Annotated in this window: 53 protein-coding genes (2 of these 53 cut by a window edge); 31 read left to right on the top strand and 22 right to left on the bottom strand. The window is 70.1% G+C overall.

The window, feature by feature from the left end; genetic code table 11:
• Positions 1 to 256: the 3' portion of a glycosyltransferase gene (locus IE308_RS18490; RefSeq protein WP_190218757.1), read on the top strand. 914 nt of this gene lie to the left of the window's left edge; 256 of the gene's 1170 nt are visible here — the last part of the coding sequence; its start codon lies off the left edge, out of view; the stop codon is at positions 254 to 256.
• A complete protein-coding gene (locus IE308_RS18485) occupies positions 253 to 2667 on the top strand; it encodes a galactose oxidase early set domain-containing protein (RefSeq protein WP_190218756.1) in 2415 nt (804 codons plus the stop codon). Before IE308_RS18490 ends, IE308_RS18485 begins: the two co-directional genes overlap by 4 nt.
• Positions 2668 to 2685: 18 nt before the next feature.
• Here the strand turns inward: IE308_RS18485 and IE308_RS18480 are convergent, their stop codons facing one another.
• The 3 genes from IE308_RS18480 to trhA form a co-directional block, all read right to left on the bottom strand.
• Positions 2686 to 3414, bottom strand: a complete 729-nt coding sequence (locus tag IE308_RS18480; protein WP_190218755.1) for a Mut7-C RNAse domain-containing protein — start codon at positions 3412 to 3414, stop codon at positions 2686 to 2688.
• 135 nt (positions 3415 to 3549) lie between these two features.
• Positions 3550 to 4158 carry a TetR/AcrR family transcriptional regulator gene (locus IE308_RS18475; RefSeq protein WP_190218754.1) on the bottom strand — a complete coding sequence of 203 codons (609 nt, stop codon included), beginning with the start codon at positions 4156 to 4158 and terminating at the stop codon, positions 3550 to 3552.
• A 43-nt stretch (positions 4159 to 4201) separates the two neighbouring features.
• Entirely contained in the window at positions 4202 to 4936 is a 735-nt protein-coding gene (trhA, locus tag IE308_RS18470; protein WP_190218753.1) for a PAQR family membrane homeostasis protein TrhA, read from the bottom strand.
• Positions 4937 to 5205: 269 nt separating this feature from the next.
• Here trhA and IE308_RS18465 point away from each other — a divergent pair, with 269 nt between their 5' ends.
• Both IE308_RS18465 and IE308_RS18460 read left to right on the top strand, forming a co-directional pair.
• Positions 5206 to 7023: a phosphoenolpyruvate carboxykinase (GTP) gene (locus IE308_RS18465; RefSeq protein ID WP_190218752.1), complete on the top strand. Its 1818-nt coding sequence runs from the start codon at positions 5206 to 5208 to the stop codon at positions 7021 to 7023.
• A 265-nt stretch (positions 7024 to 7288) separates the two neighbouring features.
• Positions 7289 to 9019 carry a YncE family protein gene (locus IE308_RS18460; RefSeq protein WP_190218751.1) on the top strand — a complete coding sequence of 577 codons (1731 nt, stop codon included), beginning with the start codon at positions 7289 to 7291 and terminating at the stop codon, positions 9017 to 9019.
• 203 nt (positions 9020 to 9222) lie between these two features.
• Here the strand turns inward: IE308_RS18460 and IE308_RS18455 are convergent, their stop codons facing one another.
• Together IE308_RS18455 and IE308_RS18450 are read right to left on the bottom strand one after the other, a co-directional pair.
• Entirely contained in the window at positions 9223 to 9636 is a 414-nt protein-coding gene (locus IE308_RS18455; protein WP_190218750.1) for an SCO4983 family protein, read from the bottom strand.
• A 59-nt stretch (positions 9637 to 9695) separates the two neighbouring features.
• On the bottom strand, positions 9696 to 10907 hold the full coding sequence (locus IE308_RS18450; RefSeq protein ID WP_110630055.1) for a pyridoxal phosphate-dependent aminotransferase: 1212 nt from the start codon (positions 10905 to 10907) through the stop codon (positions 9696 to 9698).
• A gap of 125 nt (positions 10908 to 11032) precedes the next feature.
• On the opposite strand from IE308_RS18450, the gene IE308_RS18445 reads away from it, so the two are divergent.
• Both IE308_RS18445 and IE308_RS18440 read left to right on the top strand, forming a co-directional pair.
• A complete protein-coding gene (locus IE308_RS18445) occupies positions 11033 to 11707 on the top strand; it encodes a hypothetical protein (RefSeq protein ID WP_229908926.1) in 675 nt (224 codons plus the stop codon).
• Positions 11708 to 11875: 168 nt separating this feature from the next.
• The gene (locus tag IE308_RS18440) at positions 11876 to 12721 is read left to right on the top strand and encodes a S1 family peptidase (RefSeq protein ID WP_190218749.1); all 846 of its coding nucleotides are present in this window, start codon (positions 11876 to 11878) and stop codon (positions 12719 to 12721) included.
• Positions 12722 to 12727: 6 nt separating this feature from the next.
• On the opposite strand, the gene IE308_RS18435 is transcribed toward IE308_RS18440, so the two are convergent.
• Positions 12728 to 14308 carry an N-acyl-D-amino-acid deacylase family protein gene (locus IE308_RS18435; RefSeq protein ID WP_190218748.1) on the bottom strand — a complete coding sequence of 527 codons (1581 nt, stop codon included), beginning with the start codon at positions 14306 to 14308 and terminating at the stop codon, positions 12728 to 12730.
• Positions 14309 to 14317: 9 nt separating this feature from the next.
• Positions 14318 to 15583 (bottom strand): amino acid deaminase, encoded by a 1266-nt coding sequence (locus IE308_RS18430; RefSeq protein WP_190218747.1) that lies wholly within the window; start codon positions 15581 to 15583, stop codon positions 14318 to 14320.
• Between the two features lie 110 nt (positions 15584 to 15693).
• On the opposite strand from IE308_RS18430, the gene IE308_RS18425 reads away from it, so the two are divergent.
• From IE308_RS18425 to IE308_RS18405, 5 genes are all read left to right on the top strand, one after another.
• Positions 15694 to 16707 carry a sugar kinase gene (locus tag IE308_RS18425; protein ID WP_190218746.1) on the top strand — a complete coding sequence of 338 codons (1014 nt, stop codon included), beginning with the start codon at positions 15694 to 15696 and terminating at the stop codon, positions 16705 to 16707.
• Positions 16704 to 17465, top strand: a complete 762-nt coding sequence (locus IE308_RS18420; RefSeq protein WP_110630061.1) for an IclR family transcriptional regulator — start codon at positions 16704 to 16706, stop codon at positions 17463 to 17465. The genes IE308_RS18425 and IE308_RS18420 overlap by 4 nt, the downstream gene beginning before the upstream one ends.
• Positions 17462 to 17872 (top strand): RidA family protein, encoded by a 411-nt coding sequence (locus IE308_RS18415; protein WP_190218745.1) that lies wholly within the window; start codon positions 17462 to 17464, stop codon positions 17870 to 17872. Before IE308_RS18420 ends, IE308_RS18415 begins: the two co-directional genes overlap by 4 nt.
• 144 nt (positions 17873 to 18016) lie before the next feature.
• Complete coding sequence (locus tag IE308_RS18410) at positions 18017 to 19495, top strand: GntP family permease (protein WP_190218744.1); 1479 nt, start codon at positions 18017 to 18019, stop codon at positions 19493 to 19495.
• A 2-nt stretch (positions 19496 to 19497) separates the two neighbouring features.
• Positions 19498 to 20133 carry a hypothetical protein gene (locus tag IE308_RS18405; protein ID WP_190218743.1) on the top strand — a complete coding sequence of 212 codons (636 nt, stop codon included), beginning with the start codon at positions 19498 to 19500 and terminating at the stop codon, positions 20131 to 20133.
• Between the two features lie 7 nt (positions 20134 to 20140).
• Here IE308_RS18405 and IE308_RS18400 read toward each other — a convergent pair whose 3' ends face one another.
• Complete coding sequence (locus IE308_RS18400; RefSeq protein ID WP_110630064.1) at positions 20141 to 21487, bottom strand: M14 family metallopeptidase; 1347 nt, start codon at positions 21485 to 21487, stop codon at positions 20141 to 20143.
• A gap of 155 nt (positions 21488 to 21642) precedes the next feature.
• Complete coding sequence (locus IE308_RS18395) at positions 21643 to 22029, bottom strand: VOC family protein (protein WP_190218742.1); 387 nt, start codon at positions 22027 to 22029, stop codon at positions 21643 to 21645.
• 264 nt (positions 22030 to 22293) lie between these two features.
• Between IE308_RS18395 and IE308_RS18390 the strand changes: the two genes are divergently transcribed.
• Positions 22294 to 23613 carry an Nramp family divalent metal transporter gene (locus IE308_RS18390; RefSeq protein ID WP_190218741.1) on the top strand — a complete coding sequence of 440 codons (1320 nt, stop codon included), beginning with the start codon at positions 22294 to 22296 and terminating at the stop codon, positions 23611 to 23613.
• A 6-nt stretch (positions 23614 to 23619) separates the two neighbouring features.
• Here IE308_RS18390 and IE308_RS18385 read toward each other — a convergent pair whose 3' ends face one another.
• Complete coding sequence (locus IE308_RS18385) at positions 23620 to 24915, bottom strand: hypothetical protein (RefSeq protein ID WP_190218740.1); 1296 nt, start codon at positions 24913 to 24915, stop codon at positions 23620 to 23622.
• 61 nt (positions 24916 to 24976) lie between these two features.
• On the bottom strand, positions 24977 to 25483 hold the full coding sequence (locus tag IE308_RS18380) for a SigE family RNA polymerase sigma factor (protein ID WP_110630068.1): 507 nt from the start codon (positions 25481 to 25483) through the stop codon (positions 24977 to 24979).
• A gap of 261 nt (positions 25484 to 25744) precedes the next feature.
• Here IE308_RS18380 and IE308_RS18375 point away from each other — a divergent pair, with 261 nt between their 5' ends.
• On the top strand, positions 25745 to 26011 hold the full coding sequence (locus tag IE308_RS18375) for a hypothetical protein (protein WP_110630070.1): 267 nt from the start codon (positions 25745 to 25747) through the stop codon (positions 26009 to 26011).
• Positions 26012 to 26404: 393 nt separating this feature from the next.
• Here the strand turns inward: IE308_RS18375 and IE308_RS18370 are convergent, their stop codons facing one another.
• From IE308_RS18370 to IE308_RS18335, 8 genes are all read right to left on the bottom strand, one after another.
• Positions 26405 to 27667 (bottom strand): DUF1266 domain-containing protein, encoded by a 1263-nt coding sequence (locus IE308_RS18370; protein WP_190218856.1) that lies wholly within the window; start codon positions 27665 to 27667, stop codon positions 26405 to 26407.
• Between the two features lie 47 nt (positions 27668 to 27714).
• Positions 27715 to 28095 carry a DUF7919 family protein gene (locus IE308_RS18365; RefSeq protein WP_190218739.1) on the bottom strand — a complete coding sequence of 127 codons (381 nt, stop codon included), beginning with the start codon at positions 28093 to 28095 and terminating at the stop codon, positions 27715 to 27717.
• Positions 28096 to 28099: 4 nt separating this feature from the next.
• Positions 28100 to 32875 (bottom strand): putative T7SS-secreted protein, encoded by a 4776-nt coding sequence (locus tag IE308_RS18360; protein WP_190218738.1) that lies wholly within the window; start codon positions 32873 to 32875, stop codon positions 28100 to 28102.
• Positions 32875 to 33561: a hypothetical protein gene (locus tag IE308_RS18355; protein ID WP_190218737.1), complete on the bottom strand. Its 687-nt coding sequence runs from the start codon at positions 33559 to 33561 to the stop codon at positions 32875 to 32877. Before IE308_RS18355 ends, IE308_RS18360 begins: the two co-directional genes overlap by 1 nt.
• Positions 33558 to 33869, bottom strand: coding sequence for an SseB family protein (locus IE308_RS18350; RefSeq protein WP_373314515.1), 312 nt, complete (start codon positions 33867 to 33869; stop codon positions 33558 to 33560). Before IE308_RS18350 ends, IE308_RS18355 begins: the two co-directional genes overlap by 4 nt.
• A gap of 392 nt (positions 33870 to 34261) precedes the next feature.
• A complete protein-coding gene (locus IE308_RS18345; protein WP_308440113.1) occupies positions 34262 to 35125 on the bottom strand; it encodes a serine hydrolase domain-containing protein in 864 nt (287 codons plus the stop codon).
• Complete coding sequence (locus IE308_RS18340; RefSeq protein ID WP_190218736.1) at positions 35122 to 35763, bottom strand: DUF4232 domain-containing protein; 642 nt, start codon at positions 35761 to 35763, stop codon at positions 35122 to 35124. Before IE308_RS18340 ends, IE308_RS18345 begins: the two co-directional genes overlap by 4 nt.
• 248 nt (positions 35764 to 36011) lie before the next feature.
• Positions 36012 to 37724 carry a chitinase gene (locus IE308_RS18335; protein ID WP_190218735.1) on the bottom strand — a complete coding sequence of 571 codons (1713 nt, stop codon included), beginning with the start codon at positions 37722 to 37724 and terminating at the stop codon, positions 36012 to 36014.
• A gap of 321 nt (positions 37725 to 38045) precedes the next feature.
• Here IE308_RS18335 and IE308_RS18330 point away from each other — a divergent pair, with 321 nt between their 5' ends.
• The 12 genes from IE308_RS18330 to IE308_RS18275 all read left to right on the top strand — a co-directional run bounded on the left by IE308_RS18330 (position 38046) and on the right by IE308_RS18275 (position 47687).
• On the top strand, positions 38046 to 38909 hold the full coding sequence (locus tag IE308_RS18330; RefSeq protein WP_229908923.1) for a hypothetical protein: 864 nt from the start codon (positions 38046 to 38048) through the stop codon (positions 38907 to 38909).
• Between the two features lie 51 nt (positions 38910 to 38960).
• Entirely contained in the window at positions 38961 to 39668 is a 708-nt protein-coding gene (cpaB, locus tag IE308_RS18325; protein WP_110630076.1) for a Flp pilus assembly protein CpaB, read from the top strand.
• A gap of 12 nt (positions 39669 to 39680) precedes the next feature.
• Positions 39681 to 40934 carry a CpaE/TadZ family protein gene (locus IE308_RS18320; RefSeq protein ID WP_110630077.1) on the top strand — a complete coding sequence of 418 codons (1254 nt, stop codon included), beginning with the start codon at positions 39681 to 39683 and terminating at the stop codon, positions 40932 to 40934.
• Entirely contained in the window at positions 40931 to 41311 is a 381-nt protein-coding gene (locus IE308_RS18315; protein ID WP_110630078.1) for a pilus assembly protein, read from the top strand. The genes IE308_RS18320 and IE308_RS18315 overlap by 4 nt, the downstream gene beginning before the upstream one ends.
• Positions 41312 to 41465: 154 nt before the next feature.
• The gene (locus IE308_RS18310; RefSeq protein WP_229908922.1) at positions 41466 to 41822 is read left to right on the top strand and encodes a TadE/TadG family type IV pilus assembly protein; all 357 of its coding nucleotides are present in this window, start codon (positions 41466 to 41468) and stop codon (positions 41820 to 41822) included.
• The gene (locus tag IE308_RS18305; RefSeq protein ID WP_190218733.1) at positions 41819 to 43156 is read left to right on the top strand and encodes a TadA family conjugal transfer-associated ATPase; all 1338 of its coding nucleotides are present in this window, start codon (positions 41819 to 41821) and stop codon (positions 43154 to 43156) included. Before IE308_RS18310 ends, IE308_RS18305 begins: the two co-directional genes overlap by 4 nt.
• 14 nt (positions 43157 to 43170) lie before the next feature.
• Positions 43171 to 44115, top strand: a complete 945-nt coding sequence (locus IE308_RS18300; protein ID WP_190218732.1) for a type II secretion system F family protein — start codon at positions 43171 to 43173, stop codon at positions 44113 to 44115.
• Between the two features lie 216 nt (positions 44116 to 44331).
• The gene (locus IE308_RS18295) at positions 44332 to 45219 is read left to right on the top strand and encodes a DUF5936 domain-containing protein (RefSeq protein WP_110637015.1); all 888 of its coding nucleotides are present in this window, start codon (positions 44332 to 44334) and stop codon (positions 45217 to 45219) included.
• Positions 45220 to 45638: 419 nt separating this feature from the next.
• Positions 45639 to 45845 carry a hypothetical protein gene (locus tag IE308_RS18290; RefSeq protein ID WP_110630081.1) on the top strand — a complete coding sequence of 69 codons (207 nt, stop codon included), beginning with the start codon at positions 45639 to 45641 and terminating at the stop codon, positions 45843 to 45845.
• On the top strand, positions 45845 to 46432 hold the full coding sequence (locus tag IE308_RS18285) for a pilus assembly protein TadG-related protein (RefSeq protein ID WP_110637018.1): 588 nt from the start codon (positions 45845 to 45847) through the stop codon (positions 46430 to 46432). Before IE308_RS18290 ends, IE308_RS18285 begins: the two co-directional genes overlap by 1 nt.
• 33 nt (positions 46433 to 46465) lie before the next feature.
• Positions 46466 to 47056, top strand: coding sequence for a hypothetical protein (locus IE308_RS18280; RefSeq protein ID WP_190218731.1), 591 nt, complete (start codon positions 46466 to 46468; stop codon positions 47054 to 47056).
• A gap of 7 nt (positions 47057 to 47063) precedes the next feature.
• On the top strand, positions 47064 to 47687 hold the full coding sequence (locus tag IE308_RS18275) for an OmpA family protein (RefSeq protein WP_190218730.1): 624 nt from the start codon (positions 47064 to 47066) through the stop codon (positions 47685 to 47687).
• 31 nt (positions 47688 to 47718) lie between these two features.
• Here the strand turns inward: IE308_RS18275 and IE308_RS18270 are convergent, their stop codons facing one another.
• Positions 47719 to 48516: an MBL fold metallo-hydrolase gene (locus tag IE308_RS18270; RefSeq protein ID WP_190218729.1), complete on the bottom strand. Its 798-nt coding sequence runs from the start codon at positions 48514 to 48516 to the stop codon at positions 47719 to 47721.
• Between the two features lie 70 nt (positions 48517 to 48586).
• On the opposite strand from IE308_RS18270, the gene IE308_RS18265 reads away from it, so the two are divergent.
• Positions 48587 to 49201, top strand: coding sequence for a TetR/AcrR family transcriptional regulator (locus IE308_RS18265; RefSeq protein WP_190218728.1), 615 nt, complete (start codon positions 48587 to 48589; stop codon positions 49199 to 49201).
• 92 nt (positions 49202 to 49293) lie between these two features.
• Here IE308_RS18265 and IE308_RS18260 read toward each other — a convergent pair whose 3' ends face one another.
• Positions 49294 to 49605, bottom strand: a complete 312-nt coding sequence (locus IE308_RS18260; RefSeq protein ID WP_190218727.1) for a hypothetical protein — start codon at positions 49603 to 49605, stop codon at positions 49294 to 49296.
• Positions 49602 to 49982: a DUF192 domain-containing protein gene (locus IE308_RS18255; RefSeq protein ID WP_190218853.1), complete on the bottom strand. Its 381-nt coding sequence runs from the start codon at positions 49980 to 49982 to the stop codon at positions 49602 to 49604. The genes IE308_RS18260 and IE308_RS18255 overlap by 4 nt, the downstream gene beginning before the upstream one ends.
• Positions 49983 to 50271: 289 nt before the next feature.
• On the opposite strand from IE308_RS18255, the gene IE308_RS18250 reads away from it, so the two are divergent.
• From IE308_RS18250 to IE308_RS18230, 5 genes are all read left to right on the top strand, one after another.
• Positions 50272 to 50760 (top strand): DUF2563 family protein, encoded by a 489-nt coding sequence (locus IE308_RS18250; RefSeq protein WP_229908921.1) that lies wholly within the window; start codon positions 50272 to 50274, stop codon positions 50758 to 50760.
• Positions 50761 to 52637: 1877 nt separating this feature from the next.
• Positions 52638 to 53978, top strand: coding sequence for a type VII secretion-associated serine protease mycosin (mycP, locus tag IE308_RS18245; protein ID WP_190218726.1), 1341 nt, complete (start codon positions 52638 to 52640; stop codon positions 53976 to 53978).
• Positions 53979 to 54106: 128 nt separating this feature from the next.
• On the top strand, positions 54107 to 54487 hold the full coding sequence (locus IE308_RS18240) for a hypothetical protein (protein WP_190218725.1): 381 nt from the start codon (positions 54107 to 54109) through the stop codon (positions 54485 to 54487).
• 55 nt (positions 54488 to 54542) lie between these two features.
• On the top strand, positions 54543 to 56597 hold the full coding sequence (locus IE308_RS18235) for a hypothetical protein (protein WP_190218724.1): 2055 nt from the start codon (positions 54543 to 54545) through the stop codon (positions 56595 to 56597).
• Positions 56598 to 56611: 14 nt separating this feature from the next.
• On the top strand, positions 56612 to 56933 hold the 5' portion of the coding sequence (locus IE308_RS18230; RefSeq protein ID WP_190218723.1) for a hypothetical protein. 197 nt of this gene lie beyond the right edge of the window; only the first 322 of its 519 coding nucleotides appear in the window; its start codon is at positions 56612 to 56614; the stop codon falls past the right edge of the window.

The following is a 56933-nucleotide window of genomic DNA, read 5'->3' as shown; positions in this document are numbered from 1 at the left end:
CATCGAGCAGCTGCTGTTCCGCAACCGGCGCGCCCACCGCCGCGGGTGGGACCGCCTCGGCCGGTTCGCGCTGCTCGCCAACGCCGACCTGGTGCTGCGGATCCCGCTGATCGCCCTGTTCGTGCACCGGTTCGGCATGGGTGCCCTGTCGGCCACCGCGCTCGCGCTGGTGACCACGTTCGTCCTGCGCTTCGTGGGGACCGAGGCGCTGGTCTATCTGCCCCGCCGGGGGCAGGCCGCAAGGAGAGCCGCGTGAAGAGACCCAGACCCAGACTCAGACGACGGACCGCCCTGGCCGGCACGGTCACCCTGACCGCCGGCCTCCTCCTCACCTCGCCCCAGCCCGCCTCCGCCGCCAACCTCGTCAAGAACCCCGGCTTCGAGACCGCCGGCGGCGACGGCATGCCGTACTGCTGGGAGAGGTCCGGCTGGGGCGACAACGACTTCACCTTCACCACGACCGCCGACGCGCACACCGGCACGAAGGCGATGAAGGTCGAGCTGACCCGCCGCGTCGACGGCGACCGCAAGGCCCTCATCACGGAGTCCGCGGAGTGCGCGCCGACCGTGGCCACCGGGAAGCAGTACGACCTGGCGCTCTGGTACAAGTCGACCACCCCTGACACCTCCGTCACCCTCTTCCGGCACGACACCACCGCCGGCTGGCAGTACTGGACCGACCTCAAGACCCTCGACATGGCCGCGACCTGGACGCAGGCCACCGTCCGCACCCCGGAGGTCCCGGCCGGCACCGACCGCATCACCTGGGGCGTCTCCGTCTACGGCACCGGCTCGGCGACCACCGACGACTACACGATGGAACAGGTCCCCGACACCCTCCCGCCGCCCGCCTGCACCGGCACCGCCAAGGAGTGCGCCGACGGCCGCTGGGACGTGCTCCCGACGAAGAACCCGGTCCGCTCGATGCACTCCGTCGTCCTCAACAACGGCAAGGTGCTGCTCATCGCGGGCTCGGGCAACAGCGAGGAGCAGTTCAAGGCGGGCACCTTCACCTCGGCCGTCTACGACCCCGCCACCGGCACCTACAAGGTGATCCCCACCCCGAAGGACATGTTCTGCGCCGGGCACGTCCAGCTGCAGGACGGGCGGGTGCTGGTGATGAGCGGCAACAAGGCGTACCCGGTCGTCGGCGGCCACGGCTACGAGGGGTTCAAGGACTCGTACGTCTTCGACCCGGTGACCGAGACGTACACGAAGACCAACGACCTGAACGACGGCCACTGGTACCCGTCGGCGACGATCCTCGGCAACGGTGACGTCATCTCCTTCGGCGGGCTGCGCGAGGACTCCACCGGCTCGGTCACCGCCGAGCTGTTCTCGCAGCGGGAGCAGCAGTGGCAGCCGCTGTGGAAGGTGCACCAGACCTGGTCGTACTGGGGCCTGTACCCGTCGATGATCCTCATGCAGGACGGGCGGCTCTTCTACTCCGGCAGCCATGTCTTCGGCAACAACATCCCCGGCACCGGCAGCGCGATCTACGACTACGACGCCAACACCGTCACGCAGGTCCCCGGGCTGCAGCGCAAGGACGAGCGCGACCAGTCCGCGAGCGTGCTGCTGCCGCCGGCGCAGGACCAGCGGGTCCTCACCCTCGGCGGCGGCAACATCGACTCCAACCCGGACGCCAACCGGCTCACCGACGTCATCGACCTGAAGCAGCCCGACCCGGCCTACACGCCCGGCCCGCTCCTGCCGCAGGGCACCGTCGACCTCGGCAACGGGCCGCAGCCGGAGACCGGCGGCCAGGGCAAGATGTACGTCTCCGCGGTGCTGCTGCCCGACGGCAAGGTGCTGGAGACGGGCGGCGCACTGCACAACCGGGCGAACCCGGTCCACGAGTCGTCGCTGTACGACCCGCAGAGCGGCACCTTCGACCCGGTGGCCGCCGACCCCGAGGCGCGCGGCTACCACTCCTCGGCGTTCCTGCTGCCGGACGGCCGGGTGATGGCCACCGGCGACAACCCGGGCAACGGCACCTGGAACCACAACGTGTCCATCTACACCCCGCCCTACCTCCTCAAGGGCCCGCGCCCCACCATCACCTCGCTCATCGACAGCGAGTGGACCTACGGCGACACCCAGCGCATCACCGTCGACCGGCCCATCGCCAAGGCCGAGCTGATCCGCCCGGCCGCGGTCACCCACTCCTCCGACCCCAACCAGCGGTACGTGGACCTGCCGCTGAGCGTGGACGGCGACAACGTCGACCTGAACGTGACGAGCAACCCCAACCTGGCCCCGCCCGGCTGGTACATGCTCTTCGCCGTCGACGCCAACGGGGTGCCCTCGGTGGCCAGGTGGGTGCACCTCCAGGGGCCGGCCGCACTCGCCGCCACGGACGCCTCCACGCACGTCCACGCCTTCGCCGACGCCCCCAGCGGCAAGGTCACCGGCCCGTCCGCGCGGCGCGCATCCCAGCCGGTCAGCCCCACGGTCTCCGGCTGCGACCGCCACTACGGCTCGGCCAACGTGTGCGTGCCGACGGTCTTCCCGCCCCAGGTGAAGCCCACCACCGCGGCCCGCTGCAGCTGGCTGCGGCAGAACCACTACGGCACCCTGAAGGTCAACGGCGCCGACGACCCGCTGCGCCTGGACCGCGACCGGGACGGCACCGCCTGCGGCAGAGGCGACCTGACCAGGCGTTAGCGCGACCCCGGCCAGGCATCAGCCGCGGCTGAACTCCGCCAGGGCGCGCTCCACGATGGCCTCCAGCTGCTCGTGGTGCGCGCCCTTCCAGTAGGCGCGGCCGCACTCCCGGCACTGCGCGAACACGTCGTAGGTGCGCTGGGTGCCGTGGGCGAGCTGGTCGGCGACCTCGTCCTTGGTGGCCTCGCGCAGCAGGCCGTTGCAGGCCGTGCAGCGGGTCCACGGACGCAGGCCGGGGCGGAACCGGTCGAGGGTGTCGCGCAGTTGATCGTCGGGGCGGGTGCTGTAGACGTAGGCGCCGGCCCACAGCTCGCGGCGGCGCAGCAGGCCCCGGTCGCGGCTGAGCAGGACGCGCCGCTCGGCGGCGGAGCGGGCGGCGAGCGCGGGGTCGCCGATGTCCGTCGACTCGTACGCGGTGTCCACGCCGAGCAGGCGCAGCCGCCGGGCCAGCGTGCCGAGGTGCACGTCGAGCAGGAAGCGCAGCGGTGCGCCCGGCACCCGCTGGGGGCGCTCCACGGGCCGTACCGTCACGCGGTCGCCCGCCGAGGGCAGGTACGACACCGGCACCTCGCGGCCGTCCACGAGGAGCGCGCCGACCTCGGTCAGCGGCACGCCGAGGGACTCCACGACATGGCCGAGGGTCGAGACGCCGTCGACGGCGGCGGGCGCGGCACCGGCGCGGCGGGCCTGCGGGACGAACAGGTGCAGCTCGGGCGCGAACTCGACGTGGATTTCGGGACCGTTCACCCGGCCAGGATGTCACGCCGGACGGCGCGGGCCCCGGGGATTAACGGCAGGACGGCGCCCCGGGGACGTACGCCGTGCAGGTGCCGCGGGCGGGACGCGGACGGGCGCCTCAGGGACGTACGGCGGACGGGCCGCTCAGCGGTTCGCGGCCGGCAGGGCCTCGTCCAGCGCCGACAAGCCCCGCTCCAGGACGTCCAGGGTGCGGTCGAGCAGTGCGCCGAGGTCGTCGCGGTGGCCGTGCTCCGCCCAGTGCGCGGACGTCTCGGTCAGCGCGCCGAGCAGGGACATGACGTGGACGCGGACCTCCAGGCTCTCCGGGTCGCGGCCGGTGCGGTCGGCGATGACCCGGCTGAGCAGGCGGGCGGTGTCCGCCATGCTCTCCGTCATCCGCGAGCGCAGCGCCGGCACCTCGGCCAGGAGCCGGGTCCGCAGCCGCAGCGCCTCGCCGTCGGCGAGGGCCCGCTCGACGGCCCGGCGCAGCGCGTACCGCAGGGAGCGCGCCCACGGCTCGCCGGCGGGGCGGGCGCGCAGCTCGGCCAGGAGGACGGGGTCGTACCCGTCCGTGAGGACGATGTCCTCCTTGGCGGGGAAGTAGCGGAAGACGGTCGACGCGGACACCTCGGCGCGCTCGGCGATCTGCTCGACCGTCGTGGCCTCGTACCCCTGCTCCTCGATCAGCCGGTGCGCGGCCTCACGGATCGCCTGGCGCGTCCTGGTCTTCTTGCGCTCGCGCAGTCCCGTCATGAACTGACAGTAACTGCCGAAAGCGAGCGACTGGCAGAAAGCGTCACGCGTGCTGGTAGGCCACCAGCGAGATGCCCACGTAGTGGACGGCGAACGCGGCCAGCGTGAAGGAGTGGAACACCTCGTGGAAGCCGAACCAGCGCGGTGACGGGTTCGGCCGCTTGATGCCGTAGATCACGCCGCCCGCGCTGTAGAGCAGGCCGCCCACGACGACCAGCACCAGCACGGCGACGCCGCCGGCGCGCATGAAGTCCGGCAGGAAGAACACGGCGGCCCAGCCCATCGCGATGTAGCAGGGCGTGTACAGCCAGCGCGGGGCCCCGACCCAGAAGACACGGAAGACGATCCCGGCCGCCGCGGCGGCCCAGATCCCCCACAGCAGCCACCGCCCCTTCGCCCCCGGCAGGAGCAGGATGGTCAGCGGTGTGTAGGTGCCGGCGATGATCAGGAAGATGTTGGCGTGGTCGAGCCGGCGCAGGATGCCGTCCATGCGCGGGCTCCAGTTGCCCCGGTGGTACAGCGCGCTCACGCCGAACAGCAGACAGGCGGTCAGGGCGTAGATCCCGCAGGCCACGCGGCCCCGGGTGGAGTGGGCCAGCGCCGTGAGCACCAGGCCCGCGATCAGGGCGGCCGGGAACATTCCGAGGTGCAGCCAGCCGCGCAGCTTCGGCTTCAGCGGCTCGAGCGAGTGGGCGATCTGGTGAGGCAGGGAGGGCGCCACGGAGCCGTGGCCGGCGGCCGGCGTCTCCGAGGGCGCGTCGTGAGCGGACGCAGTCATACGCCGCATCGTACCTACGCAACCGTAAGTTAGGGATCAGCCGACTCCGTCGACCGACGAAGAGTGGCCATCCTCTCACGGCCCGTTCATGCGTACCCCGAACGTGGCGATGCTCACCTGTGACGCCCTCTGGACATCTGCGCACTCTCGTCGGATGATCAAATGAGTGCGGTCGGCACCGGATGAGCGCCAAGGCACCCTCAGGGCAAGCATCCGGGTCGCAGCCCCCACGGGGCCTCCAACAAAAAATCCCTCATTTAGGAGCAATCGTGGCGCGCGACAACGCGGCTCCCGTCCCCACCCACCATCAGGAACTGATCTCGTGGGTCAACGAGATCGCCGAACTGACGCAGCCGGACGCCGTGGTCTGGTGTGACGGATCCGAGGCCGAGTACGAGCGACTGTGCGAGGAGCTCGTCGAGAAGGGCACCTTCAAGAAACTCGACCCGATCAAGCGCCCCCACTCCTACTACGCCGCCTCCGACCCCTCCGACGTCGCGCGCGTCGAGGACCGGACCTTCATCTGCTCCGAGAAGGAGGAGGACGCGGGACCCACCAACCACTGGAAGGCCCCCGCCGAGATGCGGGAGATCTTCCAGGGGGAGAAAGGTCTCTTCCGCGGCTCCATGCGGGGCCGCACCATGTACGTCGTGCCCTTCTGCATGGGCCCGCTCGGCTCCCCGCTGTCCGCGATCGGCGTGGAGATCACCGACTCCGCGTACGTCGCCGTCTCCATGCGCACCATGACGCGCATGGGCCAGGCCGTCCTCGACGAGCTGGGCGACGAGGGCTTCTTCGTCAAGGCCGTGCACACCCTCGGTGCCCCCCTGGAGCCCGGCCAGCAGGACGTCCCCTGGCCCTGCAACCAGACCAAGTACATCTCGCACTTCCCGGAGTCCCGCGAGATCTGGTCCTACGGCTCGGGCTACGGCGGCAACGCCCTGCTCGGCAAGAAGTGCTACGCCCTGCGCATCGCCTCCGTCATGGCCCGCGACGAGGGCTGGCTCGCCGAGCACATGCTCATCCTCAAGCTCACCCCGCCGCAGGGCGAGTCCAAGTACGTCGCCGCCGCCTTCCCGAGCGCCTGCGGCAAGACCAACCTCGCCATGCTGGAGCCCACGATCTCCGGCTGGACCGTGGAGACCATCGGCGACGACATCGCCTGGATGCGCTTCGGCGAGGACGGCCGCCTGTACGCGATCAACCCCGAGGCCGGCTTCTTCGGCGTCGCCCCCGGCACCGGCGAGCACACCAACGCCAACGCCATGAAGACCCTGTGGGGCAACGCCGTCTTCACCAACGTCGCGCTCACCGACGACGGCGACGTCTGGTGGGAGGGCATGACCGAGGAGCCCCCGGCCCACCTCACGGACTGGAAGGGCAACGACTGGACGCCCGCGTCCGGGACGCCGGCCGCCCACCCCAACGCCCGCTTCACCGTGCCCGCCTCGCAGTGCCCGATCATCGCGCCCGAGTGGGAGGACCCCAAGGGCGTGCCGATCTCCGCGATCCTCTTCGGCGGCCGCCGCGCCAGCGCCGTACCGCTGGTGACGGAGTCCTTCGACTGGAACCACGGCGTCTTCCTCGGCGCCAACGTGGCCTCCGAGAAGACCGCCGCCGCCGAGGGCAAGGTCGGCGAGCTGCGCCGCGACCCGTTCGCCATGCTGCCGTTCTGCGGCTACAACATGGGCGACTACATGGCCCACTGGGTCGACGTGGCCAAGGACAAGGACCAGTCCAAGCTGCCGAAGATCTACTACGTCAACTGGTTCCGCAAGAACGACGAGGGCAAGTTCGTCTGGCCCGGCTTCGGTGAGAACTCCCGCGTCCTGAAGTGGATCGTGGAGCGCCTGGAGGGCAAGGCCGAGGGCGTCGAGACGCCGATCGGCATCCTGCCGACCAAGGACGCCCTCGACACCGACGGCCTGGAACTGGCCGACGCCGACCTGGACTTCCTCCTCACCGTCGACAAGGAGGTCTGGCGCGAGGAGGCCGCCCTGGTCCCCGAGCACCTCAACACCTTCGGCGACCACACGCCGAAGGAGCTGTGGGACCAGTACCGCGCGCTCGTGGAGCGCCTGGGCTGACAGCAGCCCCCCTGTACCCCCGCGGCCGGCCCCGATGGGAGCCCTGACCAGTGATCGTCACGGCCGGCCGCGGGTGGCGGCACGATGTCACGAACCGTGGCCCCGTACAACGGCGTACGGGGCCGTGCTGCCGTGCACACCCCGACGGGACGGACCTCGTTCTCGTCGCGCCCCCTTGATCACATGATCTTCACCCCTGTTACATGGGTGACACGCGGGCCGCACCGCTCCTGGTGGGGTCCAACACAGCCTGTGGGGGGCACAGTTGAATACCGTTCACCGTCCCAGACGACTCGCGGCCTCCATACTCGCCGCCGCACTCGCCGGGACCGGCCTGACCCTCGCCGTCGCGCCCGCGGCGCACGCGGCGGCCTCCGACGTCGTGGCCAAGCTGCCCATCAGCACCTACTCGGCGCTCGCCGTCGACAACGTCCACCAGCGCGTCTTCGTCGCCGACGCCAACGTGGGCTCGAACTACAACTACGGCCTGGTCGCCGTCTACACCTTCACGGGTGAGCGCGTCTCCACGATCAACTTCTCGTACCACGTCTCCGGCCTCGCGGTCAGCGCCGACGGCAGCACGCTCTACGTCGGCCAGCGCTACGGCATCTTCGTCTACGACACCGAGACCCTGGCCCTCAAGAGCGCGCCCGGCGTCTACGCCGACCAGTGCGGGCGCGAGGTCGTCGTCGCGGGCGGCAAGCCGTACTACACCACCCAGTGGACCGACTACGCCTCCCAGTGCGGCACGGCCACGACCCAACTGGACACGCTGGTGGGCGGCAACTTGCAGCGCACCGGCTGGAACGACGCGGGCAAGCTGCTGCTGGAGGGCGGCCCGCACGACACCTTCGTGATGGGCCAGGCGCTCAACGCCTCCGCGCCGAACCCGTTCGTCAGCGTCTTCGACGGCAGCGGCGACACGCCCGTGCGCACCGCGACCCGCCGTTTCGCCGACGACACGGGCGGCGGCGCGCTCAACCTGAAGGACGTCGCCGTCTCCCCGGACGGCGCGAAGATCGCCCTCGCCGACGCGGCCGCCGGCACGCGCCTGCTGAACACCTCCGACCTGTCGGACGCGGCGACCGGCTACCGGCCGCTGCCCGAGGGCGCCACCGCCAGCTCGGTCGCCTTCAGCGGTGACGGCAAGTACCTCGCCCGGGGTGCCGCGGCCACCGGCACCACCCCCGACCTGCTGGTGCAGCCCGCCGACCCGGCCGACTCCACGGCCCCGCTGGAGTTCGTCTTCGAGGGCAGCCAGGACGGCGACCAGGTCGTGCCGCGCGGCATGGAGTGGTCGGCGGACGGCTCCCGGCTCTTCGCGGTCACCACGAACGCCGCCGGCAACCAGTTCTGGCTGCACATCATCCAGCCGCCGGCCGTCCAGTACGACGTGCGCTTCACCGGCGCCCTCACGCACAGCCCCGCCCAGGCGGTCGCCGGCGAGGCGCTGGCCGTGCGCGGCAAGCTGGAGTGGGACGGCCCCGCGCCCGGCGAGCCGCTGAAGGTCAAGGCCACGCGCACCGACGCCGGCGGCACCCACGACCTGGGCACCTTCACCGTCAAGGACGACGGCAGCTACACCGTCCTCGACGAGCCCGGCCTGGTCGGCGACGCCACGTACAGCGTCTCCTACCTCGGCGATCTCACCCACCGCCCGGCGGACGGACTGAGCACCACGGTGACCGTCGGCAAGGCGCCCACCTCGATCACCCTGAACGCCCCGGCCGAGGCGAGCCAGGCGACCGGCGTGCAGATCACCGGCACGTTCACCGCGCAGGGCAAGGCGCTGCCGGAGCGGGCCACGCTGAAGGTGCAGCGCACCGACCGCCTCGGCAGCGGGGTGCTCACGTCGGTGACGGTCGCCGCGGACGGCACGTTCACCATCAACGACCTGCCGCGCTCGCGCCGGGACGTCACGTACACGGTCAGCTGGCCGGGCGACGACCTGCACCTGGCGTCGACGGCGTCGGCGACGGTGTTCGTGACGCGGTAGGACCTGACAACGCCCCTGAGGGCGGCCCCCTCAGGGGCGCGGGGAACTGCGCGAGCACCACGCACACGCCCGCACCCGCGGGACGGCCGGTAGCCCCCACGGCGAACAGGCGCTCCCGGCCAAGCGAACGCAGTGTTGTGGCACCCGGTCCGCGCGTCGCTGCGAGGCACGCGGACCGGGGCCGTCGAGGGAGCCCGGTGGGCTCAGTGGGACGCCAGCTCGCGCGGCTCCAGGGCCGCCGCGTGCACGTCCATCTGCTGGGCGGCGAGGATCGCCGCCGCGGTGTCGGCGCGGGACGCGGCCACGACCAGGGCGCGTCCCGCGAGGGCGTGCGCACGCCGGTGCAGGGACACGGCGTCGTCGGCCCCGGAGCAGGGCGCGCGGACCGGCGCGGGCCCGCCCCGCAGCCGGGCCACCTGCTGGGCCAGCCGCTCGGCCGCCGCGTCCAGACCGGCCGACGGGGCGAGGGCGCGCAGCTCGTCGGTGACCGCGAGCAGCGCCGAGAGATGGCCCGCGAGCTGGATGTCCAGCTCCTCCTCACGGGAGCGGTGCGGGAAGTCCGAGGGCGTGCCGGCCATCGTGCTGTGCACCGACTTGGTGCGTATCGGTTCGTACATGGATGGCCTCCTGTGCTGCGACAGAAGACATCCTAGCTTAGAACTCGTCTAAAGTTGAGCTATGGCTGACTGTAGCCGTCCAGGAACCGTCCGATCCTGCCCACCGCGTCCCGCAGATCCGTCACCGACGGCAGGGTCACCACCCGGAAGTGGTCGGGCTCGGTCCAGTTGAAGCCGGTGCCCTGCACGACCATGATCTTCTCGCGCCGCAGCAGGTCCAGGACGAGCTGGCGGTCGTCCTTGATCTTGAAGACCTTGGGGTCGAGCCGGGGGAAGAGGTACAGCGCGCCCTTCGGTCGTACGCAGCTCACGCCCGGGATCTGGGTCAGCAGCTCGTACGCCGTGTCCATCTGCTCCTTCAGCCGCCCGCCCGGCAGCACCAGGTCGTTGATCGACTGCCGCCCGCTCAGTGCCGCGACCACACCGTGCTGGCCCGGCATGTTCGCGCACAGGCGCATGTTCGCGAGGATCGTCAGACCCTCGATGTAGGAGTCGGCGTGCGCCCGCGGCCCCGAGATCGACATCCAGCCCACCCGGTAGCCGGCCACCCGGTACGCCTTCGACATGCCGTTGAACGTGAGGGTCAGCAGGTCGGGGGCGATCTTCGCGGTCGGGGTGTGCGTGGCGCCGTCGTAGAGGATCTTGTCGTAGATCTCGTCGGAGCAGACCAGCAGGTTGTGCCGGCGGGCGATGTCGGTGAGCCCCTTGAGCACCGCCTCGTCGTACACCGCGCCCGTCGGGTTGTTCGGGTTGATGATGACGATCGCCTTGGTGCGGTCGGTGACCTTGCGCTCGACGTCCGCGAGGTCGGGCATCCAGTCGGCCTGCTCGTCGCACCGGTAGTGCACGGCCGTACCGCCGGACAGGGACACGGCGGCGGTCCACAGCGGGTAGTCCGGGGCCGGGACCAGCACCTCGTCGCCGTCGTCCAGCAGCCCCTGCATCGCCATCACGATCAGCTCGGAGACGCCGTTGCCGATGAAGACGTGCTCGACGTCCGTCTCGATGCCGATGGTCTGGTTGTGCATGACGACCGCGCGGCGCGCGGCCAGCAGTCCCTTGGCGTCCCCGTACCCGTGGGCCGTGGAGACGTTGCGGAGGACGTCCTCCAGGATCTCCGGCGGGCACTCGAAGCCGAAGGCGGCCGGATTCCCGGTGTTCAGCTTGAGGATGCGGTGGCCCGCCGCCTCAAGCCGCATGGCCTCCTCGAGAACCGGGCCCCGGATCTCGTAACAGACATTGGCGAGCTTGGTCGACTGGATCACCTGCATGCCGAGGAGCTTACGGCCCGGTAACGCCTCATGGGTCGTGTTTTCCGCCACGTGAGACGGGTGATTTGGGCGGTTATCGCCGAGGGCTGTCCCACAGGCCCCTCCCGTCCCTACAATGCGCCGCCATGTCCTGGCCAAGTGAGAGTGGCGCGCCCCCGCTGGGCCCGATCGTGTACCCGCCGCACGCCGCGCCCGACCAGCCCTCGTACGAGCAGTACGCCGACCCGGCGGCGGCGCACGGCTGGGAGAGCGGTGCCTACGACGCGACGACCCGGCTGCCCCGGATCGAGCCGTCCGAGCCGTCCGAGCCGCCCGAGCCGCCCCGGCCCCTCGGCGGCCGGGCCGACCGGCGCCGCGCCCAGCGCCGGGCCACCGGTCTGCGGGCCCGGGGCGTCGCGGTCGCCGCGGGTGCCCTGGGGGCCGTCTCGGCGGCGGCCCTGATCGCCGGCTTCGCCTTCTCCTCCTCCTCGCCGTCCGGCGACACCCCCGGCGCGGACGGGCGCGCGGAACACACGACGGCCGACGACGCGGCGTCGCCGACGGAGACGAGCGCGACCCCGAGCACGACGGAGCCCGCCGCCGACCCCGCACCGTCCCGCTCCGCCGACGGGGACCGGGCGGGAACCGCCCCCTCGGCGTCCGGCACGTCGGCGCCGTCCGGCACCACCCCCTCCCCGGCCACGCCGACCGCGTCCCCGTCCGCCCCCACCCCCACCCCCACGCCGACCGCCTCCGCCCCGACGACCGAGCCGGCCGGCAACGGCTGGGGGCACGGCAAGGGCGGCCGCAAGCCGCGCTAGGCGAGCACCCCTCAAGAGTCGCGGGGAGTCCTAAACCCTCTTTTCGCGCCAACTTCCGTCCGGTTCCCGGTGCTTGTGTCCGCGCCGGGGCAGGTTGAGAATGCGCATGACAAAACAGCGGGCGGCCGGAAGACCTCCGGCCGCCCTGTCGTACGAGGGGACCCCCACATGAACAAGCCTCTCCTTGCCGCACTCGCCGCCCTGGCCATCGCCGGGACGGGTGTGGCACCCGCCGTCGCGGCGACCGGCGCCCCGACCGGCACCAAGGCGCCCACGCTGAAGGCCGTCAACTTCGCCGGAACCGTGTCGCTCAGCAACTGCTCCGGCTCGGTCGTCCGCTTCCCCAAATCGGCCGACACTGACCCGGCCCTGGTGCTCTCCAACGGCCACTGCCTGGAGACCGGCTTCCCCGAGCCCGGCGAGGTCATCGTCGGCCAGGCCTCCAGCCGCTCCTTCGGCCTGCTCAACGCCTCCGGCACCCGCGTCGGCACCCTGCGCGCCAACAAGGTCGTCTACTCGACGATGACCGACACCGACGTCACGCTCTACCAGCTGACGACGACGTACGCCGCGATCCGCAACACCTACGGCATCTCCGCGCTGACCGTGCAGGACACCCACCCCGTCGCCGGCACCGCCATCACCGTCGCCTCCGGCTACTGGAAGCGCCTGTACAACTGCAACATCGACGGCTTCGTGTACCGCCTGAAGGAAGGCGCCTGGACCTGGAAGGACTCGGTCCGCTACACCTCCGCCTGCAACACCATCGGCGGCACCTCCGGCTCCCCGGTGATCGACCAGGCCACCGGCAAGGTCGTCGCCGTCAACAACACAGGCAACGAGGACGGTCAGCGCTGCACGGACAACAACCCGTGCGAGGTCGACGCGAGCGGCAACGTGACGGTCCGCCAGGGCATCAACTACGCCCAGGAGACCTACCAGATCCCGGCCTGCTTCACGACCGGCAACCGCCTCGACCTGAGCGCCGCCGGCTGCACCCTGCCCAAGCCCTAGGTCGTGTCACGGCGTGCGCCGCACCGCACGCCCCGCCAGCACGTCCGTGCGCCGCCCGTCCTCGATCACGAACCGCCCGTCCACCAGGACGTACGGGATGCCCGTGGGGAGCGCGCGCGGGGCGTCGTAGGTCGATCCCGCCGCCACCGTCGCCGGGTCGAACAGCACGAGGTCGGCGCGGTAGCCCTCGCGGACCCGCCCCCGGTCCGGCAGCCGCAGCCGGGCCGCCGGGCGGGCGGTGAGGTGGGCGACGCACTCCTCCAGGGACAGCACGCCCAACTCCCGCACGTAGTGGCCGAGATAGTGCGGGAAGGTGCCGTAGGCCCGCGGATGGGGCTTGCTGCCCTGGAGGATGCCGTCCGAGCCGCCGGTGTGCACGCGGTGCCGCATGATCGCGCGGACGTTCTCCTCGTGCCCGACGTGCTGGAGGACCGTCGTGCCCAGCCGGTCCGCCAGCAGCAGCCGGCGGGCGGTGTCCCAGCCGTCCAGGCGGCGGCCGACGTACCCGGCGAGGGCGGGATCGCCCACCCCGGAGACCTCGACCGTGTCCCAGTCGACCGGCACACCGTGGCAGCCGTCCGAGCCGGCCACCTCCAGGTCGTAGCGGATCCGCTCGGCGCTCTCCTCGTCCGCGAGCCGCCGCAGCAGCTCCTTGGGGCCGCCCTCGCCCGCCCAGCTCGGCAGCAGCGCCGCGAGCGTGGTGCTGCCCGGGGTGTACGGGTAGGTGTCCAGGCTGATGTCCGCGCCGGAGTCCAGCGCGTCGTCCAGCAGGGCGAGCAGCTCGGGCGCGCGGCCCTTGTTCACGCCGAAGTTCATCGTGGCGTGGGCCAGGTGCAGCGCGCAGCCCGCCTCCCGGGTGAGGGCCACCATCTCCGCGTACGCCTCCAGCGCGCCCGCCCCGTAGGAGCGGTGGTGCGGGCAGTAGTAGCCGCCGTACGACGCCACCACCCGGCACAGCTCGGTCAGTTCGGCGTCCTTCGCGTACATGCCCGGTGTGTAGGTGAGCCCGGAGGACAGGCCGACCGCGCCCTGCTCCAGCCCCTCGGCGACCACCTGCCGCATCCGGTCCAGTTCCGCGGGCGTCGCCTCCCGGTCCTCCCATCCGACGACCAGCGCGCGGACGGTGCCCTGCGGGATCAGATAGGCGGCGTTGACGGCGATGCCCCCGTCGAGCCGGTCCAGGTACTCGCCGACCGACCGCCAGTCGAAGTCGACGTCGTCGCCGTGCCCGTTCCAGCCGGAGATCGCCCGGCGGACCTCCGCCAGGGTGCGGTCGTCGACCGGGGCGTACGACAGCCCGTCCTGGCCGAGGACTTCGAGGGTCACGCCCTGCGCGGCCTTGGCGCTGTGGTCGGGGTCGCGCAGCAGGGCGAGGTCGCTGTGCGCGTGCATGTCGATGAAGCCGGGGGAGAGGACCAGCCCCTCGGCGTCCAGCTCCCGCATCGCCTTCGGCCGCTGGCAGCCGGCGGCGGCCGCCTCCTTGACGATGGACACGATCCGCCCGCCGTCGACGACGACATCGGCGCGGTACGACGGCTCGCCGCTGCCGTCGACGACGTCGGCGTCCCGGATGACGAGTTCTTCCACACCGGCCTCCTAGAAGAACGTACGGATGTAGTCCACGACCGTGCCGTCCGCCTCCGCAAGGGGGATCAGCTGCCATTTGTCGAACGACGTGCACGGGTGGGACAGCCCGAGCCCCACCCAGTCGCCGACCTCCAGATCCGCGCCGGGCCCGGTGCGCAGCCAGGCGTGCTGGTCGGACAGGGCGGTGACGGTGATGCCGGTGGCGGGGCGCTCGGTGCCGTCGCGGCGCACCACCTGGGCGACCGGGAGGTCGAGGTCGTGGGCGGCGTCCCGCTTGCCCGCGTTGACGAAGGCCTGCTCGGGGGAGGGGCGGGAGACGACCTGCGCCCACAGCCGGAACGCGGGCTCCAGCGCGCCCTCCTCGGGCACCCGGTTGAACGGGGTCAGCCGCCGGTAGTGGCCGTCGTCGTGCGAGACGTAGGCGCCGGAGCGCAGCAGCTTCAGCACGGGCCGGGACAGCTCGGGCAGCTCCGCGAAGACCTCGGCGACGGCGTCGAACCAGGCGCTGCCCCCGGCGCTGACGACGATCTCGTCCACCTGCCCGAACCGTCCGGCCTTGTCGAAGTCGGCGGCGAGCGCGACCAGCCGCCGCAGCCAGGCCAGCACCCGCTCGGGGGTGGCCTGCGGCACCTCGCCCTCGTACCCGGCGACCCCGACGAGCCGCAGCGTACGGGTCCGTGCCACGGCGTCGGCGACGGCGGCGCACTCCGCCTCCGTGCGCACCCCGGTCCGGGCCCCGTCCCCGGCGGCCAACTCCACGACGACGTCCACGGGGCGGGAGGCGCCCGTGAGCGCGGCGTCCATCAGCTCCACGCCGCGCACGGAGTCGACGTAACAGACGAGCCGGAAGTCGGGATCGGCGTCCAGCTGGACGGAGATCCAGCGCAGGGCGGGCGCGTCGACGACCTCGTTGGCGAGGAACACCCGCTGGACCCCGAACGCCCGCGCGACCCGCACCTGGTGCGGCACCGCCAGCGTGATGCCCCACGCCCCGTGCTCGATCTGCCGCTGGAAGAGCTGCGGGGCCATCGAGGTCTTGCCGTGCGGCGCGAAGGCGAGGCCGTGGCGCTGCGCGTACGTCTCCATCAGCCGCAGGTTGTGCTCCAGCCGCTCGGCGGACAGTGCCAGCACGGGCGTCGCGAAGCCCCCGGTGAACAGGTTGCGGCGCTGGGCGGCCAGCTCGCCGACGGTGAGGCCGTCGGCGTCCGGGGGGAGGCCCTTGAAGCGGTGGTCCACGCGTTCCGCGGCCAGGCGTTCCAGCGACTCGGTGCTCATGAAACCTCCTGATCAGGGGCGTTGCGTGTAATGCAACGACCATTGCGTATGACGCTCAGTGCTGTCTAACATCTCGGCCGGTACGAGACAAGCCTCAGGGAGGACCCGCCATGGACGTCGTGACGCTCGGCGAGTCCATGGTCACGTTCCTGCCCACCCGGCCGGGACGCCTCGCCGACGTGCCCTCCTTCGAGCGGTCGATCGGCGGCGCCGAGTCCAACGTCGCCTGCATGCTGGCCGCCGCCGGGCACTCCGTGCGGTGGATCAGCCGGGTCGGCGCCGACGGCTTCGGCGACCACCTGGTGGAGCGCATCGGCGCGTACGGCGTCGACGTGAGCCAGGTCCACCGGGACCCCGACCGCCCGACCGGCGTCTACTTCCGCACCGCGGGGGAGCGGGGCACCGACGCCCACGAGGTGGCGTACTACCGCGCCGGCTCGGCGGCCTCCGCGATGAGCCCGGCCGACGTGGACCTGCCGGCGGCCCGCTCGGCCCGGATCCTGCACCTGTCGGGCATCACGGCGGCGCTGTCCCCCGACTGCCTCGCCCTGCTGTACGACCTGACGGCACCCGCCCCCGACCGCCCCCTGATCTCCTTCGACGTCAACCACCGCCCGGGCCTGTGGCGTTCCTCGGAGCGGGGCGCGGAGATCCTGCTGGACCTGGCCCGCCGGGCGGACCTCGTGTTCGTGGGGGCGGACGAGGCACGGGAGGCCTGGGGGGTGGCGGGCGGCGCGGAGGCGGTGCGGGGGCTGCTGCCGGAACCCGAGACGCTGGTGGTGAAGGACGGGGAGCGGGGGGCGACGCTGTTCCGACGTGGCTGCGGGCCGGTCACCTTCGTCGCCGCACCCCACGTCGACGTCGTGGCCACGACCGGCGCCGGCGACGCCTTCGCCGCCGGGTTCCTGCATGCCACCCTCCGCGACCTGCCCGCCCCAGCCCGGCTCCGCCACGGCCACCTCTGGGCCGCCGCCGCCCTCACCACCCCCGCCGACCTCACCGCACCCCCCGCCCCCGGCCACGCCGACCGTCTCGCCGCCCTCGACGACAGGGCATGGGGGACACTTCGACTCGGCCCCGGCTGGACCCGGGCCGAGGCCGAGGAGGAGGTACGCACCCCATGAGCCAGACCGTCGACCGCGCCCTGAGCATCCTGCCACTGCTCGCCGAGGGCCCCGCCGACCTCGGACAGGTCGCCGACCGCCTCGGCGTGCACAAATCCACGGCTCTGCGCCTCCTGCGCACCCTCCACGAGCACGGCCTGGTCTACCGCCAGTCCGACCAGCGCTACCGCCTCGGCGCCCGCCTCTTCGCCCTCGCCCAGGAGGCGATGGAGAACCTGGACATCCGCGAGATCGCCCACCCTCACCTCGTACGCCTCAACGAGAGCTGCGGCCACACCGTCCACCTCGCCGTCCACGAGGAGGGCGAGGTCCTCTACATCGACAAGGTCGACAGCCGCTACCCGGTCCGCATGTACTCCCGGATCGGCAAACCGGTCGCCATCACGGTCGCCGCCGTCGCCAAGCTCCTCCTCGCCGACCTCCCCGAAGCCGAGCGCCGCGCCCTCGCGGAGAAGCTCGACTACCCCATGTACACGTCCCGTTCGACGCCGAACGCCGCCGCCTTCCTCAAGGAGCTGGCGACCGTCCGCGAACAGGGCTGGGCCGCCGACCTCGGCGGCCACGAGGAGTCCATCAACTGCGTCGCCGCCCCCGTCCGCGGCGCCGACGGCCGCGTCGTCGCCGCGATGTCGGTGTCTGCGCCCAACGTCGTCGTCTCCGCCGAGGAACTCCTCACCCTGCTCCCGCTGGTGCGCCGCACGGCGGACGCGATCAGCGGCGAGTACTCCGGCAGAACCCCAGTGAAGGACACCGTATGACCGACAAGATCGCCCTCACCCCCAAGACCCACACCACCCCGCCCGCGAAGTTCTCCCACGGCGTGAAGAAAGGCAACATCCTCCAGGTCGCCGGCCAGGTCGGCTTCCTGCCCGCCGAGGACGGCAAGCCCCCGACACCGGCCGGACCCACCCTGCGCGAGCAGACCCTCCAGACCCTCGCCAACGTCAAGGCGATCCTGGAGGAGGGCGGCGCCGGCTGGGACGACGTGATGATGATCCGCGTCTACCTCACGGACACCGCCCACTTCGCCGAGATGAACGAGATCTACAACGCCTACTTCGAGGAGCAGGGCCTCACCCAGCCCCCCGCCGCGCGCACGACGGTCTACGTCGGCCTCCCGGCCGGACTCCTCATCGAGATCGACGCGCTCGCCGTCCTCGGCTGAGCCCGCTCCCGCTCCCCTCGTAACTCCCGCACACCGTACGCCGGTTCGGTGCCCCCTCGCCCGGGGCGACGCGCCGCGATACCCCCTGCCCGAAAGCCGCATGCACTTACCCCCTTCCTCCCCCTTCACGCAGAGGACCCCCGTATGTCCTTCCCGCTCACCGCCTCCGCGCCCGCCGAGGCCCCACCTCACACCGGCGGACTGCTCCTCCTCGTCGACGGTACGGCCGGACTGCTCACCGTCGCCGCCGTCGGCATCGCCCTCCTGCTCTTCCTGATCATCAAGGTCAGGCTCCAGCCGTTCGTCGCGCTCCTCACCGTCTCCATAGCCGTCGGCCTGCTGGCCGGCCTGTCGGTCACCGAACTCTTCGGCACCGTGCAGCGCTCCGACGCCGTCTCCACCATCGAGTCCGGCATGGGCGGCATCCTCGGCCACGTCGCCGTCATCATCGGCCTGGGCACCATGCTCGGCGCGGTCCTCGAAGTCAGCGGCGGCGCCGAGGTGCTGGCCTCCCGGCTGCTCGGTCTCTTCGGCGAGCGCCGCGCCCCGCTCGCCATGGGCCTGACCGGCCTGATCTTCGGCATCCCGGTCTTCTTCGACGTCGGCATCTTCGTCCTCGCGCCGATCGTCTACGCCGCCGCCAAGCGCAGCGGCAAATCGATCCTGCTGTACTGCCTGCCCCTCCTCGCGGGTCTGTCCATGACCCACGCCTTCCTGCCCCCGCACCCCGGCCCCGTGGCCGCCGCCGGGCTCCTCCACGTCGACCTCGGCTGGGTCATCCTCATGGGCGTCGTCTGCGGCATCCCCGCCGTGCTGGCCGCCTGGGCCTACGCCGCCTGGATCGGGCGCCGCGTCTTCGTCGCCGTACCGCAGGACATGGTGGAGGCGGCCGAGGACGCCAGGCGCGCCGTCCTCGCCGAGCAGCGCGCCTCCGGCACGGAACCGCGCGAGGCACCCGTCCCGCTGGGCACCGTCCTCGGCATCATCGGCACGCCCCTCGTCCTGATCCTCGCCGCCACCTTCTCCTCGATCGCCCTCGACCCCTCCACGGGCCGCTCGGTCATCGAGTTCTTCGGGCACCCCTTCGTCGCCCTCACCCTCGCCCTGCTGCTCGCCTACTACCTGCTGGGCATCCGGCGCGGCTGGTCCCGCAAGTCGCTGGAGACGGTGTCCACCGCGTCCCTGAAGCCGATCGGCAACATCCTGCTGGTCGTCGGCGCGGGCGGGGTCTTCGGCGCCGTACTGAAGGCGAGCGGGGTCGCGCAGGCCCTCTCGGACACGTTCCACGACGTCGGGCTGCCGGTGATCGTGCTGGCGTATCTGATCTCGCTCGTGCTGCGGGTCGCCCAGGGCTCGGCGACGGTCGCGATCGTCACCACGGCCGGCATCGTGGCGCCGCTGCTCGACGGGGGCCACCACTCGCAGGGCTTCACGGCGTTGGTCATCATGGCGATCTCGGCCGGGTCCATCTTCGCCTCCCACGTCAACGACGGCGGCTTCTGGATGGTCGCCAAGTACTTCGGCATCAGTGAGCGGGACACCCTGAGGACCTGGACGGTGCTGGAGAGCGTGCTGTCGGTGGCCGGGTTCGCGGTGGCCGCCGTGTTGAGCATCTTCGTGTAACGATGCAGGGGCTGGCTGTGTGCGGCACAGGATCGTCGACCATACTGCCCGCTGTGGAGCAGCGCATAGGTTCGAGCAGCCAGCCCCTGAAGGGCGAGCCCGTGACGGGTGCCGGTTTCGACCCGGCCTTCATCCCCGGGCTCACCTCCCCGGTGAAGGAGGAGCCGGAGGACGCGAAGCCGGAGACGGACGACGAGGCGGAAACGGCCGAGGCGGCCGAGGCGGCCGAGACGGCCGAGGCGGACGCGGAGGCTCCGGAGCAGGACGCCGCCGCCGAGGACGAGGACGAGGACGAGGACGACGTCGGCGCCGAGAAGGCCGACGACGCGGGGGAGGCGGACGAACCCGCTCCCGACGGCCCGGTCTTCGAGGCCGCCGACCGCCGCGCGCGGATCGTCGCCGACCACAAGGGCGTCCGCCTGGCCCTCGACGACCAGGAGTGCGAGTTCCGCTGGGACGAGATCGGCGCGGTGGAGACGGAGACCGCCCGCTTCGGCAAGCGGTTCACGGTCACCGTCCACACGCCGGACCGCCGTTGGTACCCGATCGAGATCGAGGCGAAGGCCAGGTCGGACTTCAAGAGGTGGGACGAGGAACTGGACGCGGTCCTCGACGCCTACTTCGAGGACGCCGAGTAACCGTCCGTCAGGCGCAGTACTGCTGGGCCTTCCCGATCGACCGGTACATGCAGTCGGCGTTCTCCAGCAGTTGCAGCACCGCGTCCCGGTTGCGTGACGTCTCCCGCTCGATGACCTCGTCGGGCGGGTAGAAACCGCCGCCGGAACCCGACCGCGGATACATCTCGAAGGTGTACGCGAAGATCTTCTGCGTGCCCCAGAGATAGTCGTCGATGGACCCGTCGGTGATGTACAGGTCGCTGGACTGCTCGGGCGTGTAGCCGTTGCTGGCGGCCATCTTCTGCCCGACGGTCCGGAAGGCGTTGTAGTCGTCGGCGGTCATCCCGGTGGTGGTGTCGGAGTACGTCCACCCGAACGGCCACAGCACCAGCTCGCTGTAGGTGTGGAAGTCGATGCCGGCGGTGATCTGCTGCTTGCCGCCGACGACCCGGCCGCGTACGAAGTCGGCGACGACCTTCACCTCGGGGGCGGACTCCGGCGCCGACCCGCGGTAGGTCTCGGAGGACGTGGACCCCGAGGAGCCGCCGCAGCAGCCCCACTTGTAGTTCCAGTTGCGGTTGAGGTCCGTGCCGACGTACGACGAACCGGAGTTGGGCTGCCGGTTCTTGCGCCAGGAGCGGTAGGAGCCGGTGGCGATGTCGTACTCGCCGCCGTCAGGGTTGAGGTCGGGGACGATCCAGATCTCACGGCTGTTCACCATGCTGGTGACACGGGAGTCGGTGCCGTAGCCCGCGCCCAGCTCGCGCAGCAGGTACAGCGCCATCTCCACCGTGAGGTGCTCACGGGCGTGCTGGTGGAAGGTGAACAGGACCTCGGGCTCGTTCTCGTCGGTGGCGACGTTGTCGCTGACCTTGATGGCGACGATGTCCCGGCCCTGGTACGACTTGCCGATCACCCGGCGGCTCATGATGCCCGGGTAGGCGGCGAGCCGCTGGTCGATCTCGGCGTTCATCTCGGCGTAGTTGTGGTACTTCGAGTCGGCGGACGGGAAGTCGTACAGCCGGCTCTCGCCGGCGGCGAGCCGGTCGGGCGCGGCGCCGAGCGGGGTGATGTCGTACCCCTGCGCGCGGAGCCTGCCGATCTGCTCCTTGCGCCCGGAGACGACGACGGTCTCCTCGTCGGCCTCGTCCACGCTCACCCCGGCCGCGGCGATCGCGGTCCGGGTGAGAGGCGTGCCCTGGCCGTGACCGAGGTGGATCTCGTACTGCCGGATGTCGTCGGCGCCCCGGGAGGGCGCGGGGGAGCTGTCGGCCATCGCCGAGACGGGTGCCGCGAGGGCGAGGGCCATCAGGGCGGCGAGAGCGGCGGTGCGTCTGCCGCCGCGCGCGCCGGTGCCACGGATGCGAAGTCGCATGAAATCTCCTTGTGGGAGGTGGGGTTGTTCCGTGCGACGTGCGCGCCCATCGTCCCGGCAATGGCATGGACAGGTCAATACGGGCGGATCAGTGGATCAGTGGGCGGACCAGTGGATCACGGACGTACGCAGAGATCACGGCCGTACTCGGGCGGTCACGGACGTACGTAGGGGCGCGTCATGATCTCCATGTTGTGCCCGTCGGGATCGGCGAAGTAGGCACCCCGGCCGCCGAACAGGCCGTTGACCCGGCCGGGTTCGGTGTGCGCGGGATCGGCGTAGTACGTCACGCCGACCGCCTCCAGCCGTTCGATCATCCCGTCGAACTCCTCCTCGGCGACGAGGAAGGCGTAGTGCTGCGACTGGATCGGCTCGTCACGCTTCTCGTAGTAGTCCAGGGTGACGCCGTTGCCGAGGTCGACGGGCAGGAACGGCCCGAACGGGGCGCCGACCCGCAGACCGAGGATCGCGGCGAGGAACTCGGCCGACAGGTGACGGTCGCTGGCGTAGACGGCGGTGTGGTCGAGACGGGCGATGGGCATGGGGGGATTCCTCCGGGCCGAGATCGGGGTGTGCGGGCGCACGCGTACGTTGATCTGCGAAGACATGGAGGAAACGGCGGGCCGCGCGCCCGCCCCGGGCTCACGCCGGAGCCGGGAACCTCACTCGTGCGTGGCCCAAGGCCGACCCGGCAGTCACCCGGCAGACTCTAATGATCACCGCGGTACGGCGCAAAGGGCTTTCCCACCGGGCGCGTTGCGCACGCCCTCTTGTGCCGCCACCGGCTTTGGGCTTTCTTGACCTTCATGGCGGACACCACGGGAAACCCCACAGACGCACACGTCACCACACCCGAACCCCCACTCCGCAAGGCGAGTTGGCGGCACATCGGCCCCGGCATCGTCGTCGCCGCGACCGGCGTCGGCGCCGGTGACCTCGTCGCCACCCTCATCGCCGGCAGCAACTTCGGCTACACACTCCTCTGGGCCGCGGTCGTCGGCTGCCTGGTGAAGATCTCCCTCGCTGAGGCGGCCGGCCGCTGGCACCTGGCCACGGGCCGCACGCTGTTCGACGGCTGGGCGAGCCTCGGCCGCTGGACCACCTGGTTCTTCGCCGTCTACGTCGTGATCTGGGGCTTCGTCTACGGCGCCGCCGCGATGTCGTCGAGCGCGCTGCCGTTGCAGGCCCTCTTCCCCGACGTGATGGACCTCAAGTGGTGGGGCGTCGCCTGCGGCCTGGTCGGACTGGTCTTCGTCTGGTTCAACAAGTACGCCGTCTTCGAGAAGGTCATGACGGTGCTGGTCGGCATCATGTTCCTGGTCACGGTCTACCTGGCGATCCGCGTCACGCCCCACCTGGGGGACGCGCTGGCCGGCCTCCTGCCCGTCCTGCCCGACGAGAAGGACTCCGTCCTCAACACCCTCGGCCTGATCGGCGGCGTCGGCGGCACCATCACGCTCGCCGCGTACGGCTACTGGGTCAATGCCAAGGGCTGGACCGACACCGGCTGGATGAAGGTCATGCGCCTGGACAACCGCGTCGCCTACATCACCACCGGCATCTTCGTCGTGGCGATGCTCTTCGTCGGCGCGGAACTCCTCCACTCCGCGAACATCGCCATCGCGAGCGGCGACAAGGGCCTGGTCCAGCTCAGCGACATCCTGGAGGACGAGTACGGCACCGCGACCGCGAAGTTCTTCCTCATCGGCTTCTTCGCCACGTCCTTCACCTCCCTCATCGGCGTCTGGCACGGCGTCAGCCTGATGTTCGCCGACTTCGTGGCCCGCTACCGCGGCCGGGGCGAGCTGAAGGGCGAGGAGGTCGCCACGGGCGAGCGCGAACGCTCCTGGCCCTTCCGGGCCTACCTGCTGTGGCTGACCTTCCCGCCCATCGTCCTGCTCTTCCAGGGCCAGCCCTTCCGCCTCGTCATCCTCTACGGCGTGCTCGGCGCGGCCTTCATGCCGTTCCTGGCGCTGACCCTGGTGTGGCTGCTGAACTCCTCCCGTACCCCGCGCGCCTGGCGCAACGGCCTGCTCAGCAACGCCATGCTGGCCGTCGCGGGGCTGCTGTTCCTCGTCCTGTGCGTGAAGCAGATCTGGGACCAGCCGTGGTCGGAGTTCTTCTAGCGGGCGCTACTTCCACCACTGGGGGCTGAGGGCGATCGCCCGCATCTGGGCGATGGTGAGTGCCGGGGTCTCACGGGTGGCGGCGTCGTGCTGCGTACCGGAGTTGAACGCGCTGATCACGACGCGCCGCCCGTCGGTCCGCAGCGTGTCCACGGTCCACATGACGACCCCCTCGCCGCCCTTCTCGCCGGGTCCCTGGTGCACGGCGACGCGGGTGCCGTCGGGCAGCGTCTCGGAACCGGAGCCGAACAGGGCTCCGGCGTCCTTCGACATACCGGTCTGCACGTTGACCTGGACGAGGCTCGCGCCCTTGCCGTCGTCGACGACGAGGTAGCCGAACCCGGCCTCGTTGCTGGACCGGTCGACGACGTTCAGCCCCTTCGGCAGCAGCGTCTGCAGCGTGCTGCGGACGGGGGCGCCGGGCTGCTCCGGGGCGCGGGTGGGCCCGCCGGTCTGCTGGTTCGGGTCGATCGGGATGTCGTCCACGAGGGCACGCCACTCCTGGGCGGACACGAGCCGGGTCAGACCCGCCGGGTCCAGGGGCGGTTCGGGCCGGCTGATCGGCGCGTCCTTCTCCTGCGCGGCGTTCCACTCCATGACGGAGACGTGCTGCCCGGTCGGCGTGACCAGCTCGGCGAGCCAGTGCTTGGTGTCCACCCGGCGGTCCGGGTACTCGTACCCCTGGAAGACCATGACGACCGACCCGTCCGCGAGCCGCGTCGTCCGGCAGTCGTCGTGCGGGATGTACACCTTGTCCGGGCACAGCACCGTCTGCCGCGCCTCCTCGCTGCCCGGCTGCACGCGCCCCAGGGCCACCGTGACGGCGGCGGGGCCCTTGCCGTCGTCGAAGACGAGGGAGGCCATGGGCGCGTAGCTGGGCTCCTCGTCGGTGCCGCGCCCCTGCTGCTCGCTGAGCCGGCCCTTCGGCAGCAGCTTCTCCAGCGTGGAGATCATCTGCTGCTTGGTCACCCCGGCCGGCGCCGGGGACGGGGTGGGGGAGGCCTTCGGCCTGGCCCCCACGGCACCCGCTTGCCCGGAGCCCGATTGCCCGGCACCCGCGCCGGAGCCGCCCCCGGGCAGCACCAGCGCCCCGCCCAGCACGGCGGCCACGACGGTCGCGGCACCACCGAGGACGACGGCCCGCCGCCGCAGCTTCAGCCGCCGCCCACGCGCCGCACCGGCGGCGACGAGCGCGGCCCGGTCGGTGTCGAAGAGGCCGCCGGTGTCGTGCAGGGCGGAGGAGAGACGGGTCTCGAAGGGGTCGGAGGGGAGGTCGGGGCCGTTGTACTGGTCGTGAGGCATGGCGAACCACCGTTTCGCTGGGCGGGGTCGAGGAGGGAGAGGGGGAGCCGGGGGCGGTGACTCAGGGACGGACGTACTCGCCGATGTCCTCACCGAGCAGCTGACGCAGCCGGGCGAGGGCGCGCACGCATCGCGTCCGCACGGCGGCGGAGCTGAAGTTGAGCGCCGCGGCGGTCTCCTGGACGGACCGGTCCTCCCAGTAGCGCAGGACGACGACGGCCCGGTCCTTGACCGGCAGCCGCCCGAGCGCCTGGAGCAGCGTGAGCCGCAACGAGGCGTCGGAGGCGGCGGCGGCCGTCTCGGGCAGCACGTCCGTACTGCGCTCGGTGCTCCGGCGCAGGCGCTTGTGGGCGAGGAAGGTCCGGGTGAGCGTCGTCTGCGCGTACGCCGCCGGGTTGTCGGCCCGGGACACGCGTGACCAGCGGACGTACAGCCGCCCGAGGGTCTCCTGGACCAGGTCCTCCGCGAGGTGGGTGTCCCCGGCGGTGAGCAGACACGCGGACCGGTACAGATGACCGGCCCGAGCGGCCGCGAACTCCGCGTACTCGTCGGCGCGGACCTGTCTCATGTGCTCCCCCTGTAGCTGTGGACCGGCGACGAGCCGGCTGTCGAAGAGGCCTCACTCCCTTGATGCGGCGGGACGGGGAGAATGTTTCACATGACACAGCCACCGCAGGGCTTCGGACCGGCAGGACCGCAGTACGGGCAGCAGTACGGGGTGCAACACGGGCAGCAGTACGGCATGCAAAACGGTCAGCAGTACGGGCAGCAGCACGGGTTCCCGCCCCCTCCACCACCGCACCCCCCGACCCCCCAGGGACCGGAATTCGTGGCAGTGGACACGCGCAACGCGATCGCGGTCGACGCGGAGGGCGTGACGCTGGACATGAACGGCGTCCAGGCGGAGTTCCCCTGGCCCGAGGTCCGCAGCGTCCACTACCGGGCGAGCCCCAACGGCAAGGCCCTGATGCTGGGGGTGATCCACCTGGACGGCCACTTCTACGAGGCGGTGGTCGACGCGAGACCCAAGGCCCGCCTGACGGAGTGGTTCGCCCAGCTGGCGTGGGTCCTGCGCCACTACCGCCCGACGGGCTGACCGTCCGGCCCGCTCAGAGCAGGTGATCGGCCTTCCCGTCCTTGATGCCGACAATGAGCCCGCGGAGGGCGTCCCGCGAGTCGGTGAGGCGGTTCTCCTCCTGCCCGGCTATGGCGAAACTGTCCGCCGTGGCCTGCCGTTTCCCGGAGGCACCCGACTTCTACCTCTCCCTCCGCTACCGGGCCGCGACCCTCCGCCTGATCGCGTACGACAGCCACCCCCGCCACACGAACCCCCTGCCTGGCCACGGAATGCGAGGCGCGCCGCAGATCCGCCCTCAGGGTCCTGTCCTGCGTGTGCCGGGCCTGCGACGGCGACTGGGGCTTCGGAGAGTCGAGGGAGCCGGGCGGCGGAACCCACATGTGGGCGACGCTGCCGAGGGCGTGCAGCCGCTCACTGGAAGGGAACGGTGAGCCAGGGACTGCCGGCCTCGGACATGAGAACCCGATGGGCGTCGACCATGTCGGTGTACCACTCCCCGAACTCCTCGTCGTCGAAGTGGAGACACCGCCCGAGGATGTAACCGGCGGAGAAGTCCTGCCATGACCGGTACGACAGCAGGGCGGCGCGCCCGGCCTGCACGACGGCGGACTCGGCCTCCTGAAGACTGCCGAACCGGGCACCGAGCCCCCACCGGGCCATCTTGGAGGCCCGCCCGAGATCCCAGGCGTCGACGGACGACACGTACCGGTTCTCGTCGAGGATGCCGTCGGCACGCATACGCGCCTCGTACCGCGAGATACGCCCGATGAGATGCTGCACCCCGCGCACCCGGGCCTCGGTCTCTGACTCCGGCCGGGGTTCGGTCTTGGTGACGCCGTCGTCGGTGACGACCACGTGTCCGGCGTCGTTGGCACGGATGACTCTGGCGGCGGCCTCACGCCAGTACGCGACATCGACGTACCCCCCGAAGTCGCGGGCGATGGTACGGCGAAGGCTGAGGGCGAACTCCCAGACGGAGCTATGGGACTCACAGGCAAGAAGCCCACGAAGGGCGGACTGCCACTCCTCACGGGAGGTGATCCCCCACCACTCACGAAGCCGCTCCCGCTCCCCGGGATACCCGCTACCGTGCCAGGCCATCGCGTTCCAGGGAGAGCCGTTATTGACACACAGCAGGGCCTCACATGCCAACCCACGGGCCACTGGCCCCTGAAGGGGACCGCCAACACGCAGGGTGCACAACCGCTTGGCGATATCGAGCGCCCCGACGCGCTCGGAGTGCTGGGCCCAGGCGGCGGAGTGGGGCGGGGCGGTGGGCAGAAACGCCTCGCACGGAGTGCCCGGATTGACCACGAGGAAGGGAGGATCGCTGGGCTGCCACGCCCGCGCGAACCACCCGAGTCGCTCCCAGTCGAAGACGCGATGCGGGTCGGGCGCGGGCAGCATGCCCACGGTGAAGACATTCCAGACCCGCCCACCGACAACCCGCGGATCATGCCCGAACACAACATGCCGCGAACCCGGCGTCGCGTCATACCGCTCCCGCACGATCTCGAAGTACAACCGAGTACGCGCCAACACATCGAAGTACCCCGCCCAGTCATTCCGCGCTTTGGCCTCCCACAGCGCCTGCTCGACATCGGTCGGCGCGACCCAGGCGGGAGGCCCGGAGGGGGCGGGTGCAGGAACTGCGGGCGGCGGCCCGAACGACATCTTCTTCAACCCTTGGGCGGTAGAACAGCAGTCTCTATGGTTGGGGGTTATTGGACCGCGCCGAGGACGGCTTTGCAATACTCCTCTGGCGGAAGGTAACCGTGATGCTCGACGTAGTGAACGATCATGGCCGGTGACGCATATGTTGTCCCGCCACTGTCCGTGACTCGGATCTCGCCGCTGCCGATGAAGACGTCGCCGCGGGAGGTGTGTTCTCTTGCCGTCCTGAAGTCCGGACAAAGATCGCAGAAATGCATGCCGCGATGTACGTTCACCGCATCACGTGCCAGCATCGCAAGTGCGTCCACCAGCCCTTCCGGTGCCGAGCCGGTGGGATATGCGTGCTCGCGGGAGAGCCAGCCCACGTTCCGCATGGGTTTCTCCGCTGAGTCGTAGATGTATGGGCTTAGGTCGGGATAATGCGTCATCTTCTCACCAAGGCTTAATGTGCTCACGGCAGATCAGAACGTGTACTGCCCCCATGTCCTCGGTGATTATATCGCTGAGGCGCGTCGGAGCGTTGACGGTGATGGATCTGCTACTGATGCTTAGGTTCTTCGGTACGTCAACCGTGTAGTTCGGAAGGGACTTCCCAGGTACATACGTTTCGAGCGGCGGGTGATTTGCGCCGGTTTCGATTTGATGCGCGAATGCGTCATTCAAGCGTTCGCCATCCGCAACGTAGAACTTCAGCCAGGTGCCGCGAGGCACGGTCATATCACCGGCTCCGAACTCGTAGTAGCCGTGCCCCGAGATTACCTTCGAGTTATCCGTTCTGCCTTTTTGAGAGACGCTCTTCGCCCACTCGTTCCCTTCTCCAACTCCGTGGCTGGTCTGCGCCCGCCGGTCCTGCTCGGGTGGGCAGGGCGACAAGCCGTAAGGGTCGACCCAAGCCATAGGGTTGGCCACGTACGAGGCCGGGTTGGGCGCTGGGACGAGCCCCAGTGGGTCCGGCGTGAGGTACCGCGCAGTCTCCGGGTCATAGTGCCGGAAGTAGTTGTAATGCAGCCCCGTCTCCGGGTCGAAGTACTGCCCCGGAAACCGCAGTGGCGTGTACGTCGTACTGTCGGCCGCCCAAGCCGTAGTCCCCCACAACGTGCTGCGGGTGCGCCAAGCTATCTCGCCCTGCTCGTCGACCAGTTCGCTGGGCGTGCCGACCAGGTCCGTGACGATGGCGAAGAAGCGGGAGTCGATCTCCTGCTGTGAGGCCTCGGGGGAGAGGATGCGTTCCGTCTGGGACAGCGGGCGCAGGCCCTGGTGGTCCCAGGTGAGGGTGACCGAGTGGGGGAGGTCCGGGGACGTCGTCGTCTGTTCGCACAGGGTCGTGCCGTCCCACGTGAAGTCCACCCGCTCGACGACCGTCTCGCCGTCCTCCGCGAGGCGCAGTTTCGCCGTGCGGCGGCCCAGGGGGTCGTACGTGTAGCGCCAGCGGGTGCCGTCCGGGGTCACCACGGACGTCAGGCGGTCCTCGGCGTCCCACTCGTAGCGCCAGGTGTCCGGCTTGCGGGAGAGGCGGGTCTTCTGGCGGAGGGTGATCCGGCCCAGCGCGTCGTGTTCGTAGCGGACCCTGCCCGCTCGGGTGATGCGTGTGCCGACGTACTCGCGGTCGCCTGTCGCCTCCGCGCCGGGGTGATCCGACGGCCAGGCCGCCATGGTCTGGTTCCCGGCCTCGTCGTAGGCGTAGCGCTCCGTCCAGTTCGCCGCGTGCACCGCCGTCACCCGACCCGCCGCGTCCAGATCGAAGCGGCGGGCGCCGGAAAGCCGGTCGTCGACGCCGACGAGGTTGCCGTCGGCGCGGTAGGTGTAGGACCGGTGCTGGAGCATGTGGCCCGTTCCGCTCTTGACCGACTGGGTCGTCAGACGTCCGGCGGCGTCAAAGGTGTGCTCCAGGGCGACCATGTCGCCGAGACGACGGGTGAGTTCGCGTCCCGCCGAGTCATACGAGAAGCCGATGGCACGGCCGGAGGCCGTCATGCCCGTCCGGCGGCCGGCCGCGTCGTACGACCACGTCGTCGTGGCGCCCGTCGGTGTCGTACGGCCCGTGCGGCGGCCGAGCGAGTCGTAGGTGTAGGTCAGCTCCCGGCCGTCGACCGATTCCGACCGCACCCGCCCGTACCGGTCCCGCAGGATGGTCAGCGTCGTGCCGTCCGGGCCGGTGGCCTGGGCGAGCTGGTCGGTGAGGTCGTAGGCGTACGTGGTGACCTGGCCGGACGCATCCTTGCGCAGGACCTGGCCCAGTGCGTTGTGTTCGAACGTGACGGTCTGGCCGAGGGCGTTCGTGCGGGAGACGAGACGGCTCGCCGCGTCGTACTCGTAAGTCAGGGTGCGGTCGTCGAAGTCCGTCTCCTCGATGAGGCGCCCGGCGGAGTCGTACTTGTAGCGCCAGGTCAGCCCCTGCGGGTTGATCACCTTCGTCAGGCGCAGCTCGCTGTCGTGCTCGAACTCGTAGCGGACGCCGTCCGGGCCCGTGCGGGCCGTGAGCAGGTCGAAGTGGGTGTACTCGAAGTGCGAGACACCGCCGAGCGGATCGGTGTGACTGGTGCAGTTGCCCTCACCGTCGTACGTCCACGACTCGGTCGTTCCGTCCGCTGCCGTACGGCGGGACAGTTGGCCTTCCGTCGTCCATTCGAGGCGGCTCACCGCCCCCGTCGGGTCCGTGATGGCGACCGGACGGCCGAACGCGTCCCGCTCGTACGTGGTCACCGCCCCCAGCGGGTCGGTGATGCGGACGGGCAGGCCGGACCTGTTGCAGACGACCGTCGTCGTGTTGCCCGAGGGATCGGTCACCGAGGTGAGATGGCCGGCCTCGTCGTACGAGAAGTGGGTGGTCAGACCGGCCGGGTCCGTCACGGACGTGCGGTTGCCGCGCTCGTCGTACGTCTGGCGCCAGACGTTGCCGTCGGCGGTCACCACCCTCAGCGGCAGGCCGAGGTCGTTGTACTCGGCCTTCGCCTCACGTCCGTCGGGCCGCACGACCGAGAGCAGGTTGCCTGCCTCGTCGTAACGGAACGAGGTGGTGCGGCCCAGGGGATCGGTGTGCGACAGCAGGCGGTTGTAGCGGTCGCGCCGGTGGCGGGTGACCGCGCCCAGTGGATCGATCTCGGCGACCACCTGCCGTGCGTCGTTCACGAGGAAGCGCCGGGTGTGGCCTTCGCCGGTCGTCGTCGTGGTGACCTTCAGACCGGTTTCCGGGTCGACCTCGTCGTACGTGAGCCGCAGGCTCATGTGCCCGGCGGTGCCGCCCTCGGCGATGCAGCGGTCCTGGTCGTCGTACTCGTAGACGTAGCCGCGGTCGTTGGTGTCGGTCCAGGAGGTGACGCGGCCCGCGGAGTCATAGGTGAAACGCAAGGGGCGGCCGGAGGAGTTGACGACTTCGGTGAGGTTGCCGTCCGTGTAGCCGTAGCGCTTCAGTTCCTGGCCGGTCGCGGAGAGGTGGAACGCCGTGACGCGGCCGTCCTGGGTGGTGACACCGATGTGGTGGCCGCCGCTGGAGGCGATGGCCAGCGGGGTGCCGTCGGCGTCGTACTCGAAGGTGATCCAGTTGCCGTTGCGGTCGTCGATCTGTTCCAGGACGGCCAGGTCGTCGCCGCGGTCGGCGAAGTGCCACACCCGCCGGGTCTGCGGGTCGGTGACGGTGTAGCCGCCGTCCGCACGGTCCAGTGGCCAGCGCGGGCCGTGGGTGGGGAGGGTGGGCACACCGGGTGCCGGGTGGGGGTAGGCGAGGAGCATGCCGTCCTCGGTGACGAAGACGACACCCTCCGCGTCGATCTCCAGGCGCTGGTCGAGGGTGGAGGACCAGGACGGGCCGAACCAGCGGCCCAGGTGGTAGCCGGACTCGACCCGGCGGGTGACGACCAACGGCAGCGCGCCGGGCAGTTCGATGTCCGTCTGCGGCAGGAACATCTTGCCCGTGGCCATATCGATGGGGTCAGAGCCCGTGGTGACCTGGGAGTCTTGGGGTCGGGACGTCGCGGGAGGATCCGCCTCGGCCCTTTCCCGAGCGGTCTTCCCGGCCGCGGACTCCGCGGTTTCCTTGGCACCTTGTTCGGCGGCTTCTCGAGCGGCTCTCTGCGCCGCCGACTCGGCGGCCTCCTTGGCGCCGGCCCTGAGCGCGGCCCGCACCCCCGTGCGCACGGCCCCGACCCCGTCCGTGCCCAGAAGCTCGGGAATCAAGCGGCCCGTACCCTCGGACGGATCCTTCGTGAAGTCCTCCCAGGTCTGCTTCAGGACGCGGTCGGGGTGCGCGGCGGCCGAGGTCAGACCGGACAGCGTCATGCTGAGGTTCTGGAGGTACTGCGCGGGGTGCGTCACGTTGTAGGGGTCGATGACGGAGACACTCCGGACGAAGTTCACCAGGCCGGCGGTGCCTTTGACGACGCCGCCGGCGACGTGGGTGAATTCGATGCTGGTCGACAGCACGCCGTCGAAGACGTCCGTCTTGAGCCGGTCCACAGCGGAGGGCGCGGCCGGGGCATGCGCCAGGGCCGCGCGGATCGCGGTCGCGGCGGTTCGACCGGCCTCGTCACGCTGGCGCCGTGCCTCATCCAGCAGGGACCGGGCGCGTGCCATGTCGGCGCCGCCCGCCTCCTTGTTCTCCTTGGGCTCGGGCCCGGGGTCCCTGCCCTCCCGGATCGCCGCGTTGTACGTCAGGACCTGTCTGAAGTACGCCTCGCCGGCCTCGTCGGAGGCCTGCTTGCCCTTCCTGTACAGCTCGGCGGCCTCTCTGGCCTTGCCCTGCGCCCAGGTCACCGTGTCGGCGTACGCCTCCAGCGCCTTCGCGGCCGCCTCACACGCGTCCGCCGCGTGCAGCCACTTCGCCGGGTGCATCGTGAACTTCTTGCGGAACGCCTCGCCCGCCTCACCCCTCCAGTGCGAGGAGTCCAGCTTCCGCATCCCCTGCCCGACGCTGTCGAACGCCTTGTGGAAGTCCCGCAGATGCCTGGCACTGGAGCGGATCGCTCCCGCGTCACCGTGGATCAGCTCGTTTGCCTGGTCCGTTTCCTCCAGTTGCTGTTCGCCCGGCGTCGCGCCGAGGTCGGAGGCCCATTCGTCACCCAGGTCCTCCACCGAGTCCGCGAGGCCTTCGGCACCGACGTGATCCAGGCCCTGGCCGAGAACGTCGCTGCCCTTGTCGATGCCCTCACCGACCAGCTTCTTCCCGGCATCCCACTTGTCGCCGAGGCCGTCGAGGAAGCCGTTGATCCCCATCAGCCGGTCTCCCCGCCCTGCTCGGCCTGCTGCTGCGCGGAGGCCGCGCGCTCCTCGGCCGAGGGCCCGAACGTGGTGTCGAGGAACTGTTCGTACTGGCTGTCGTTGAGCCCCATCAGCTGCTGCGGACTCACCGGCACGGTCGGAGTGAACGGGCCGGAGGTCATCAGGTCCCGCGCGGCGTCGTTCCAGCCCTGCTTGCTGTTGGCCCACGCCTCCCGGAAGGACTCCCGGCTGTAATCGGGGTGGGTGTAGGCGTCGGAAGCGTCCTGGGCGAGCTGGGACCAGCTCTTGCCGGTGATCTCGTCCTCCGTGGCATGGGGGTTTCCGATCAGGGAGTTCGCCCCCACCTTGAGTGACCCCTCGACGTACTGGTCCAGCTGGAAGAAAGTGCCGGCCGACAGGCCCACGCCGTCGGCGAAGTTGTTGCCTTCCACGACCAGCGCGCGCACCCCCCACTCCCAGCGCTCGCAGAACGACGTGAACGCCGACATCACACCCTCGTGGCCCAGCTCCAGGCCCGTCAGGGTCAGTTCGGAGAAGCCGCGGCCGGCACCGGCCGTGCCGAACGCGCCGATCTCCTTCAGCTCGTCCAGGACCAGCGTGATCCCCTTGGCGATCTCGTCCAGCCCGACCGCCTGGATGTCCGGGCCGCCGCCGACCCGGCCCAGAGCCTTGTCCGTCATCGCACTTCCTCCCCGTTCGCGTCCCCGACGACGGCCACGGCATCCGGCACCACCCCGGCGACCGGCGGGAACAGCACGCCCTCGCCCTCATCGGCCACGTCCAGCGCCACCCCGCACGGCACCCCGGCCGCGGGCACCGCCACATCCAGCAACCTGGCCCCCAACACCCGCCGGTAGGGCCACTCCCGACCGCCTTGACCCCTCGCGACAGCAAACCGCGCCAGCGCGGCCTCGTCCGAGAAGGCGTAGATCCAGTGCACGCCACCGAAGTCGGCGGTCAGCGGCGCGTCGTCCTCGTCCGTCGGCACGACCACCGCCGTACGGCGGAACTCACCGAGAAGGACGGCGAAATCGCGACGCGCTCGAGCGATCCGAGCGGCATCCTCCCCAGTGACGGGGGCGGGGGGAGAGGGTGGGGTATCAGCCATCGTGGCTGGTGAACGACCAGCGGCAGCGGATGGCGGAGAAGCCGGGGTCGCCGATGCGCTCGGTTCCGTGGCGTTTGCCGACGAGGCCTCGGCCTCCGGTGACGTTCGCTCGGACTCCCGCATCGGCGTACCCGTCAGGGCCGCGTATTCCGCGAGTCGAGACCTGGGCAGGTCGGACGACGAGCCGGTGTCTCCCCCGTGATTCACCATGCCGGGATCATCACATCAGCACATTGTCTGTTGCAATCGGGGTTGTTGTGCTGTGGCCGGATTCATGAGGTGTGGTGCGGACGGCCCCGCCGCAACACCTCCACCCCCAACTCATCCGTCCCCTCAGGCGTGCCGTTGAGGCGGTGGACCACCACCCACCGCCCGTCCTCCGTGGCGCCCGCGAAGACGGACGCGTGGCGTGTGGCGCCGTTGTGCCAGTGGAGGGGGCCGGACGTCTGCCAGGAGGGGGCCGGTGGGCCGAGGCGGCGTTCGAGGACGAGGCGGGTCAGGAGGTCGGCCACCGCACGCGGCGTCGCCCACAGGCCGCCCGCCGGAAGGATCGCGCCGGTCATCGTCCAGGGCGTGCGGGGTCGGCCGAAGCGGCCGGGGGCAAGGAGGCGGCGGGAGGGGTCCGGGGTGGCGGTCACCTCCCGTACGCCCAGCGGGTCGAGGACGTACTCCGACAGCAGCTCCTCGTACGACGCCCCGGCCGCCTCCACCAACGCCGCGCCCAGCACGGCGTACCCGAGGTTGGAGTACTCCTCCGACGCCCCCGACGGCCGTACGGCGATGCTGTCGAGCCGGGGCAGCAGCTCGCGCAGCGCCCGCGCGTCGAAGGCGGCGTACGGGTCGCGGGCGGGGCCCGTGCCGGGTGGGAGGCGGGGCAGGCCCGAGGTGTGCTCGGCCAGGTGGCGGAGGGTGATGCCGGTGCCGGGTGGGACGGGGAGCCAGCAGTCGAGCGGGTCGTCGAGCGTCAGCGTCCCCGCGTGTGCGAGACGCGTAAGCGCCGTACCGGTGAGGACCTTCGTGAAGGAGCCGATCTCGACGAAGCGGTCCGTCGCGTGGCCGTCCGAGACGGCCGGGGGCGCCGTGCCGGTGAGGACGCAGGTCGGGACCGGCCGCTTCGGCAGGCGCACACCGGTCACTTGCCGGTGCCCACCGGGTCCACCGTGACCGGCTGGCCGGAGCCCTCCGTGACGGGGACGCTGATGTCGGTGGGGAGGGTGTGGGAGTGGGTCTCGTTCGGCGGGGTCACGACGAGCGTGGTGAACGTCGTGCCGCTGCCGCCGGAGGTGTTCGGGGGGTAGCGGAGGGTGAAGCGGGTCTCCTCACCCGGCTTCACCTCGACCGCGACCGGCGCGACGTCGCTGCGGGTCGCGCTGACCGTGCCGTCCTTGCCCTTGAGGTCCACGCCGGGGAAGCCCTTGAGGGTGCAGGTGGCCGAGCCGGTGTTCTTCAGGTGCACGGTCAGGATGCCCTCGCCCATGCCGTGGGTGGCGGTGAAGTCGAGATCGGCGGTCCGACAGCGCCCGCCGGAGCCGGACCCCGACCCCGAGCCCGACCCGGCCCCCGTACCGCCACTGCCCCCGCCCGCCCCCTCCGAGGGCGCCGCCGACGTCTTGCCGTCGCCCGAGCCACCGCCGCCCTCGGACGGCGTCGTCTGCGTCGAGCCCGACGAAGAGGCAGCCGGAGCCGCCGAGTCGTCGTCGCTGCCCTGGCATGCCGCCAACGACAGCGCGGCCGCGGCGGTGAGGGCGATGAGACTCAGCTTCTGGGTGCGCATGGGGGATCCTCCGTAGGACTCGGTCCGGTCCGCTCGCGCGGCCCTGCTCGGCCGGCAACGGATGAGAGCCGCGCGGCGCCGACGCCGTTCCCGCCGAAAGCCCGCTGGTACATGCCTGTTACAGGCGGATGCCCGTCAGGTCCTCCACGACCTGACGGGCCCTGCCGACCACCTTCACTTGCCGTGGTCCTCGGTGCCGTGGGTGCCCCCCAAGGGGCCCCGGTCACGCCGCCCGGTACCGGCCCGCCCTACGGCAGCCCATGCACATGCACCCCCACAGCCCCCGACCACGCGTTCCCCGCCGCCGCGTCCCAGTTCGTCGACCATGTCATCGCGCCCCGCAGGTCCGGGTACGTCCTCGACGGCTTGAACGTGCCGCAGTTGGTGGCCTTGGTCAGGCAGTCCAGGGCGTTGTTGACCACGGTCGGGGACACGTAGCCGCTGCCCGCCGCCCGGGTCGAAGCGGGCAGGCCCAGGCCCACCTGGGACGGGGCGAGGCCGCCCTCCAGCTGGATGCAGGCGAGGGCCGTGAGGAAGTCCACCGAGCCCTGGCTGTAGACCTTGCCGTCGCAGCCCAGCATGGAACCGCTGTTGTAGTACTGCATGTTGACGACCGTGAGGATGTCCTTCACGTTCAGCGCCGTCCGGAAGTAGGCGTTGGACGTGGACTGCATGTCGATCGTCTGGGGAGCCATCGTCAGGATCAGCGACGGCCCTGCCTTCGCGGACAGCGCCCGCAGCGCCTGTGTCATGTACGTGGCGTTGAGGCCGTTCTCCAGGTCGATGTCGACGCCGTCGAAGCCGTACGTCTGCATCAGGGAGTAGACGGAGTTCGCGAAGTTCGTCGCGGACGTGGCGTCGTTCACCGCGACCGTGCCGCGCTCACCGCCCACCGAGATGACGACCTTCTTCCCAGCGGCCTGCTTCGCCCGGATGTCCGCCTTGAACTGGTCGACCGTGTAGCCGCCCAGGCCCGCCGAGTCCAGCGTGAAGCTCACCGCGCCGGGCGTCGTCGTCGCGTCGGCGAACGCCACCGCGATGATGTCGTACGCCGCCTGCACGTCCGACAGCCGCTGCACCGTCGCCCCGTTGTTGAAGTTCTGCCAGTAGCCCGTCACCGCGTGCTTCGGCAGGCCGGTGCCGCCGCCCCCGCCGGAGGATGTGGTTGTCGCCGTCACCGCCGCCGACTTCGGCGACTCGCCCGCCGCGTTCACCGCCGTCACCTGGAAGCTGTACGACGTCGACGCCGCGAGGCCGCTCACCGTCGCCGACGTGCCGGTCACGGAGGTCACCTTCGTACCGTCGCGGTAGACGTTGTAGGACGCCGCGCCCGTCACCCCGTTCCAGGAGAGGGACACCGAGGACGACGTCGTGCCCGAGACCGTCAGGCCGGCCGGCGCTCCCGGCACCGTGGGGGCCGGGTCGCCGCCTCCGCCGCCGTCGGGGCCGTAGACCGAGAGGTCGTCGGCGTAGTAGGCCGCCTGGCCGTACCAGCCGTGGGTGTACAGCGTCACCGACGTCGTCGAGGAGCCCGTGGTGAAGGTGGTCGAGAGCTGCTTCCATGTCGCCGAGTCGGGCGTCCAGGTCGAGACGTCCGTCGTGCCCGTGCCCGTGACGCCCAGGTAGGCGTAGCCGCCCTGCACCCACGCGCTCAGCGTGTACGTCGAGCTGGGCTTCACGGCCACCGTCTGCGTGCACTTGGCGTTGTCCTGGCCGCCCGGCGTCGCCTTCAGGGCCGCCGTACCGCCGTGCACGGGGGAGGAGACGGTCGTACCGCTGTTCGCCGAGCAGGTCCAGCCGGTGAGGCCCGACTCGAAGCCCGCGTTCTTCACGTTGTTGACGTCCGCCGCCGAGGCCTGGCCGGCGCCGACGCCGGTGAGGGAGAGGGCGAGGGCTGCCACGAGGGTGCCCGCCCACAGGTGTCTGCGTCGGGACGGGGGCAGGGCTGGTGCGCGGTCCACTGGGGCCTCCGGGGGAGGAAGGGGGGAGGGGACACGGTGGCCACCGTTCGCCTCACACGTTGGTCCAGACCAATCCTGACTGTCAATAGGTCCAGACCAAATCCCCGGCCGCCGGGCCCCCTTCGGGAAGCGGTTGCGCAACCTGCCCCGATATGGCGCGACTTGTGCGCCGACAGTTCTCCCCCAGCTACGGAAACGCTGTTCTCCGGTCACAGGCGCGTGGATACAGTGCTCAGGTAGTCACGCAGTGAAGTCATCTCGGTGCACCGGCGTCACCCCAGGAGGCCCGGCACACCGACAGGCGTGGATGGGGAGCTGCGCGTGCCAACTGCCATTGCCGTGACCGGTGCCGACCTGGCACTGCCGGCGCAGGACGAGCGGACCCTGCCCGCGGCCGTTCTGGCGGACATCGACAGAGCGCCGCTGGAGCAGGCGCTCCTCGCCGTGCAGACACTCGTCGAGCAGCACGGTCACGTCATCGTCGTGTACTCCGGCGCCACCCCCGCGAGCGTCGAACGCCGGCTGCTCACCATCCGCTCCCTCCTGGAGAGCGACCGCATCGCCCTCTTCCGGCCCGACCTGCCCCCGCTCGCCGTCGCCGTCCTCGCCCGCCAGCTGCGCCAGCTCGCCTCCTGCGACCTCGGCCCGGGCGTCCTCGCCGCCGCCGGCCGCCTGCTCACCCACTACCTCCACGCCGGCGCGCTCCTCGGCACCCTCTCCCGCCTCGACCGCATCCCCGTCGACCTCAAGGCGCACGCCCGCTCCTGGGTGCCCGGCAGCCAGTTCGCCGTCCTCGCCCACCCCGAGCCCCGCGTCGTACGTCTCGGCACCCCCGATGCCCGCCTGCCCGGCCCCGACTTCGGCACCTCCCTGCTCGTCGCCAAGGGCCAGCTCCAGTCCGACTGGGTCGGCACCACCCTCGCCCCCGCCTGGCAGGTGCGCGGCCTGCGCGAGGCCCCGCTGCCCGCCGAGTCCGCCGACTGGTGGGGCACCGGCAAGGCGATCGAGTTCGTCGCCTACCTGCCCGACCTGTCCGTCCTCTACCAACTGGTCGCCTCCGTACGGCAGAGCGCCTGCCACTGGTGCGGCCTCGACGTCATCGGCGACCGCTGCGTGTTCTGCTCCGCGACCCCACCCGCCTACGGCGAGCTCCAGCCGTACGGCACCCACGCCCCCGTCGGCTGACGCCGAGAAGCCCCCCGCCCCGCCCACCCCCCCGATGAGGTTGCACGGTCCATGAACTCCCGTCAGCGCCGCGGCGTGATCCTCCTGCTCCTGTCGGTCCTGTGCGCCCTCGGCGCGTTCGCCGGCGTGCTCTCCGTCATCAACGACGTGAAGTCCAAGGTCGGCCCGGAGGTGACCGCGTACGAGCTGAGGAGCGACGTCAAGCCGTACACCGAGCTGACCGCGAGCCAGTTCAAGCAGGTGAAGATGCCCGAGCGGTGGCTGTCGAAGACCGCCGTCACCGACCTCGCCGAGATCCGCGGCAAGATCGCCGTCACCACGCTGAAGGCCGGCTCGCTCCTGCAGAGCGACATGATCGTCGACCGGCCCGCCCTCCAGCCCGGCCAGCAGGAGGTCGCCATCATGATCGACGCGGCGACCGGCGTCGCCGGCAAGATCACCGCGGGCGCCACCGTCAACGTCTACGCCACTTTCGAGGGCGAGAAGCAGGGCCAGCCCGACCAGTCCCGGGTCATCGTCACCGGCGCCCGCGTCATTGACGTCGGCCGGATCACCGCCCTCGAACCCGACGCCGACCGCCGCACCCAGCAGCCCACCGACGCCGTCCCCATCACCTTCGCGCTGTCCGCCCTCGACGCCCAGCGCCTGACCTACGCAGAGTCGTTCGCCAAACGCGTCCGCCTCGCCCTGGTCGCGCCCGGCGGCGACACCGGCATCCCCGACCGGGACCGGACGTACGAACTCGCCAAGGACAAGTGAGAGGCGGCCCGCATGCCCACGAGGATCCTCCCGGCGGTCGGCGACGCGGACGCCGTCCGGTCCCTCACCACCCTGCTCAGCCAGCTGCCCGACGCCGAGCCCGTCGCCCCCGTCGTCGACTCCACCCAGCTGGTCGACACCCTCGCCCGCCTCGCCGCCGAGTCGGTCGACGAACTGCCCGAGGTCGTCGTCGTCCACGAACGCATCGGCCCCGTCCCCGCCCTGGAGCTGATCCGCGAGGTCGCGCTGCGCTTCCCGGCCGTCGGCGTCATCCTCGTCACCACCGACGCGAGCCCCGGCCTGTTCTCCGCCGCGATGGACTCCGGCGCCCGCGGCCTGGTCGCGCTGCCGCTGTCGTACGAGGAACTCGCCAGCCGCGTCCAGGCCGTCGCCCAGTGGTCGACCGGCGTACGACGCCACCTCGGCCACGGCGGCGACGTGTTCACCGGCGTCGGCGGCACCGTCGTCACCGTCAGCGGCGCCAAGGGCGGCGTCGGCGCCACCGTCACCGCCGTCCAACTCGCCCTCGCCGCCCAGGCCTCAGGCCGCAGCACCGCCCTCGTCGACCTCGACCTGCAGACCGGCGACGTCGCCTCCTACCTCGACGTCCAGTTCCGCCGCTCGGTCGTCGACCTCGCCGGCATCACCGACATCACGCCCCGCGTCCTCGCCGACGCCGTCTTCCGCCACGACACCGGCGTCTCGCTGCTCCTCGCCCCCGCCGAGGGCGAACGCGGCGAGGAGGTCACCGACCGCGCCGCCCGCCACCTCGTCAGCGCCCTGCGCTCCCGCTACGAGGTCGTCGTCATCGACTGCGGCGCCCAGCTCGGCGGCGCCGGCGCCACCGCCGTCGAGATGGCCGACCGGGCCCTCCTCGTCACCACCCCCGACGTCGTCGCCGTGCGCGGCGCCAAGCGCGCGGTACGCCTGTGGGACCGCCTCCAGATCCGCAAGGCCGAGGAGACGACGATCGTCGTCAACCGGCACAGCCGCCATACGGAGATCCAGCCGCCGCTCATCCAGAAGATCACCGGCACCGGCGTCGCCGCCACCGCGATCCCCGCCGGCTACAAGGAACTCCAGGCCGCCGTCGACGCCGGCCGGCTGCACGAACTCGACCACAAGGGCGCGGTGAAACAGGCCCTGTGGACGCTGGCCGGCGAACTGGGCCTGGTCAAGTCCGTCGAGGGCCACCGCGCCGGCGGCCGGGGACGCGGCGACCGGGGCGCCGTGCGCTTCCGGGGGCGGAAGGAGGGCGGGGGATGAGGCGTCCACGTGGGGATCAGGGCCAGGTCACCATCGAGTTCCTCGGCATGACCCCGACGATCATCGTCACGCTCGTCCTGCTGTGGCAGTGCGTCCTCGTGGGCTACACCTTCACGCTCGCGGGGAACGCCGCCGACGAAGCGGTCCGCGCCGCCACGGCCGCCGAGCCCGGGGCACGCGGCGGCGCCTGCGCCCAGGCCGGCCTGGACAAGCTGCCGGGGGCCTGGGAGGGCGACGCCGACGTGGACTGCACGACCGGCGGCGGCTATGTGCGGGCCTCCGTCTCCCTGAAGGTGCCCGTCCTCTTCCCGGGCGTGATCGGCTTCCCGTTCACCGTGCACGGGGCGGCGGGAGCGGTGGAGGAGGAGACGGACTGAGATGCCGTACACATCGACACGGTGGAGGGCGCGCCGTCACGACGGGGGCCGCGACCGAAGCCGCGACCGTGGCCGTGGCCGCGACCAAAGCCGTAACCGTGACCGTGGCCGCGACCAAAGCCGTAACCGTGACCGTGGCCGCGACCGAGGACAGGTGGCCATCGAGTACCTGGGCTTCATCCCCGTCCTCCTCCTCGTCGCCCTCGCCGGCGTCCAGCTCGGCCTCGTCGCCTACGCCGCCCAGCAGGCCGGCACGGCCGCCCGCGCCGGTGCCCGCAGCGCCTCCCTCCAGCCGGGCACCGCCCAGCAGGGCTGCGCGGAGGCGGTGAGCGACTGGCTCGCCGGCGACACCAGCTGCTCCGCCGCCGAGCTGGGCGAGGAGGTCGAGGTCACCGCGACCGTGAAGATCCCGACCCTGGTCCCCGGCTGGCACTTCGACCCGGCACAACGTACGGCCGTCATGCCGCTCGACGACACACCGCTCGACGCACCCGGAGGGCAGGACGGATGAGCCTGAGGGCACGTATCAACTCCCCGGAGGAGCACGGCCGCAGGGGCGAGGACGGCCACCTGGTCGCCTCGTACCGCGCCAAGCTGCTGGAGGAGATCGACCTCGCCGAGATGGGCGCGTTGGCCGCCGCCGAGCGCCGGGCCCGGCTGGAGCGCGTCCTCGGCCACATCATCAGCCGCGAGGGCCCGGTCCTGTCGACCGTCGAGCGCTCCCAGCTGATCCGCCGGGTCGTCGACGAGGCGCTGGGCCTCGGCATCCTGGAGCCGCTGCTGGAGGACGCCTCCATCACGGAGATCATGGTCAACGGCCCCGACGCGATCTTCGTGGAGCGGGCGGGCCGCGTCGAGCAACTGCCCCTCCGCTTCGCCTCCGCCGACCAGCTGATGCAGACGATCGAACGCATCGTCTCCACGGTCAACCGCCGCGTGGACGAGTCGAACCCGATGGTCGACGCCCGCCTCCCCTCCGGCGAACGCGTCAACGTCATCATCCCGCCGCTCGCGCTGACCGGCCCGACCCTCACCATCCGCCGCTTCCCCCGCTCCTTCACCCTGCAGGAGCTGATCGGCCTCGGCTCGCTCGACGAGCACATGCTGTTCCTGCTGGCCGGGCTGGTGCAGGCGAAGTTCAACATCATCGTCTCCGGCGCGACGGGCACCGGAAAGACGACCCTGCTCAACGCCCTCTCGGGGCTCATCCCGAACGGCGAACGCATCATCACCATCGAGGACTCCGCCGAACTCCAGCTCCAGCAGAACCACGTCATCCGCCTGGAGTCCCGCCCGGCCAACGTCGAGGGCAAGGGCCGTATCACCATCCGCGACCTGGTCCGCAACTCGCTGCGCATGCGGCCCGACCGGATCGTGGTCGGTGAGGTCCGCGGCGGCGAGTCGCTGGACATGCTCCAGGCGATGTCCACGGGCCACGACGGCTCCCTGGCCACGGTCCACGCCAACAGCGCCGAGGACGCGCTGACCCGGCTGCAGACCCTGGCGTCGATGTCCGAGGTGGAGATCCCGTTCGTGGCGCTGCACGACCAGATCAACAGCGCGGTGGACGTCATCGTCCAGCTCACCCGCTTCCCGGACGGCGCGCGGCGGGTGACGGAGGTCGCCGTGCTCGACAGCCACGGCGGGGAGCCGTACCGCCTGGCATCGGTGGCCCGCTTCGAGGCGCAGCCGATGACCCCCGACGGCCGGGTGTACGGCAGCTACCGCCACCACCCGCTCCCGCGCCGCACGGCCGACCGCCTCTACATGGCGGGCCAGCCGATCCCGCAGGCCTTCGGGGTGGCGCACTCCGCGGACCAGCTGGCCGTACGAGAGGCGAGGTAGGAGACAGGTATCCGATGGACCTCAACACACTGATCACCCTCACCACCGGCGTCGCCCTGCTCACCTGCCTCCTCGCCGTCCTGGGCGTGCACGCGTACGCCCGCGGCCGGGCCCAGCGGGCGGCGCTGGTGGACCGCCTCACCTACACCCACCAGCTGCCTCCGGCGGGCCGACGGCGCCGCTTCCGCAACCTGGACCGCCGCCTGCGCCGCACCCGGCTGGGCCACCGGCTCGAACTGAAGCTGGCGGCGACGGGCCTGGACGTGACGCCGGGCGAGTTCACGGCGGCGATGCTGACGGCGGTGGCGGCACTGTGGCTGATCGGCCAGGCGGCGCTGGCGCCCTTCTTCGGCCCGATTGCGGGCCTGCTGGGTGTCTGGGCGGCCCTGCAGTTCCTCACCTGGCAACGCCAGAAACGCATCGAGAGATTCATCAACCAACTCCCCGAACTCGCCCGCATCCTGGCCAACGCCACCCAGGCGGGCCTGGCCCTGCGCGCCGCGATCGGCATGGCGGCGGAGGAGCTGGAGGCGCCGGCGGGCGAGGAACTGGCCAAGGTGAGCGACCAGTTGGCGGTCGGCATGTCGATGGAGGACGCGCTGGGCGAGCTGGCGGACCGCCTCCCGTCCCGCGAACTGGTCGTTCTGGTCACGACGCTGGTCCTGTCGAACCGAGCCGGCGGCCAAGTGGTGTCGGCACTGCGCAACCTGACGGAGACGCTGGAGGAACGCAAGGAGACCCGGCGCGAGATCCGCACCCAGCTCTCCCAGGTGAACATGACGTCGTACGCCGTCCCGGTGATGGGCATCGGCTCGTTGTTCCTGATGAACGGCGTCAAGGACGGCGCCCTGGACCGCATGACCGGCTCCCCGGTCGGCCAGGCGTGCGTGATCGTGGCGTTCGCGCTGTACGCGATCGGCTTCGTCCTGATCCGCCGTATGTCACGGATCGACGTCTGAGGGGGGGGCGGGACCGATGGAACTGACGGGCGGCGGGGTGGGACCGATGGGACAGAGGGGCGGCGGGCCCGATGGGACAGAGGGGCGGGGCGGCCCGATGGAACTGACGGCCGGGGCCGGCCCGATGGGACGGATGGGCGGGGCGGGACCGGTGGAACTGAGGTCCGGGGCGGGCCCGACGGAACTGACGGGGGGCGGGGCGGGACGATGGAACTGATGGGCGTAGGCCTGGCCCTGCTGATGGCACTGGCCGTGGCGGGCATCTTCACGGGCATCCGCATGTACCGCGCGGACGCCAAGCTCCCCGGCGACCTGGCGCTGGCCCTGGAGGTCGGCTCGACCCGCACGGGCGCGGTCGACTCGGTCATCGACCGCATGGGCATGCGCTGGGCCCCCGCGGTGCTGCGCCTGATGGGCCCGAACCTGGTGGCCCGGATCCGCCGCAAGATCGACCTGGCGGGCAACCCCGGAGGCCTGACCCTCGACCGCTACGCGGCGCGGCGGGCGGTGTACGGCGCCCTGGGCGCGCTGGGCTGCCTGGTCTTCCTCCTGCGCGGGGACTACTTGGTGGCGTTGCTGCTGCTGGCCTTCGGCGCCTTCTGGACGGAGGTCGGCATCTGGGCGGCGATCCGGGTGCGCAAGGACGTCATCGAGCGCACGCTGCCGGACTTCCTGGACGTCCTGGCGGTCGTGGTCAGCGCCGGCCTGGGCTTCCGTCAGGCCCTGGACCGGGTGGCCTCGCACTACGAGGGCCCCTGGGCCGACGAGATCCGCATCACGCTCCGCCAGATGGACCTGGGCATGAGCCGCCGCCAGGCCTTCGCGGAACTCCGCCGCCGCAACGACTCCGAGCAGGTGGCCATGTTCGTCACGGCCCTCCAGCAGGGCGAGGAACTGGGCGCCCCCATCGTCGACACGCTGGTCTCCATCGCCAAGGACATGCGCCGCACGGACGCCCAGAACGCCCGCCGCAAGGCGGCCCGCGCCGTCCCCAGGGCCACGCTGATGATCACGACGTTCATGGTCCCGGCGACGATGCTGCTGCTCGGGGCGGGCCTGCTGCTGGGGTCGGGGACGGACTTCGGCTCGATCACGGGGGAGTAGGGAGGCGACCTGAAGTGACAGAAGCAAACCCCCAAGCCCGTGTACTGCTAACGGATTTCGCAATCTCGCTTTCGCAAATGCAACCACATATGGGAGAGTGGTCGCCGTGTCGGTCGAGGTCTCGGCCGAGCGGGAAGGGAGGGGCGGAGACCATGAGCAACAACGACAGCCACATTTCCGCCAAACTCCCGCGCCCCGGCGCCCCGATGAACGTCGCGAAGTCCCTGAGCACGGCACGTGTCCGTGCCCGGGGCCGAGGTGGTCGCCCATGACCCAGCGACGGTTTTCAGCCGGGGCACGGCCCCTGACCCAGGATCCCTCTGGCCTCCCGGGCATTCCCGCATACGTTTTTCCCGAGACTTCTCCCAGGACCCGCGAACCCAGCGCCCACCGATCGCCCGACACCAGAGGGGAACACCATGAGCAACTGGATCAACTCCACGACCACGTACCTCAAGAACCGCGCCGCGAGGGCCGCGAGGGGGGACGGGGGGCAGACCGCGGTGGAGTATTTGGGGATCATTGCGGTGGTGGTGGCGATTGTTTTGGCTATTACGGGGACGGATATCGGCAACACGATCTACACGGCGATCACCGACAAGATCAACGAGGTCATCGGCGGCTGATCGGCCCCCGGGTCTACGGCGACACAGGGCAGGCTTTCCCCATCTACCTCACCGTTGTGGGAGGCCTGCTCCTGCTTGCGCTCGCCTACTTCGCGGTGGGTCAGGCTGCAGCCAACAGAAACGGGGCCCAGACAGCTGCCGACGCCGCGGCCCTTGCGGCAGCCCTGGACACTCGGGATCAGCTCGCGGGGCAGTGGCTGAAGGATTTACGCGACCCGGAAAAATGGCAGGCCATCTTCGACGGCAATGTCGCGGTGACCCCTTCCTGCTGGCGTGCGTACCAACTGGCGGAGCAGAACGACGCCCACGCGCAGTGCACGCCCACGGGACTCCTGAGCTACAGGGTCGAGGTCGAGACGAACAAGGCCGTCGGTGATTCAGTGATTCCGGGTACGGAGTCCCAGCACGCCAAGGCGACGGCCAACGCCGTGATCGAGCCGCTCTGCGGGCTTCCTGCTGATGGAGCCCAGAGCGATGAACTGCCCCGGCTGGCGTGCAAGGACAAGGAGTGGGAGCTTGATCCGGATGCCCCCGCGGATCGGCTGCCGAAGCCCCAGGATCTCTTCGACGTCCACTTGGCCGACTGACAGCGAACGACAAGTGATGAAGGAAGCGGAGCGATGAGTGTTCGGTTCACTGCGAAGGCCCGTAGGGGGATCGTCGCCCTGACTGCTGCAGCTGGACTGGTCATCGGTGTGGCCGGCTGCAGTGGGGGAGATGGGGGCGGTGACGACAAGAAGCCCGACTCCACGAGATCCGCTTCGAGGGAGTCAGGTTCGAACCCCTCCGCTCAGGAGGGGCAGTCGGAAACCCCCCTGGCGGAGCTGAAGGGGTCGAGTGGACTGATCTTGCAGATCACCTCCGCACAGCGCGACTCCGCCGGCGGTTTCGTCACCGTGAGCGGCAACATCAAGAACGACGGCGCTCAGCGGATCACCATCCCTCCGGCGGTGCGGGGCGACGAAACAGAAATCCTGCGCCACGGCATGTCCCTGGGCGGCGCCACGCTCATCGACGGCAAGGAGAAGAAGCGGTACTACGTGCTACGGGACACCGACGGGCGTCCTCTGACGACGACCGGTTTCTCATCCATCCGGCCGGGCGAGTCAGTTGCGGTGTTCATGCAGTTCCCGGCCCCACCTACCAGTACGACGGACGTGACGTTCCAGCTGCCGACCTTCGCCAGTGGCACGATCCAGGTCTCCGGGTGAGGCCGCAATGACCCGCATCCGAACGCACTACCTCACCACCACGGCCACCCTCCTCCTCACCACCACCCTCTACGCCCCCGCGGCCCACGCGGACGACACCCCGAGCGTCCCCCCAGGCACCGAACCCACCGCCACAGCCCCCGTAAAAGTCGACCCCAACGACCCGGACCTGAAACTCCCCGAGGGCGCGACCCTCGCGGAGCCCAAGGTGCTGGACATCAAGTCGGTCGTGGAGGACCAGTCGGGAGACGAACGCCGCGAGGACACCAACGCGGACGTGAAGTTCGCGCTGCAAGCAGAGGTCCTCTTCGGCAAGGACAGCGCAAAGCTGAGCGCAGACGCCCGGGCGCGCATCAACGCCATAGCGCAGGAGATCAAGAAGCAGAACGCCACCCGCATCCGCGTCTTCGGCTTCACGGACAACCTCGGCTCCTCCGCCCACGGCGACGTCCTCTCCAAGCAACGCGCCAACGCCGTACAGGACGCCCTGGACGGAGACCTGAACGACCCGAACATCACCTTCGAGGTCCGCGGCTACGGCGAGCAGTACCCGATCGCGTCGAACACGACGGAGGAGGGCCGCAGAAAGAACCGCCGGGTGGAGGTGACCTTCCCCCGAGGGGAGAGCTGAAAGCCGAGCCAGCCCTGGCCACCGGGGCGCCTCACAGCACCACGTCCTCCCCCACCCCCAGCGGAAGCGCCTCATAAGCCGCTTCCACCGAAGCCGCTTCCAGGAAACGGTCCAACTCCCCGGGCCGGCTGCTGTAAAAGCCGTCGATGCGGAACCCGTCGTAATGGATGGGAATGGCGACCTTGGCCCCCAGCAACCGGGCGGCCACGGCCGCATGCTCGGCGTCGAGCGCGGCCGGATACGGACTGGGCGGCTGACAGTGCGGAAAGCACAGAGTAGGCCCATTGATGGGCGTCAGTACGGCGTCGAAGGGCCCGTACCGGTGCGCGGCCCGCCACCAGTAGCCGTGGAACATGCTGTCCCCGAGGTGGATCACACGCTTGCCGCCGGCCTCGACGGCCCATGACACCTGGGGATCGCCGAGAGCGTCGACAGCGGGCACGGCGGCGATGGTGAAAGGCCCGATCGTAGTGGTCTCCCACAGGCCCATGGCCCGCCGCGGAAGCGCGAACGCGGCGAGCTCACCCTCGGCCTTGAGGGTCCACAGATTCTCGTGCTCGTCACCCCCGAACGACTCGGGATGCAGCACGGGCGCGCCGGAGCGCAGCGCCTTGGCGAGCGCGCCGGCATCGGTGTGATCGCGATGCAGATGAGTGCAGAGCCCGGCGACCACGTCCCCCTCGGCCCGCGGCCGGACGACCGTAGGCAGAGGTGCGTTCAGCGATGTCCCTTCCAGGACCCCCTCGGGCCGCCCGAGGAGGTCGATGACGAGACTCTCGCCCTCCGCCTCGATCTCCACCCCGGCCCAGCCCAGCCAACGGATACGCATACCAGCCCCCTTCGTTTACCGTACGATCGTTCGCTAAATTAGCACACGACCGTTCGCTAAACTGCTCCGTATGAGGAAATCCGCGGACGAGGCCCGCCGCACCCGCGACCGCATCGTCGGCACGGCGGTACTGCAAGCCTCCACCGAGGGCCTGTCAGGCCTCACCATCGGCACGCTGGCCGAGTCGCTGGGCATGAGCAAGGCGGGAGTGGTGGGCCCGTTCGGCTCAAGGTCGGAACTCCAACGAGCGACGCTCCTACGGGCGATGGACATGTTCACGGAAGCGGTAGTGACACCGTCCCTCGCAGCCCCACCCGGCCTGCCCCGCCTCCGATCCCTGATCGACAGCTGGTGCGCCTACCTCGCCGACAGCCCGTTCCCCAACGGCTGCTTCGTCACCGCGGCGTCCTGCGAACTGGACGGCCGGCCAGGCGAGCTGCGTACCCACCTTCGCGACGCGGTGACCCGCTGGCGTACCTTCCTCCACGACCAGATCGCAACGGCGCAGTCGGCGGGCGACATCCCCACGACCCTCACCCCCGACGCCCTCGTCACGACTCTGACCGGCATCGCCATGTCGGCCAACCAGGAGATCCAACTCCTCGCCGACCCCACAGCGGCAGACCGCGCCCGAACCCTCATGCACGCCCTGATCTCCGCCTTCTCGGACAAGGCCGAACACTAGGACTTGTCCGGTCGATCATGTCCGGAGTCAGTTGGTGAATGAGTCGCCTTTTGGCGTCGACGCACTCACTCGGCGTCGGTCCCTTGCTCACGCTAGCCGCTGTTCAGCCAGCGGAGGCTGGCGATCACCCCCAGCAGCAGAGCCGGGCTGACACACCACCAAGGCAAGACCCGTCGAACCGAGGGCAGCAGCCGAATCCCGGCCACCGCTGCCGCGGCGCCCACGGTGAGCGAGCACGACAGGGTGATGCCGCCGTACGCGTCCTCGTCCCAGGTGCCGGACGGACGAACGGTCAGTGCGGTCCAGCAGAAGTACGCGGCCATAAGGGTGAGCAGAAGCAGCGGTACGGCAAGGACAAGCCGGAGACAGCCACGGTCGTCCTCTGCCTCACGAGAACTGGTCATCCGTGAAGTGTGGCCGCCTCGATCACCACGCGGACACCCGCACGCAACCCCCACCCCGCCATGGCCCCCGCCTCCGCCTCCAGCACATGCCGGGCCCGCAAGCGGGGCCGCCCGAGTCGCCCAGGCCGCATGGTCCGCACGGCGATGACCCGCAACCGCCGGTCCAGGTAAGCCACATCGATCGGCATGCGCATACGGAAGGTGTGCACACTGTTGGCCGGCGACAGAAGCAGGGCCCCGTCAACCGACTCGCGCCCCAACAACCCTTTGGTACGGGCACGATAGGAAGCGGCGATCTCCAACGGAACCAGGACCACCCCTCGCTCACCCCCCTCCACGACCAACGTCCCCAACCCGTCCCGCCACCGTCGCGCCACGCCCACCGCCCCCTGCCTCCTCCGCGCCTGCGTGCCGACCGTAGCCACTTCGTTACGAGCCTGGGGCAGTCGCCTGGTAGACCTGTTGTGATACGGGCTGGAAGTCAACCGCGGTGGCCGAATGCTCACCGGTCACCACGCCACCCACCACACGACTGACACAGCTGATCGCTAAAGTAATGGGTGCGGTCTTGTCTGATCCGAAGACCGAACGGGGAACGGGGAGGTACCGGTGCTGCCGAGCGATAGCGGTGGATCGACGACGTCGAGCGCGACGGGCGGATCCTGGGTGTCCAACATCTTCGACACCGCAAAGAACGCGGTCCAGGACATCCAGACCGAGTTCACGTCCTTCACCAAGTTCCGGCAGCGGATCGACGAGCTGATCCGCGACCTCAAGGAGTCGCAGGCGGGTCCGAAGAAGGTGGGCGAGGACCAGGTGTCCCGCACCCAGTTCGGCGGCGGCGACAACTCCTGGGTCGAGGCGGCGGGCCTGCACAAGTCGTACGAGAAGGTCATCACCGACCTGGAGTCGTTCTCCAAGCTGCTCGGCGACTGCATGGAGGCCATGTCCATCGCGGTCCTCGCCTCGCACAAGGGCTACGACAACATCGACGACGACGTGCGCAGGCGCATGGCCGCGATCAACGCGGAGACGACGAAGCACTACGGCGGTCCGTACGACCCGGAGCACGCGAAGAACCACGGCGCCCACAGTGGCGGCACCGGAGGCGGCCAGCAGCCGCCCGCCGGTGGTGACACGGGCGGCACGATCTGACGCGGATGCACGGACGACGGGAACGGGGAGACAGCTGATGGCAGGCAACGGATCCGGTGGCGCCACGCCCTTCGAGGGCATGAGCCACGAGCAGATGCTGGCATGGCTGGACCAGGCCAACAGTGGCACGGTCGAGGGCGCGGCCGGCAAGCTGCGCAAGGCGGCCACGGAGATCCGCTCGATCGCGGAAGAACTGAAGATCCGCCCGCAGTGGGTGGAATGGAAGGGCGAGGGCGCGGACGCCTTCCGCGTCTGGGCGGGCGACCTCGCCAACTCGGCTCACCGCCTTGCCGATTTCAGCGAGGACTCCGCGAAGTGGCTGCACACCGCCGCCACCGCGATCTCGCAGGCCCAGACGTCCATCCCGCGCGACAAGCCGACCGCCACGGCCAACCTCGACGCGGCCCGCGCCAACCACAACGACCCCGACGCCGCCGCGGTCGCCTCCAAGTCCACTGCCGAACTGGCGGCCCTGAAGGCCAACCAGGAGAAGGTCCGCCTGGAGGCGGCGGCCGAGATGCGCAAGCTGGCGCAGTCGTACGACCAGTCGTCGACCCAGATGGACAAACTGGAGCGCCCTAAGTTCCCGCCGCCGCCTTCGCAGTTCGTACCCGGCCACGACGAGACGTGGCAGGACCTGCCGCGCACTGGGGGCTCCGGTGACGCGAGGACCGGAGGAGCCACGGTGGGAGGCGGCGGATCCACTGGAGGTGGATCCGTTATCGGGCATGCATCGGTGCCAGGACGACCGAGCGAGGCAGGGTCCCCCGCGCACGTTGTGCCCTCCGAAACCCACCGGCCTCCTGCCAATGTCGACCGCCCCACGCGCGTCGAGATCGACTCCGTCAATACGTTGCCCGAGACGCACCGTCCGGCTCCAGGACCCACCACTGGGCCGACCACGGGGCCCGCACCGGCGCGGCCTGAACCAGTTCTTCCTCCATCCGTCACGGGCATGATCCAGCCAACTACCGGTCGCGGTGGACGTATGCCCACTGTCCCCGGCGGGACAGGCAGACAAGTCGGCGGACGCTCGCCGCTCGCACCCGGTCAGGGAACCGCTGGAGTGCCGCGCGGGCGTGGCGTGACGGGAAGCGGGCAGTTCCCCCATGGGCCGACGTCCGGGACTCCCGCAAACAGGACGCTCCCTGGTCAAGGGGTGGGCCGCAACCTTCCCTCCGCCACCGGAGCCACCGGACGGCCGACCGGCCCCGGCGTCACGGGAGGGCGGCCGACGGGACCGGGCGTCACTGGCGGGCGCCCAACTGGTCCTGGTGTGAACGGACGTCCCACGGGGCCGGGCGTGGCCAATGGGCGTCCCGCCGGCCCTCGTGTCACCGAAGGCCGACAGACCGGTCCGGGCGTTGTCGGGGGCCGTCCAAGTAATACGGTCGCGGGGGGACGGCCGGGCGGTCCGGTCGGCCCGGGAACTCCGGGCGGGCGGCCAACAGGCCCCGCCGTCAACAGTGGACTTCCCACCAACCAGGGTGTTGCCGGGGGCCGCCAGACCTCCACGCCTTCTGCGGGCACAGGCCGTCTGCCCGGCGGGACGGTCGTCGGCGGCGAGCCGACCAGCAGCCGTGGAGGCACTGGAACCGGACGCCCCTTGTCCACCCCGCAGAGCGGCGTCGTCGGTGGCGCTCCACAGCACACAGGTCGGGCACCTGTCCGTCCGGGCGCTCCTGTGCCCTCTGCTCCGACGCGCGGTGGAATCGCCGGCGGTACGCCGAGTGACGGCGCCAATCACGGAAACGTACGTCGTGCCACTGGCCTGTCCAGCACCCCACAGCAGGGCAAGAGGCAGCAAGAGACGGACCGGCGCAACGGCGCGCAGCCGGCCGACGACTGACGCAGAGCGAGAGCACGAAGGGGATTACATGCCCACCAACAGGACAGGACACGGCTGGCTCAAGGTTCTGACCTCATCGGTCGCAGGCCTCCTGCTGGTGGGCGGTACGGGAACAGTGGCCCAAGCCGACTCGGTCCGATCGATGCAATGGCATCTGGACGCCATGCACGCAGAGGAGATGTGGCGGACGAGCACCGGCAAGGACGTCACGGTCGCCGTGATCGACAGTGGGGTCGACCCGAACAACCCCGACCTCAAGGGCCGTGTGCTTGACGGACTGGACCTGGCATCGAAATTCCGGAGTGGTGACGAGCATACGGATATCGATGGCCACGGCACCGGTATGGCGGGTCTTATCGCGGGCACCGGAAAGGGCGGCGCGTACGGCCTCGCTCCGGGCGCGAAGATCCTGCCTGTGCGGCTGCCCGGAGCAAACGACCTCAGCGGCTTCGCAGGACCGTCCTATCTGAGCAAGGCCATTCGCTACGCGGCCGATTCGGGCGCCAGAGTCATCAACATCTCCAAGGGCAGTCCGGTTCGCAGTCCAGAACTCGACGCGGCCGTGAAGTACGCCATCGATCACGGTTCCCTCCTGTTCGCGGCTGTCGGTAACAGCGGTGACGAGGGCAACGCCGTCGAGTACCCGGCAGCCACGCCCGGCGTCGTCGGCGTGGCTGCTGTGGGCAAGGACCTGCGGCGGAGTTCGTTCTCTCAGTACGGCCCACAGGTGGACATGTCGGCACCCGGTGAACAGATGGTGCATGCCTGCGGAGGCAAGACCGGCCTGTGCAAGACCGACGGCACCAGTGACTCCACCGCGCTCGCCTCCGCCAGCGCCGCCCTCATCTGGTCCAAGCACCCGACCTGGACCAACAACCAGGTCCTCCGGGTCATGCTGAACACCATCGGCGGCCCCACCGACGGCGCCAAGCGCAACGACTCCATCGGCTACGGCATCGTCCGCCCCCGCATCGCCCTCCAGAATCCCGGCGACCCGGGCCCGGCGGACGTCTACCCGCTGCCCGACCTGAAGGCGGCGGAGAAGACCACGCCCCCGTCGGCGGACGCCTCCGCGTCCCAGGGCGCCGGTGCGCCGGCCAAGGGCGATGACACCGGCGCGAATGCCTCAGCCGCGAAGGACTCCGGCAACAGCACCGTGTGGATCGCCGTCGGCGTCGCCGCGGTCGTCCTGCTGGCAGCCGTGGTGGCAGCGGTCGCCATCAGCCGCAAGCGGCGCCGCCAGGTCCCGCCGCCCCCGCCGTCGGGCATGCCGATGCAGCAGACGCCGTACGGGGGGTGGCAGTTCACGCAGCCGGGAGCGGGAGGCACCCCGCAGGGCGGTCCGGTCGATCCTGGACAGCCCCGCTGACGTGACCGGGTCACCTGAGCGGCTTCTCAAGCCGACTCGACACTCAATCAGAACAGATGGGGAATCCATCCATGACAGGAACCCGAGCGAGCCATTCTGAAGGTGGCTCGTCCGCGGAGCCGGTAGGGATGCGTCTCAATCAGCTCCCTGCCGATGTAACGGGTCCCACGGGGTTCGGACCGAACCTCGCCTCCTCTCCGGCGGAAAAGAAAGCCGCAGCCCAGGCGATCGAGGATCACATCGAGCCCGGTACGACTAAAGCCGGTCGATGGGCGGATCACGATACCGAAGCGGCTGTAAAGGCATTTGGCCCCAAGGATGGTGAAGGATGGTTGACCTCGGGAGCTCTGAAGAAGGCGCACAAGACGTGGGGTGATCAGGTGAGAAACCTGTTGAACCGCCTTGGTTCGGACAAGGACGCCTTGCGTAACAGCAACATTGTTCTCACGGGTACAGACCTCGGTATAGGGTCCACAGTCCGTCAGTCATCCACGCTGGACCAGTACTGACTGTGATCTTTTGACCTTCTAGAGCCCTCCCTCCTCTTCTGCCCAGGGACTACGCATGCCCAGCTACCACGAGATTATGGAAACCGATCTGTCAGCGCTCACCACGGCTGCGGACCGGTGGGACGGTATGGCGGCGGAATTCGCCAAGCAGGAGAAGGCATACCGGCGGGATGTGCACAAGATTTCCATGGGCACGACGTGGACCGGCTTGAGTGCCGACGCGGCTAACGCTCGGTTTGACTTCACCCTCCAGGAGTTTCAGTACGCCCAGACCGAGGCAAAGGCTGTCGCAAAGCTGCTGCGTGATGCGCACGGACAGTTTGTTGAACTTCGCGGCAAGCTGAAGACGGCTCGGCAGGAGGCCATCGAAGCCGGCATGAAGGTTTCGGATCAAGGCGTGGTCAGTCTGGATATCGACAAGATGTCCGAGGACGAGCGCAGGGCCTTGCATCACGACCCCGGTTATATGGAGGCCGTGCGGTCGTGGCAGGAGCACATTAATCAAGCGGTTCAGAACGTGACAGACGCGGACGCGGGTGTCGAAGTCGCCCTGAAAGCAGTCGTGATCGATTCGGATGTTGTCCCAGGCGGTTTCAACGGTGCCGCTGAGGGAGACATCGAAGTTTATGAGGGGCAAGAAGCAGAGGAACTGCTTGAAAAGCTGAGCGACGGCGGCCGGCTCACGGACAAGGAAATCGCCGAGCTCAAGCGTGCGTTCCGCGACAACAGCGGTAATCAGGAGTTCTCTCGCACAGTCTTGGATGGTCTGGGCGCGGGTGGCACGATCAGGTTGACGAATGAGCTGAACGATCTCGTTCACTTCAGGGGCGGTAGTCGAGTCAGTGACTACGAAGAACTCGAGACGGGGCTGGCCAACAGCCTTGCTTCCGCGACCAAGGACACCAAGTCCCCTTGGTACCAGGAGTGGCGCAAGGAGATGCGCAAGGCCGGGGTCGAGCGGTACGGAACTGATGCGCAGGGTGTTCGCCTTGACAAGGCCGTGGGATATCAGTCGCTCGTCACTCTCATGCAGAAGGGCCACGGGTATTCGCGTGGAATGCTCGAAGACCTGACCGACGACATGATTGCGGCGGAGAAGAAGGACTCGGACATCTGGCGGCTGAAGGGCGAGTACAGCGGTAAGCAGGGTGGCTGGTTCGCCAACGACCCCGTGGACGGGATGCTCGGCATCATGAGCCACGACCCCGGTACGTCGGCCGATTACTTGAAGTCGGACGCCCGGATGAAGTACCTCATGCAGGAACGTGACTGGGACGTGGTTCTGCATGAGCGTGAGGGCCCCAAGGTCAGCACCTACGCGCCCGGGCTGGACGGCGACGACAGGGTGGGATTCGGAGCAGCTCTCCAGGCAGCGGCGACCGGGGTCGACCCCTCCGACCCGAATGCCCACTTCGTCCACCATAGGCCGGACAACGACAAAGTCTTTGCGTCGGCGTTCAACTATCTGGCGGACGCTGGTGACAAGTTCCCGCCGTCTCTTCGAGAGCCGATGGCGGCCATGCTGGTCAACAGAGGTGACACCGTCCATGCCTCAATGAGCGGCATCGCTATGGGGGATTCGCCACTGGATCAGACCAAGCTGTTCGAGGTAGCAAAGCAGGTGTCCAAGGATCAGGACGCATATGGTGTCCTGAACGGCGGCCTGAATCAAGCAATGGTGGCTGATATTCACAGCGACCGCTCGGATTCGACTGATTCGCTGATCAGGGCTGGGCGTACGGTGGGATTTTTGGAAGAAGCGCGTCTCGAGGCTCAGGGGGATCCCAAGACGGCCGATTTTGAGGCCAAGCCCATCTTCGACAAGGCCATCAGCTACATCCCTGTTGCCAGTGATGATGTACAGCAAGGCTTTGACTATGTGACCGGGAAATGGCTCGAAGATGAGCAGAAGAGGCTTGACGATCAGCAGACGCAGGAAAATATCAAGGCTTACGAGAACAGAAACGGACAGCTGGTCGCTCTCGCGAACGAGTGGAGCAGCGTGCACTCAGGTGATCGCTCCCAGCTTGAAGCTCAAGCCGACATCAACGTGCATGCGCAGGCCGGGCTGGAACACGCCAAGGGTGTTTCCGGAAAGGTTTCGAAGTGAGGAGGCGTGTGCGTATGCGCGCCTCGGTGGTCCTCGTCGTCGCTTTGTCGACTCTCGCCCCATCCTGCGGTAACTCATCAGACGTAGAGGTGCCACAGGCTATTTGTGGAACGCGCATCGACCCTGATCTCACTCGTCCTCTGCTGACCTCCAAGGATGACCTTCGTGAGTCCAGCAGGGTGGACCGCGCGGAGGCGACGTCGGGTCCCTGTACAGTCCTGTCGAAGGACGACCCAGTGCTTGAGTTTCATTTCTATTGGGCGGATGATGCGCCAGATCTCGAGCGCCTGGCGAGGAACAACGAGCCGCTCGGCGTAACAGAAGTGCGGAACGGCA

This window comes from Streptomyces griseosporeus, assembly GCF_014656055.1.
Lineage (GTDB): Bacteria > Actinomycetota > Actinomycetes > Streptomycetales > Streptomycetaceae > Streptomyces > Streptomyces griseosporeus.
The sequence above is the reverse complement of the archived record's forward strand: the minus strand, read 5'-3'. Positions and strand labels throughout refer to the sequence as shown.

Excerpts from the sequence above, each read along its gene's own strand:
- IE308_RS18475 (WP_190218754.1), bottom strand. The coding sequence starts at position 4,158 with ATGACGGGACTGCGCGAGCGCAAGAAGACCAGGACGCGCCAGGCGATC.
- trhA (WP_190218753.1), bottom strand. The coding sequence starts at position 4,936 with ATGACTGCGTCCGCTCACGACGCGCCCTCGGAGACGCCGGCCGCCGGC.
- IE308_RS18455 (WP_190218750.1), bottom strand. The coding sequence starts at position 9,636 with ATGTACGAACCGATACGCACCAAGTCGGTGCACAGCACGATGGCCGGC.
- IE308_RS18450 (WP_110630055.1), bottom strand. The coding sequence starts at position 10,907 with ATGCAGGTGATCCAGTCGACCAAGCTCGCCAATGTCTGTTACGAGATC.
- IE308_RS18445 (WP_229908926.1), top strand. The coding sequence starts at position 11,033 with ATGTCCTGGCCAAGTGAGAGTGGCGCGCCCCCGCTGGGCCCGATCGTG.
- IE308_RS18440 (WP_190218749.1), top strand. The coding sequence starts at position 11,876 with ATGAACAAGCCTCTCCTTGCCGCACTCGCCGCCCTGGCCATCGCCGGG.
- IE308_RS18430 (WP_190218747.1), bottom strand. The coding sequence starts at position 15,583 with ATGAGCACCGAGTCGCTGGAACGCCTGGCCGCGGAACGCGTGGACCAC.
- IE308_RS18425 (WP_190218746.1), top strand. The coding sequence starts at position 15,694 with ATGGACGTCGTGACGCTCGGCGAGTCCATGGTCACGTTCCTGCCCACC.
- IE308_RS18420 (WP_110630061.1), top strand. The coding sequence starts at position 16,704 with ATGAGCCAGACCGTCGACCGCGCCCTGAGCATCCTGCCACTGCTCGCC.
- IE308_RS18415 (WP_190218745.1), top strand. The coding sequence starts at position 17,462 with ATGACCGACAAGATCGCCCTCACCCCCAAGACCCACACCACCCCGCCC.
- IE308_RS18410 (WP_190218744.1), top strand. The coding sequence starts at position 18,017 with ATGTCCTTCCCGCTCACCGCCTCCGCGCCCGCCGAGGCCCCACCTCAC.
- IE308_RS18405 (WP_190218743.1), top strand. The coding sequence starts at position 19,498 with ATGCAGGGGCTGGCTGTGTGCGGCACAGGATCGTCGACCATACTGCCC.
- IE308_RS18400 (WP_110630064.1), bottom strand. The coding sequence starts at position 21,487 with ATGCGACTTCGCATCCGTGGCACCGGCGCGCGCGGCGGCAGACGCACC.
- IE308_RS18395 (WP_190218742.1), bottom strand. The coding sequence starts at position 22,029 with ATGCCCATCGCCCGTCTCGACCACACCGCCGTCTACGCCAGCGACCGT.
- IE308_RS18390 (WP_190218741.1), top strand. The coding sequence starts at position 22,294 with ATGGCGGACACCACGGGAAACCCCACAGACGCACACGTCACCACACCC.
- IE308_RS18385 (WP_190218740.1), bottom strand. The coding sequence starts at position 24,915 with ATGCCTCACGACCAGTACAACGGCCCCGACCTCCCCTCCGACCCCTTC.
- IE308_RS18380 (WP_110630068.1), bottom strand. The coding sequence starts at position 25,483 with ATGAGACAGGTCCGCGCCGACGAGTACGCGGAGTTCGCGGCCGCTCGG.
- IE308_RS18370 (WP_190218856.1), bottom strand. The coding sequence starts at position 27,667 with ATGTCGTTCGGGCCGCCGCCCGCAGTTCCTGCACCCGCCCCCTCCGGG.
- IE308_RS18365 (WP_190218739.1), bottom strand. The coding sequence starts at position 28,095 with ATGACGCATTATCCCGACCTAAGCCCATACATCTACGACTCAGCGGAG.
- IE308_RS18360 (WP_190218738.1), bottom strand. The coding sequence starts at position 32,875 with ATGGGGATCAACGGCTTCCTCGACGGCCTCGGCGACAAGTGGGATGCC.
- IE308_RS18355 (WP_190218737.1), bottom strand. The coding sequence starts at position 33,561 with ATGACGGACAAGGCTCTGGGCCGGGTCGGCGGCGGCCCGGACATCCAG.
- IE308_RS18340 (WP_190218736.1), bottom strand. The coding sequence starts at position 35,763 with ATGCGCACCCAGAAGCTGAGTCTCATCGCCCTCACCGCCGCGGCCGCG.
- cpaB (WP_110630076.1), top strand. The coding sequence starts at position 38,961 with ATGAACTCCCGTCAGCGCCGCGGCGTGATCCTCCTGCTCCTGTCGGTC.
- IE308_RS18320 (WP_110630077.1), top strand. The coding sequence starts at position 39,681 with ATGCCCACGAGGATCCTCCCGGCGGTCGGCGACGCGGACGCCGTCCGG.
- IE308_RS18315 (WP_110630078.1), top strand. The coding sequence starts at position 40,931 with ATGAGGCGTCCACGTGGGGATCAGGGCCAGGTCACCATCGAGTTCCTC.
- IE308_RS18305 (WP_190218733.1), top strand. The coding sequence starts at position 41,819 with ATGAGCCTGAGGGCACGTATCAACTCCCCGGAGGAGCACGGCCGCAGG.
- IE308_RS18300 (WP_190218732.1), top strand. The coding sequence starts at position 43,171 with ATGGACCTCAACACACTGATCACCCTCACCACCGGCGTCGCCCTGCTC.
- IE308_RS18295 (WP_110637015.1), top strand. The coding sequence starts at position 44,332 with ATGGGCGTAGGCCTGGCCCTGCTGATGGCACTGGCCGTGGCGGGCATC.
- IE308_RS18290 (WP_110630081.1), top strand. The coding sequence starts at position 45,639 with ATGAGCAACTGGATCAACTCCACGACCACGTACCTCAAGAACCGCGCC.
- IE308_RS18280 (WP_190218731.1), top strand. The coding sequence starts at position 46,466 with ATGAGTGTTCGGTTCACTGCGAAGGCCCGTAGGGGGATCGTCGCCCTG.
- IE308_RS18275 (WP_190218730.1), top strand. The coding sequence starts at position 47,064 with ATGACCCGCATCCGAACGCACTACCTCACCACCACGGCCACCCTCCTC.
- IE308_RS18270 (WP_190218729.1), bottom strand. The coding sequence starts at position 48,516 with ATGCGTATCCGTTGGCTGGGCTGGGCCGGGGTGGAGATCGAGGCGGAG.
- IE308_RS18265 (WP_190218728.1), top strand. The coding sequence starts at position 48,587 with ATGAGGAAATCCGCGGACGAGGCCCGCCGCACCCGCGACCGCATCGTC.
- IE308_RS18260 (WP_190218727.1), bottom strand. The coding sequence starts at position 49,605 with ATGACCAGTTCTCGTGAGGCAGAGGACGACCGTGGCTGTCTCCGGCTT.
- mycP (WP_190218726.1), top strand. The coding sequence starts at position 52,638 with ATGCCCACCAACAGGACAGGACACGGCTGGCTCAAGGTTCTGACCTCA.
- IE308_RS18240 (WP_190218725.1), top strand. The coding sequence starts at position 54,107 with ATGCGTCTCAATCAGCTCCCTGCCGATGTAACGGGTCCCACGGGGTTC.
- IE308_RS18235 (WP_190218724.1), top strand. The coding sequence starts at position 54,543 with ATGCCCAGCTACCACGAGATTATGGAAACCGATCTGTCAGCGCTCACC.